Source organism: Pseudomonadota bacterium (genome assembly GCA_008501635.1).
Taxonomy (GTDB): Bacteria; Pseudomonadota; Gammaproteobacteria; order QQUJ01; family QQUJ01; genus QQUJ01.
Genome location: QQUJ01000019.1, coordinates 1 through 57159, shown reverse-complemented (window position 1 = coordinate 57159; position 57159 = coordinate 1). Strand labels below are relative to the sequence as shown.

The following is a 57159-nucleotide window of genomic DNA, read 5'->3' as shown; positions in this document are numbered from 1 at the left end:
TTCCATCATCGCCGGATAAGCTTCAAAATCTATGCCCACGCAGAGCACGTGGGCGACACCCTTCTCCCGAGCCGCTTTCAATGCGAGCCCGATATCTCCGTCAAAATCACGCAGATCCAGGCGGTCCAAATGACAATGGGAATCTACCAGCATGTGAAATCTTGCTATCGGAACGGGTGTACTGCGCAAACAACCGATGGCTGGAGCCAGCGGAGTGGTTACATGGTATGGGTGGAACGGTCAGAGTCCAGCATGCCGGCAAGGTAGGTCTCGATCTTTGCGCGGGTGGTCCCCCCATCTTGATCGCTGAACTGCACACCAATACCTGCGGCCCGATTACCTTCCGCTCCCTTGGGCGTAATCCAAATAATCTTGCCCGCGACGGGTAGCTTATCCTTCTCCTCCATAAGATTGATCAACATGAACACCTCATCCCCCAATTGATAAGGCTTGTTGGTAGGGATGAACAGACCACCGTTCTTCACAAAGGGCATGTAGGCCGCATACAGCGCATACTTGTCCTTAATCGTTAAAGACAATATGCCCTGTCGGGGCGCAGTCTGTGCCTTTTGTTCAGCCGAAGTGCTCATTGCATCATCGCCGGACGCTCCTCACCGCTTACCTAGCCGGTCCCAGCGCAAAAATAGATCTTCCACCAAGAGTTGTGTGTTGACCTGGGTCTCTGACATCCACCGCGCGTTCATAAGAGCATCCTGGTACTCAAACAGCTCCACGGGGTTTTTGGCCGCTGCCAATTTGGTCAGCCCCTTCCGGCTGTCCGAATTGCGAACACCCGGAGGATTGGGGACCATAGCCAAACGTATCATATCCGTCACATAACTCAATAACCAACTGCAAACTAGCTGGACATCGTGCTTGGCATACCGCGCTGCGGTGGTCGTGGGACCAGACCCGCCGCTTGCGATCCGCTCAAGGTCCTCAAGCAGCTGGGCACGCAATGCCAAATTGTCCGAACCAGCGATAGCCAGCGCACTTAATGGAGCACCCGCCACCACGTCGAGGGCGGTTTCTGGCGATTCGATACCTTGTTGGCGCAGCCAAACAAGAGCCTGTTCCCTCTCCGGAACCGCGAATGGCATCGCTTGGCAGCGGCTGCGTATCGTCGCCGGTAACGAACTGGGGCGAGAGCAGACGAGAACGAGCAGCGTTTCCGGTGTCGGTTCCTCGAGAGTTTTCAGCAACGCATTGGCCGCGGCGCGGTTCAAGCGTTCCGCAGGTGAAACAGATGCAACCTTGTACCCGCCATACTGCGATTTGAACGTCAAACCGTCTATCAGTTCGCGAACCGCGTCGATGCGTAACGACTTGCCCTGCTCCTCCGCGGTTACCCGGCGCACGTCGGGGTGGGTTCCTGCCCGGTACAGCTGGCATGCCATGCATTGGCCACAGGCATCGCCCCCTGCTTCCGGCTGCTTGCACAGCAGCGCCTGCATCAGCCGTTCGGCAAACCGCTCCTTGCCAATACCGTTGGGCCCGGTAAGCAGAATCGCATGTGGCAGCCGACCGGCAACGCGGCGGCGCTGAATGAGTTGCCAGGTGGTTTCATGCCAGGGCAGACAATTTTCGTGCGCCATACGCTAACACCATTGCCGGATCAGGTGCTGCAGAATAGTGCGCACCTGGTTGTGCACATGGTCCAGATCCTGTGCGGCGTCAACGATTCGGTAGCGCTCCGGGTTCTGTTTGGCGCGCTCTAGATAAGCCGTCCTCACCTGTTCGAAAAAGGCCTGCGCTTCGCTCTCGAAGCGATCTGCTGCACCGCGCCGCCCTGCTCGCGTGAGTCCCAACGATACGGGCAAATCAAAAAGTAGTGTGATATCGGGTCGCAAAGCGCCTTGCACAAAATTCTCCAGCAACGCAACAGACTCATCGCCCATACCCCGAGCTGCACCTTGGTAGGCGTAGGTTGCATCGGTGAATCGATCACAGATAACCCATCGCCCGGTTTTCAGTGCAGGCAGGATTACCTTCGCGACATGTTCGGCACGCGCGGCAAATACCAAAAGAAGCTCCGCTGTGTTGCTCATCGGTTCATCGCGGTGCTCGAGCAACAACGCGCGTATCTCTTCTCCCAGAGGGGTGCCGCCGGGCTCTCGAGTCGCAATGAACTCGATACCCTCCTCCTGCAGGCAATGTTCAATCAGTCGCAGGTTGGTCGATTTACCTGCCCCCTCACCGCCCTCAACGGTGATAAAACGTCCCATGCGCCCAAAATCGGCTTTCGTCTCCATAGGTCGCTATTCAATGCCTTTTCAGTTGATAGCGCTTAACCGCGGCCTGATGCTCTGCGTTGGTGTCCGAAAAATAGTGGCTACCGTCGCCTTTTGCCACAAAATAGAGCGCGGTTCCTGCCTCTGGGTGCAGCGCGGCCCTGATTGATGCAAGACCCGGCAACGCTATCGGCGTCGGTGGCAATCCACGACGCGTATATGTGTTATACGGTGTATCATCAACAAGATCTTCGCGTCTAATATTGCCCTGATAGCGCTCACCCATACCGTAGATAACAGTGGGGTCGGTCTGCAGACGCATGTTCTTCTGCAGCCGCCGCACGAAGACACCGGCTATTTGACCTCGCTCTGTGGCCAATCCGGTCTCTTTCTCTATGATCGAGGCCATAATCAGGGCCTGGTAGGGGTCATCGTAGGGCAGATTCTCCGCTCGTGCCGCCCACTCTTTTCGCAACCATTCTTCGAGGGTGTTCTGCGCGCGCCGCAGGAATTCGAGATCGGTTGTTCCCCTTGGGAATCGGTAGGTGTCGGGCGCGAACTGCCCTTCGGGATGCAGTGATTCCTTCCCGAGGCGTGTCATTACCAACTCGTCGCTGATGTCCTGAAGCGTTTGCTGAAGCGCATCATGCCGCGTGATAGCCTCCCGTAGCTGGCGGAAGGTCCAGCCTTCAAGCACCGTCAATTCGTGCTGAATAACCTCTCCGCTGACCAATAAATCGAGCAGCATTCTCGGCGTTATGCCGGCGGCCACCTGATACTCCCCGGCGCGAATACGCGACGCGACACCCTCCAGTCGCCCAAGCCACACGAAGTAGCGCGCATTTTGCAGAAGCTCAAGCTCTCTCATTTCATGGGCCAGACCGCGCAGGGTCGTTCCCGGCGCAACCTCCAGAACAACACCTTCCGGACCGAGGTTCAGGGGTCGATTGCTGAAGGCGCGAAAATCCCAAAGGTACCAGCCACCGACCAGACTGGCAGAGAGGATGAGAATACCGAGGAGACGGTGGAGACGCCGGAACATCGTTTCAGGATAACCCAAAGGTCAAAATTTCGGCAGACGGTAGCGGCAACAGGAAATTCTCCCTGCTTCCAGTCCACATACGGCTCAGGGACTACACTCGACGGAAAACGACCGTTCCGTTCGTGCCGCCAAAGCCGAAAGAGTTGGAGAGCGCGACATCGATTTTCATCTCGCGAGCGGTATGCGGTACATAATCCAGGTCGCAACCCTCATCAGGGTTATCGAGGTTAATCGTTGGTGGTGCGATTTGATGATAGATCGCGAGTGCCGTTAAAACGGCTTCTATACCACCTGCGGCACCGAGTAAATGACCAGTCATGGATTTGGTGGAACTCATGGCCAAGCTGTAGGCATGGTCACCAAAGGCCCCCTTGACTGCCAGCGTTTCGGCAATGTCTCCGGCCTCGGTCGAGGTACCGTGAGCATTGATATAATCCACTTCTTCCGGGTTGATACCCCCGTTGCGCATTGCGTTCTCCATGCAACGCCTGGCGCCATCCCCACCTTCCGATGGTGCAGTCATATGGTAGGCATCACCGCTCATACCGTATCCGACCAACTCGGCATATATCCGCGCACCACGCGCCTTTGCATGCTCGTACTCTTCCAACACAACAACACCCGCACCATCGCTCAGCACGAATCCGTCGCGGTCTTTGTCCCAGGGACGGCTCGCCGCCTGTGGATCGTCGTTACGAGTGGAAAGGGCCCGCGCCGCACAGAACCCACCCAAACCTAGCTTGGTGATGGCGTACTCCGCGCCGCCGGCCACCATCACATCCGCATCACCATGCTCAATAAGACGACCCGCTTCACCGATGCTATGAGTGCCGGTGGTGCAGGCGGTAACCATGGCGATATTCGGCCCCTTGATGCCGCGCATTATCGACAGATTTCCTGAAATCATGTTGATGATGCTGGCGGGTACAAAAAAGGGCGAAATTTTTCGCGGGCCACCGTTGGCATAGGCCTCATAGTTGGTTTCGATGGTATGAATACCCCCGATACCGGAACCTATGACGGTTCCAATGCGTTCCGCATTGGCTTCGGTTACCTCGATCCCGGCATCGTCCAGGGCCTGCATTCCCGCTGCGATACCGAAGTGGATAAAAGGGTCCATCTTGCGAGCATCTTTCCTGGACATGTACTGCTCAGGATCAAAGCCTTTGACCTCACCGCCAAACTGCGTCGCGAAAGCAGAAACATCGAAGCGGCTAATCGGACCAATGCCACTCCGCCCAGAGACGATGTTTCCCCAGCATTCCGCCGCTGATAGACCGACGGGAGCAACTGCTCCAAGCCCTGTCACAACTATGCGCCTCTTCGACAACGCCATACCCTTTCAATCTTGCTTACAGATCTCAAAACCGATCCGCAAAAAGAAAAGGCCGCAACCACCGATGTGGCAGGCCGCGACCTTTGTCTCCAGATATTACGCCTGCGGTTTAGCCGAGACGTGTATTCACGTAATCAATCGCCTGCTGAACAGTAGTGATCTTCTCGGCCTCCTCATCGGGAATTTCGCATTCGAACTCCTCTTCCAGGGCCATTACCAGCTCGACGGTATCCAGCGAGTCGGCGCCAAGATCGTCTACGAAAGAGGCTTCATTGGTGACCTCCCCTTCCTTGACCCCCAATTGTTCTACCACGATTTTCTTGACGCGTTCTTCGACGGTACTCATGATCGTCTATTCCTCCCAATAACGAATTCGGGCAGCAAACGCTGCGCCGGGTATTGTATTGAAAACTATCCCACTAGGCCACAATCGACCGTACCAGCCTCATTGCGACCTGCGGACTACGCAACCTGCAATAAATATTCTTAAACTAATTCATATACATACCACCGTTGACATGGAGTGTCTGACCGGTGATATAGCCTGCTTGAGGAGACGCCAGGAAAGCCACAGTAAAGGCAATGTCTGCCACGCTGCCCAACCGCTCCAACGGGATCTGGCTTTGCAGGTGCTGGCGTTGTTCTTCGGACAATGCTCGCGTCATATCGGTGTCGATAAAGCCCGGAGCAACCGTATTGACGGTGATGCCGCGACTGCCGACCTCACGCGCCAGCGACCGCCCAAAACCCATCATGCCTGCTTTGGCTGCTGCGTAATTTGTTTGTCCCGGATTACCGGTAGCCCCAACCACCGAAGCGATATTGATGATGCGCCCATTGCGCGCTTTCATCATGCCGCGCAAACAGGCGCGGCTCATACGAAATACGGAACCCAGGTTAGTGGCGACGATGGATTCCCACTCTTCGTCCTTCATCCGCATCAACAGATTGTCGCGGGTAATACCCGCATTGTTGACCAGTATCGAGGGCGGTCCAAACTCTTGCTGTATGCCCTTCATCAACGTATCCACAGATTCCTGGCTCGTCACATCGAGCACCCAACCACGACCAGTGATACCCCCACTCGAGAAAGCTTCGGTAATAGCTTGCGCACCACTGTCTGATGTCGCTGTTCCCACAACAACCGCTCCCCGACGCCCCAGCTCCTCGGCAATAGCGCGGCCTATCCCACGACTTGCGCCCGTTACCAAAACGATTTGCTCCGCAAGCTCCATTAACTATCCTCCTCGGCTCGGGCAATCGCCTTTTCCAGTGTCGCGGGATCATAGAAGGATAGGGCGTTGACTTCGCGACTGATTCGCTTGCACAGGCCCGCCAATACCTTCCCGGGACCACATTCAATCACGGTATTGACACCCTCATCGATCATGTAACGAACGCTGTCGACCCACAACACGGGACGATAGAGCTGTTGGCAAAGCTTTTCGCGAATCCTGGCGGGATCTTTCGCAACCTCGGCATCCACATTCTGTATGGTGGGGATTTTTGGAGTGCTTATCTCTATCTCATTGAGTTTGGCCGCCAATTTTTCAGCCGCAGATTCCATCAGGCTGCAGTGGGACGGGACACTGACGGGCAGTTGAACCGCTCGCTTCGCACCGGCCTCGGTAGCCAGCTGCAATGCACGCGCCACCGCTGAACTATCCCCGGCAATAACGACCTGACCAGGGGAATTGAAATTAACCGCTGCAACGACACCACCTTGCGCCGCTTGCTCGCAGACCGCACGTACCTGTTCGTCCTCCAGCCCAAGTAGCGCGGCCATGGCTCCCAGCCCTTCGGGTACGGCCTCCTGCATCAGCCTGCCACGCTCGGCAACAATGGCCACGGCGTCTTCGAATTGCAGACTCTGGGCGCAGGTCAGTGCGGTGTATTCGCCAAGACTGTGGCCGGCCAGATAAGTTGGCATAGGGCCGCCCTCCTCGTCCCACACGCGCCACAGTGCAACACCCGCGGTGAGCATCGCCGGTTGGGTAATCTGGGTACGATTGAGGCGCTCTTCCGGCCCCTCTTGGATGACTCTCCACAAATCCAGATCGAGGATTTTCGAGGCACTCGCAAAGGTCTCTCTGACCACGGGATAACTGTCGGCGATCTCGGCCAACATTCCGACTGATTGCGATCCTTGACCAGGAAACACGAAAGCAAAGGCCATTTCCGTCACCTGAATTGAATGTCGATGAGAAGATGTCTGTCAGACACCCGCTTAAAAGTCTCGGCCGCCTAAGCACGCCAAGTGCTCACCTGTGCGCGCTGCAACCCGCCGAGAAGGTTAAATCAACGATCAGTAGACCGCCAGCACTGAACCCCAGGTAAATCCGCCGCCAAACGCCTCTAGCAGCAGTGTTTCCCCACGTTTGATCCTGCCGTCCCGTACTGCCACATCAAGCGCCAATGGAACAGAGGCCGCCGAAGTGTTTCCGTGTTCAGCCACGGTCATTACAACTCGGTCCATGGGCATTTTGAGCTTCCTCGCGGTGGCCTCGATGATGCGGCGGTTAGCCTGGTGCGGAATGAGCCAATCAATATCCCCTTTTGCCATTTGGTTTGCAGCAAGGGTTTCATCGACAATGCGGCCAAGTGTGCGCACAGCCACCTTGAACACCTCATTACCACGCATCTGCGTCCAGCGGTTCGTTTCCGAAAGCGCAGCGTAACCCTGCCCGACTCCCCAGGGAACTCCGAGCAGGTCCTCGTAGCAGCCATCGGCGTGGAGATGTGCGGAGAGAATACCGGCTTCGTCGGAAGCTTCCAGTATCGCTGCGCCCGCCCCATCGCCGAACAACACGCAGGTGCCGCGATCCGTCCAGTCGATGATACGCGAAAAGAGCTCTGCACCAACCACCAGCGCGCGCCGGGTACCGCCAGCACGGATGAATTTTTCCGCGACCCCCAGTGCATAGACAAATCCGGTACACGCGGCAGCCACATCAAACGCCGGACTGTTGCGTATGCCCAACCGGTTCTGCAGCAAACACGCGGTACTCGGAAAAACGCGGTCAGGGGTCGAAGTTGCGAGCACAATCAGATCAATATCGTCCGGACCTACACCGGCTGCCGCCATGGCCTGCCGAGAAGCAATCTCCGCCAAATCGGTACAGGTTTCATCGTCTGCCGCGATATGCCTTTCACGGATGCCGGTTCTTTCCTGGATCCATTGGTCGCTGGTATCAACCATGCGGGCGAGATCCTCATTGGTCAATACCTTTTCCGGCAGATATCCACCGGTTCCCGCGATACGCGCGTACCTCAACCCACTTGCCTCTGGCTAAACAGCTCTTCGAGTTTCCGACTTATATTCTGGGGCACCGCGTGATGCACCTCGAGCTGAGCAATTCGAATGGCGTTGGCAAAGGCCACAACATCCGCGGCACCATGGCTTTTGATCACCGTCCCCTGCAAACCCAGCAGGCTCGCGCCATTGTAGCGTCGCGGATCTATACGCCCACCAATTCTACGCAACACCGGCAGAGCCAAGGCCCCCGCAATGCGCCCGTATATGCCGCGCGTGAATCCCTCTTTGAGAAACTGTGCGATCATGTTGGCCACGCCCTCTGCGCTTTTCAGCATGACGTTGCCGACGAATCCGTCGCATACCACAACGTCCGCACCGCCCTTGAAAATATCATCGCCTTCAACAAATCCAATGTAATTCAAAGGAGTGTTGCTCAAAAGTTGAGCTGCCTCCTTGACAACCTCGTTGCCCTTGATTTCTTCCTGACCAACATTGAGCAGGCCAACTCGCGGGCGTTCCGTCTTATCGACAGCGGTTGAGAGCACCGAACCCATAATCGCCAATTGCACGAGATGTTCGGCGTCCAAATCGACGTTGGCTCCGAGGTCAAGCACGTGGGTGTGCCCCTCTAAAGAAGGTAAAGCAGTAATGATCGCCGGACGATCAATCCCGGGTAGCGTCTTCAGCACAAACCTGGCAATCGCCATGAGTGCACCTGTGTTCCCCGCGCTGACACAGGCATCGGCCACACCCTCCTTTACCAGGTTGATGGCCACCCGCATCGACGAATCTTTCTTGTTGCGCAGCGCATGGGATGGCAATTCATCCATGTCGACCCGCTCTGTGGTGTGGCGTATCGACAGCCTGTTGCGGGTGTCAGCCGGCACATCACGAAACTGCGCCTCGACAGTGGTTTCGTCACCGACCAGGATGATGCGCATCGCTGCATTTGCGCGCAGCATCTTGATCGCAGCCGGCACCACTACAGACGGCCCAATATCTCCGCCCATGGCGTCCAGCGCTATGGTTATCGGTTCACTCATGCGTTACCGGTTCGGCGTTGACGCCTGATTCTTAATTGCCCTGCCTTTGGGCAAGCCCCAAGCACGAGGCCCCACTCTTCGAAACCCTGGAGGGGCTTCGAGTCATGAGAGTCGCAGCTAGAGAGAGCAGGCGCTGGGTTATTCGCCCTTGGACTGAACGACTTTACGACCCCGGTAGTAACCCTCTGCGCTTACATGATGGCGAACATGGGTTTCACCCGTGCTGGGTTCAATCGAGAGGGTTCGCGCTTTCAATGCGTCGTGAGCACGGCGCATACCGCGTTTGGAAGAGGTTTTGCGATTCTGTTGAACAGCCATCTGCCTGTTTCTCCTAATTTAGATCTCATTAAGACTTCAGTTTCGTCTCTTTAACTGCTCCAGAACGGCGAACGGATTGGGCTCCTGCTCCACGCCGCCCTGCAGCGTTGGTTCACCGCTGCGCCATACATGCTGCTTGGCGCAGGATCCGGCGGTATGCTTCGCCTCCTGCGGGAGCGCCAGTAACAACTCATCTTCCACCACTTCAACCAGCGACAATGAACCCTCGTCGTAGATCAATGGCTCTGCATCATCGTGGAGAGCGGACGCACTCCTATCGTCACTTACGGTAAGCAGATTCACCGGCTTCTCAAGTGCCAGCTCAATCGGCTCAAGGCAGCGTTGGCATGTCATAAAGACACGCGCAGACACCCCGCCTGTGATCCGTACCCGGCCCAGGGCCTCGACCGCGAAGAAGAGTTCGATCTCCGCCTCGCCAGCGCCCTCTACAATCACCGCGGCCAGGCGGATCATCCGCTCCAGCCCCAGTTCGCCAGCAAGCCGCACACCCCGCTCAGCAAGGCGCACAGGATCAATGCGTTCCGGGAGCCGCGACGACATAAGCGCGGAATGGTAGTGCTTTTATGCCCCTGTCGTCAAAAGGAAAACACCAGGAATCGGGACCTCGAAAGCCTGCGAAGGATAGCCCATAGCTCCATCGGCATCGCCCGTCGGCGGGCACTTCGGGGGCCTTCGCTTCGTATCTGTACACGCTTTTGGCGATCCCGACCGGGGAGCTGAACGCCTATCCGGGTAGCTGCTCCCCGGCCATATCGAATTGCGCATAGCACAAAAACCGGGTAGATTATCGCCGGTTCGAAGGGGTTTTTACTCGTAACCCGCTGATTTTTTAATAAATAATTTTACACCGTCAGGAAGAAGCGGGCTCGCGGCCGGGCCATTGGATCGCATCTTCTACCAGATAATCATCCTGGGCAATCCACGCGTAAATGGGCGTTGACTGCGCGTGTGTCCGCTGCACTAGATGGGGCAAGATACTCAAGGCCGAGTGGGTGGGCGCCGCCTCGAGGCTTGAGTTTGTCGACTTGACAGGGGGAAATCCGTGGAAACCTCAGCCCTATTGATGGAAGGTCTGCAGCTCATGGTATTGGGCATGGGCGCCGTTTTCCTCTTTCTGAGCCTTTTGGTTGTCGCAATGCACCTCACATCGCGTGTTGTTCGCGTGATTGACGAGCATCAGGAACGATCGATCCCGACGACCCAGGCGTCTGCCGGTATGGCGCAGGCCGATAGCGATGCAGTGATCGCCATCGCTGCTGCGGTTCACCGCTATCGTCATACCCACAAGCACTGATAGTGATCCGGCTATTTCGGGCTGTCCTTGCGACGAATCGAACGCCGGAGGAGATTAGCGAACCATGAAACAATCCCTAGGCATCACCGAGGTCGTGCTGCGCGACGCTCACCAGTCGTTGCTTGCTACTCGCATGCGCCTCGAAGATATGCTGCCCATCGCCGAAAAACTGGACAGTGTCGGTTTCTGGTCGCTGGAAGTATGGGGCGGCGCGGTTTTTGACTCTTGCATCCGCTATTTGGGGGAGGATCCCTGGGAACGACTGCGCCAGCTGAAAAAAGCCCTGCCCAAAACTCCGTTGCAGATGTTGTTTCGCGGTCAAAACATTCTCGGCTATCGTCACTACGCCGATGACGTGGTCGAGGCTTTCGTCGAGCGCTCCGCGCTTAACGGTATCGACGTCTTCCGCATCTTTGATGCGATGAATGACGTGCGCAATCTGGAAACAGCCGTCAAAGCCACTCTGAACGCAGGCAAGCATGCGCAAGGCACCATTTCCTACACGTTGAGTCCGGTTCATACGGTGCCAATGTGGGTGGATATGGGTAAGCAGTTGGAAGACATGGGCTGTCATTCTCTGTGTATCAAAGACATGGCGGGCCTGCTCAAGCCCTATGTTGCAGAGGACCTGGTAAGCCGTCTCAAAGAGGCCTGTGCCATTCCTATCGCACTCCACTGCCATGCCACCACCGGGCTCAGTACGGCAACCATCGTCAAGGCTGCGGGCGCCGGCGTTGACATGGTCGACAGCTCCATCTCCTCAATGTCGATGACCTACGGGCACTCACCCACCGAGTCGGTCGTAGCCATATTCGAAGGAACCGAGCGCGATACGGGGCTCAACCTCCACCTGTTGGAAGAGATCGCCGCCTATTTTCGTGAGGCACGTAAGAAATACGCAAAGTTCGAAGGCAGCCTCAAAGGCGTGGACTCAAGAATTCTGGTGGCGCAGGTACCTGGTGGAATGCTTACCAATATGGAGAATCAGCTGCGCGAACAGGGAGCAGCCGATAAACTCGATCAAGTGTTGGAAGAGATCCCCCGCGTTCGCGAGGATCTGGGTTACATCCCGCTCGTTACCCCTACCTCACAAATCGTGGGCTCGCAGGCGGTCTTCAACGTGCTGATGGGCGAGCGGTATAAAACCATTACCAAAGAAACCGCGGCATTACTCAAGGGCGAGTATGGGGCGACACCCGCTCCCGTCAATCGTGAGCTGCAGTTACGGGTGCTGGAGGGGTCGGAATTGATAACTTGCCGGCCGGCGGATCTCATCGAGCCGGAGATGGAGCACCTTACCGCGGAGTTGACAGAAATCGCCACGCAAAAAAGTCTCGATCTGGCGGAGCGGCTGGAAGAGGACGTGCTGATTTATGCGCTCTTCCCGCAGATTGGGCTGCGCTATATCGAAAACCGCGGCGATCCGGATGCATTCGAATCACCACCTGGCGCAGAAACAACAGCGGAACAAGTTTTAACGGAACCCGGCGCCTCCGCTTCGAGTGCAAACACTTCGATGGAACACTACAGCGTTACTGTCAATGGATCGACCTATCAGGTTACCGTGGGCCCGGCTGGGGCGATCACAGACGTGCAGCCGGTCTCCGCGGCATCAGCTGTTAGCGCGCCCGCCTCCGGTACAACAGGTGAACCCGTCACTGCTCCCCTTACCGGCAACATCTTTCAGATCAAAGTGAAAGCGGGACAAAAGGTAAACGCCGGAGATGTGGTGATCATCATGGAAGCGATGAAGATGGAAACCGAAGTGCGCGCGGTAAAAGCGGGCACTGTACGCGAAATCGCCATCAAGGAGGGCGATCAGGTGCAGTCTGGCGATACCCTCTTTCAGCTGGCCTGAGCCGCGAAGCACACAATGGATCTCGAACTCTTTGACAAGCTCTGGGTGACCACCGGGATAGCCAGCATCACCTGGGGTGAAGTGCTGATGATTAGCGTAGGCGGACTATTGCTCTACCTCGCCATTGCCAAGCGCTTCGAACCGCTGTTGCTCGTTCCCATCGGGTTCGGTGCCATCCTCAGCAATATTCCTCTTGCCGGCATCGCTGGACCCGATGGTTTGCTGGGCTGGTTATCGACCGTTGGCCTGAGCACAGGTGTCTTCCCGCTGCTGATCTTCATGGGTGTGGGTGCGTTGACCGACTTTGGACCGCTGATTGCCAATCCCAAGACCCTGCTGCTGGGGGCAGCGGCGCAATTCGGCATCTTCCTGACTCTGATCGGCGCATTGGCGATGAATGCCATTCCCGGCTTCGATTTTTCACTTTCCGATGCCGCCGCTATCGGCATCATAGGTGGGGCGGACGGACCTACGGCAATTTTCCTGGCTTCTCGTCTGGCGCCAGATCTACTCGGTGCCATCGCTGTCGCGGCTTACTCCTACATGGCGCTGGTGCCGTTGATTCAGCCACCCATCATGCGACTGTTGACGACCGAAAAAGAGCGCCGGGTTGTGATGCAGCAGCTACGCCATGTCTCAAAACTGGAGAAGATCGCCTTCCCGCTTCTGGTGCTCTTGCTTTGCCTCCTGCTTCTACCCACCGCAGCGCCACTGATCGGTATGCTGACGTTCGGCAACCTGTTGCGGGAATCGGGTGTCGTCGAGCGCCTCAGCCGTACCGCGCAGCACGAACTTATCAATATTGTCACCATCATGCTCGGACTGGCGGTGGGATCGAAGCTCTCGGCCTACAAGTTTCTCAAGCTCGAGACATTGGGCATTCTTTGTCTCGGTGCTGTGGCTTTTGCCGTGGGCACGGCAGCGGGTTTGTTGATGGGCAAGCTGATGTACCGCATCTCCGGCGGCAAGATCAATCCACTAATTGGCGCCGCCGGGGTTTCTGCGGTTCCCATGGCAGCACGTGTCGTCAACAAGGTTGGTTTGGAAAGTGACCATCACAATTTCCTGTTGATGCACGCGATGGGGCCAAATGTGGCTGGAGTCATCGGTTCCGCCGTTGCAGCGGGGGTCTTGTTGGCGATCGTAGGCAACTGAACGGGATCCAATGGGCGTATCTCCTGCAGTACTGGTGCTCGCTTCCACCTCGCCTTTTCGCAAGGCCATCCTGGAACGGTTGGGTATTCCCTTTGTTACCGCTGCACCAGCTGTCGATGAACATGCACGACCTGGAGAAGCGCCGGAAGCATTGGTGGCGCGACTATCCGAAGCGAAGGCGCGAGCCGTCGCCGATCGGTTTCCCGAAGCCCTTATTATTGGCTCCGATCAAGTGGCAATCGTGGACGGTAAAATAGTCGGCAAACCCGGCACCCATGAAGCTGCAGTACAGCAGTTGCGAAACGCCTCCGGGCACACCGTTCGATTCGTGACCGGATTGTGCGTACTCAACAGCGTGAGTGGCGAAGCAGAGGTCGAAGTAGTTCCCTTCGAAGTGACCTTCCGGCCGTTAAGCGACGCGCAGATCGAGCGCTACCTCCAACGCGAAAAACCCTACAATTGCGCCGGCAGTTTTCGTTCTGAAGGCCTTGGCATTGCCCTGTTTGAAAAGATGCACGGAGACGATCCCAACGCCCTCGTCGGCCTGCCTTTGATTCGGCTTATCACACTGTTGGGAAATGCCGGCCTCTCGGTCATTTAAACGTCATCACCGGATATTGCCTGCACCCAATGTCAACAGACTGTTGGCCATGGCCATACCTAAGCGATCCGTTACGCGCTGCAGCAAATCCCGGCGCGGCGTGAAATTGCGCATTTGATCGGCGCCTATCACCTCACGCGCAACCTCGCTGGCACTGCGCAGTTCATCGACCAGACCCAGCTTCAGCCCCTGTTCCCCCGTCCACATCAAGCCGGTAAACAGCTGTTCATTCTCCAGGAGCCGGTCTCCTCTACCTTCCTTGACGGTCGCAATGAATTGCTTATGAATGGTATCTAGCATGTTCTTTACGTGGCGTACCTCGGACTCCTTCAACGGCAGGAAGGGGTCCAGTAATCCTTTGCTGTCACCGGATGTCAGCAAGCGTCGCTCCACACCCAGCTTCTCCATCGCCTCGACAAATCCGAAACTGTCCATCCGCACGCCAATGGAGCCGACGATACTCGCTTTATTGGCGTAGATCTTGTCCGCGGCTGCGGCAATGTAGTAACCACCGGACGCACATACATCGGTCACTACCGCATAAAGGGGTATCGCCGGGTGCTTTGCCCGCAACCTTTTGATCTCATCAAATACATACCCTGCCTGCACCGGGCTGCCGCCAGGGCTATTGATGCGCAAAATGACTCCTGCAGTCTTGTCGTCTTCAAACGCCGCACGCAAGGCACCGACAATATTGTCGGCGCTGGCATCCTGATTGGCTGCAATAACTCCCTCGATGTCAATCAGCGCCGTGTAACGCCCGCTCGGGATCGGTGTCGCGCTTTGCCAGTCACCGAGAAAGACGAAAAGCAACGCAAAAAGGTACACGAATGTTAACGATTTAAACAAAATCCCCCAGCGTCGGGAGCGCCGTTGTTCCCGCACCGATTCCAGCAGAATGCTCTCCAGGATCTTCTGCTGCCAAGGGCTTCTATTACCTCCCTCGTCGAAGGGATAATCGGGGGGAATGCCAGCCGATCCCGGCATCCAACGATCAGAATCCTTACCCCTTTTGCGCTTAAAGATCATCGAAACCCCTCTTCAATTCAGCAATCCGGTTCACGATTTACTGCCCAAGGCCGGTTGCCAGTCAGCCAACCCGGTAAATCGCAGATGTCATCCAGACAACCCAGCGGCGAGTGTTTCAACAAGCGATCCGCAGAGTGGACACCATAGGAAACCGCTAAAGCATGAGTGAGCGCGTTGTTTGCCATCTGCATATCGTACTCCGTATCGCCGATCATAAGACCTGCTTTGGGATCCACGCCAAGTGTGTCGAAGATATCAATCAACATTTCCGGGTGGGGCTTGGAAGCGGCCTCATCGGCACACCGGGTAACATGAAAGAATCTGTCGCATTCTGTTTCTTTGAGCGCCTGATCGAGCCCGCGGCGTCCTTTTCCTGTCGCAATCGCCAACCTATACCCCGATTCATGCAATGTTTGCAGCGTGTCGTACGCTCCGGGAAAGAGCTTCGACGGTGTCTGTTCATGACCTAAAAAATGGTGGCGATAGCGAGCCACGAATTCTCTGGCGAAAGTCTCATCACTGCCGGGAAAAAGCATTTCTATGGCCTCGGGTAACCCCAAACCGATCACGTTGCTCATTCGCGCATGTGGCAGGGGCGCCAGGCCAAGATCAGCCACCGCAGCGCGCATACACGCGACAATCCTTGCCTCCGAGTCCATGAGCGTGCCATCCCAATCAAATATCAGCAATTGAATAGGGTTGTTCACGGAAACCTCATCTCATGAACTCATTGACCGGTAAATACCACATGAAGTTCGCATCAGCTCGCCAGCGCCTCCAGAACATCCTGCAAATCTTCCGTGAGCGGTGAGCGGACACAAATCTTCCGCCCCACATCCGGAAAGGAAAACGAGAGTGAATGTGCGTGGAGGAAAAGGCGGCTCAGTCCCGCCTTCCTGAGATCTCGATTACAGGTGTCGTCACCGTACTTCGTATCTCCCGCCAGCGGATAACCCAGGTGCGCGGCGTGAACCCGGATCTGATGGGTGCGTCCGCTCAGCAACTGGGCCTCGACCAATGTAGTGGCAGCGTACTGCTCCAGCGGATGAAACTTGGTTGCCGACGATTTTCCGCCCGCGTCGACGCGTACATGCCGCTCGCCACTTCGCAACACATTCTTGCGCAATGGGGCATCGATCAGCCGATCACCGCCCTCCCAGAGCCCGCAGACAAGTGCCAGGTAGCGCTTCTCCAGGGCGTTGGCTCTGATGAGTTCATGCATTTTCCGCAGGGCGCTGCGTCGCTTGGCCAATATCAGACAGCCTGACGTTTCGCGATCCAGTCGATGTACCAGTTCCAGCTCCTTCAGCTCAGGACGCAACAACCGCATCGCCTCGATCAGGCCATAGTTGACGCCACTCCCACCATGAACCGCCATCCCCGACGGTTTGTCGAGGATCAATAGGCGGTCGTCCTCGTAGAGCACCGCTGCACGGAGTCTGTCCAGGGCGCGCTGTCCTGGACTCACATGGCGCTCCTGCGCCAGGCGCAGGGGCGGAATCCGCACTTTATCCCCCTCTTGCAGACGGTAGGCGGCCTCGATTCGTCCCTTGTTCACCCGCACCTCACCTTTACGCAGGATTCGATATATACGGCTCTTGGGCACCCCTTTCAGACGCCGAATCAGGTAGTTGTCGATGCGTTGGCCAGCTTCATCGTCAGTGATAGTCAGCAACTGGACCGCAGGGATGGGACGACTTTGAGGTTCATTCATAGGCCAATGATATCATTAGCGTTTCCAATTGATGGTGTGAACAAAGGCTGATATATTGCCTAGGCGATTACGCTAGGTGCGAATTTACCTGTGCACCCGGAGTGGGGTTGAGTCAACAGGCCCCACCGCAGGCAAGCCCCACCTGCCCATGGCAAACTGGCAGAATTTGGCTGTGCCGCGACAAATCGGATTTGACGACTTAATGAAACGAGTTTCCCGAGCCACCACCTATAAGGTGGTTGGCTCGAACAGGGTTAAGGTCGCCCGCCCCCTCTTAACCTGGGCGACATTGAACAAAGCGCCCTTGTCCGTGTCGCCTCAAGCGCGGACCTGGAAGTTGGCCGAAAGCGCTGACAGGACATTTGAGAACGCCCGTAGGAAGCTGCATCAACGCTTGCGCTCCCTCCCCGGACAGTACCGGTGTGGCGCCATACTGTAACCTGCAGCACGATGGCTGATGTTCCAGCCTGGTTCATGCACCGCTGGTAAATGACGTGTAGAAAAAACACGCCGTTCCAAGGTGGATGTCTGCCAGTCGGTCCGCCGTGGCCGTCATAGACATGAAGGCGCGGAGAGATACTCCGCATGAAAAGAATGCTGATCAACGCAACTCAACCGGAAGAGTTGCGAGTGGCCATGGTGGACGGCCAAAAACTGTACGACCTCGACATCGAAACCGTCGCGCGGGAACAGAAAAAGGCCAATATCTACAAGGGTCGTATCACCCGCATTGAACCCAGTCTTGAAGCCGCCTTCATTGACTACGGCGGCGAACGCCATGGCTTTCTTCCCCTCAAAGAAATCGCGCGCAGCTACTTCGCGCCTGCGGCACTGGAGAATACAGGCCGCGCCAGTATCAAAGATGCCCTCAAAGAGGGGCAGGAGCTGGTGGTACAGGTAGAGAAAGAGGAGCGTGGCAACAAAGGGGCGGCATTAACCACCTTCGTTAGCCTTGCGGGGCGCTATTTGGTCCTGATGCCTAACAATCCCCGCGCAGGTGGTGTCTCACGCCGCATCGAAGGCTCGGACCGCAGTGAACTGCGGGATGCCCTGAGCGAGTTGGATATCCCGGAAAGCATGGGGCTGATCATCCGCACCGCCGGTGTCGGCCGATCCGTCGATGAACTCCAGTGGGATCTCGAATACCTGCTGCACCTATGGGAGGCCATCGAGCGCGCAGCCGCCAACCGCAGTGCACCGTTTCTTATCTACCAGGAGAGCAATCTCATCATTCGCGCTCTGCGCGATTATCTGCGCGCAGAGATCGGCGAAATTCTGATTGACGATCCGGAGGTGTACCGCCAGGCAAAAGTCTTCATGGAACAGGTGATGCCTCATAACCTGAACAAGGTGAAGCTCTACTCCGATGCCACGCCGCTGTTTAACCGTTTCCAGATTGAGAGTCAGATCGAAAGCGCGTTCAACCGTGAAGTTCGTCTACCTTCGGGCGGCGCTATCGTCATCGACCATACCGAAGCACTGACCACTATTGATGTGAACTCCTCGCGCGCTACCAAAGGCGGTGATATCGAGGAGACAGCGCTCAACACCAATCTGGAGGCCGTGGACGAACTGGTCCGTCAACTAAAACTGCGCGATACCGGTGGTCTGATCGTCATCGACTTCATCGATATGACACCAGCACGCAATCAACGCGAAGTTGAAAACCGCCTCAAGGAAGCGCTGAAGCAAGATCGCGCCCGTGTGCAGATCAACCGTATATCGCGTTTCGGCCTGCTGGAGATGTCCCGCCAGCGGTTGCGGCCTTCTCTGGGTGAGTCCAGCCAGATCGTCTGTCCCCGCTGCAACGGGCAAGGCACTATTCGCGGCGTAGAGTCATTGGCACTGTCGATACTGCGCATCGTTGAAGAGGAAGCCATGAAAGCAAACACTGTGCGTGTCGTGGCGCAGCTACCGGTGGAGGTTGCCACCTTTCTTCTCAACGAGAAGCGCGAAATGATCCAGGCGCTGGAAGAGCGCAATAAGGTACGGCTGATGCTGCTGCCGAATCCGCATCTGACAACTCCGCAGTATCAGGTCGTCCGTCAGAGGGCCAGCGATATCGCCGAAGGATCAGAGGGCACTCCCAGCTACGAAATGATCGACAAAATCGAGGAGATCGTCCCTGATGCGACCGATATGCGCCGGCCCGCGGCGGAGGAACCGGCGGTAAAAAGCCTGGCACCGTCCGCTCCAGCGCCGGCGCGTGCGCCCGAAAAACAGGAAGCAGCCGGGAATGGCTTCTTCAAGCGCTTGTTCGGCGCCCTGTTTGGGAACCGCAAGGACAAGACACCAGAGATCGAAGCGAAGAAACCTGCCAAAAAAACCACTCGCAATGCACCGGCGCGTGGGCGTCCGACGCGCAGCGATCAACCGGGGAGAAGTGAAGAGCGACGTCCCCGCCGCGGCAGCAACACCAACAGCCGTCGTGGCAGTGAGCGCGACCGATCCCGTGACAACGGCGGCCAGGCAGGCTCCAAAGGCGAAAAACAGGCCGTTGCACCGCGTGCGGAAACATCCAAAACCCAACGCAAGGCGGTCGCGCCGGCGGACTCCACTGCCAGCAAAGGGCCAGAGGCAACCGCCGGACCCGAGGATGCCGCTACGCAGGAAGCCGGCACGCGTTCGCGTAATCGCCGCGGTCGGCGTGGTGGTCGCCGTCGTTCCGGACGTGGCGATCGCGAAGGAACCGCTGACACTGGAGAGACGGCGACACAGGAAACCACTGCTGCCAAGGCGCAGGAGCCGGCAAAACCCAGGCAGATCGAAACGCGCAGCCCCGTTGCGCCACAGAGCCCCGTGGCTGCACCCTCCGCGCCGCCGCAAGCTGCATCCGACACAGCACAGCCAGAGGCACCGCCCGCCAAGACGCATCCGGCGACGCCTGCAGCGGTTCGTCCGGCTGCCGTCTCCACACCATCCCCCACTGCGAGCGTGCCAGCGGCTCCACCCGCCGCGGCGCCGAGCCCGGTACCCGCGACGCCGGCTACCCCCTCGCCAGTGTCGGCACCCGCACCTGCGGTACCCGGTGGCGGCGCGCAAAACACGCCGACCGCTCGCCCAGCCGGCGTTGAGTCCAAGCCGACGCCCGCGGCGTCAGAATCGCTGCCCGTTGTGGAACCGGCACAGGCAGCTAGGCCCGCGCGGCCCGCAGAGCCCGCCAGTACACGGCCTGTGGAGCAGACTCAGCCGATCCCAATGGCAGTCAAACCGGCGACAGCGGCACCTCGGACAGAGTCCAAGCCGGCCGCAGCGCCGTTCACCGGCCCAGAAGAATCCTCCCCGCGAACCAACACCGGGAGTGTAAATCCGCTTGCTCCCACACGTGCCGATGCGCCATCCGCGGCGCCGCCTGTTGAGTCGCCAGCCCCACGACCGCCAGCCTCACCGGCTCCCGAGCCGCGCCGGGCACCCCCTCCCGCGGTCGAGGCACAACCGGTAGAAACGCGCCCGGCAACCCCGACGCCACTACCACCAGCAACGAAACCCTCCCCCACGGTCGGCGAGCCTCGTCCCGTGACTCCGCCAGCACCGCGGTCGGACGACAATTGAACGGTTTCAACTAGGGAGAAAACAAGGGGCAGACTCTCACGAGTTGCCCCTATCTTTACCTGCCTGATTCCTTACTATCCACTCAGGTCGTCGCACACCTTGTGCAATAGACCCTGCGCCGCACTTTCAATCATATCCAGGACCTGTTCGAAACCGCGCGCTCCACCATAATAGGGATCGGGGACATCGCTCTGCCCGAGGTGCGGCGCAAACTCCATGAACAGGCGCAGCTTCCCCTCTTGCCCGGGTGGACACAGCGCACTCAAAAAATCGAAATTGTCGCGATCCATGGCCAGCACGTAGTGGAATCGCACGAAATCCTCGGGCACCGCGGCACGAGCCCGTATATCACTGAGATCAACGCCACGCGTCTTGGCAGCCAGCTGTGAACGCCGATCAGGGGGTTCACCGATATGGTAGGCATGGGTGCCCGCCGAATCCACCAGCACCCTGTGCTCCAGATTGTTCTCGCGCAACAGTCGACGGAAAACGCCATGAGCCGTGGGAGACCGGCAGATATTCCCCATACAGCAGAACAGCACACTGATTGGCTCACTCATGAGATCAATTACTCTTGTTCAATGCTTCACGCGGCCTTGTTGCAGGGCACGCGCCACCGATTCGAGATCCTGTTCGGTATCGACTCCACGGCCAGGGAGTTCCAGCGCCTGCGCGACGTAGATGCTCTCTCCCACCCACAGCACCCGAAGCTGTTCCAGCGATTCGGTCCGCTCCAGGTCGCAGGGAGACCAATTGACATAGTTGCGCAAGAAACCGACCCGATAGGCGTACAGACCGATATGCCGCGCATGTGCGGCGTGCGGCTCGAGACGCGGCGGTTTCTTCTGAAATGCTTCACGATCCCAGGGCAGCGCCGCACGGCTGAACAACAACGCATCCCCGCGTTGATTGCGGACCACCTTGACCACATGGGGATCGAACAACTCTTCAGCGTTCACGATGGGCGTGCAAAGCGTTGCCATCCCCGCGTAGTCGTGGCCCGCCAATCCCTCCGCCACTTGCCGTAATAAAGCCGGCGGCATTAGGGGTTCATCGCCCTGTAGATTCACCACGATAGCATCGGTATCCCACGCGCTGCGACGCGTCACCTCTTCGATCCGGTCCGTACCTGAGGGGTGCTCGGTCGAGGTCATGCAGACCGTGGCGCCAAAGGCAGTCGCCGCATCGCGAATGCGTTCGTCATCGGTCGCAATCACCACCTCATCGGCGCCGCTCTCCACCCCGCGCTGCCAGACATGCCAGAGCATGGGTTTGCCGGCTATATCACGCAGCGGCTTCCCGGGCAGACGCGTTGAACCGTAACGGGCGGGTATGACGACTTTGAACTGCAATCAGACCTCCTCGTCGCCTGGAAGTTGACGCGCCTCTTCCTCGAGCATTACGGGAATGTCGTCGCGAATAGGATAGGCGAGCCGGTCCACTTTGCAGATCAATTCCTGCTCCACCTTTTTAAAGACCAGAGGTCCTTTGCAAACGGGGCAAACCAAGATGTCCAGCAGTTTTCTATCCACGTGTTTTCTTCCTGTCCAGTAAGGCCAGCAAGCGCTCGCCGAAGCGCGGATCCAGTTCCGCGACGACAGGCACATACCAGAGATTGGCGTTTTCGAAGTGCCGACATTTTACCGCATCTTTCTCGGTCATCAGGATAGCTTCGTCCGACTTCGCAAAACGGAGGTCTTCGCGGCTGAAACCATGATGATCGGGAAAGGGGTGTTCGACTATGTCGAGGCCCTGTTTGCGCAGAGCCGCAAAAAAACGCGACGGGTGTCCGATGCCGGCAACCGCATGTACCGTCCGCCCGGCGAAAGCCTGCCACGATACAGCCTCATCGTCACCGCCCACGCGTCGCGGCAGGGCGGGCCGCAGTTTCATACCGTACTCGCCATGGCCCCCGCCTCCCGTAGCCACGACAAAATCCACGCGCCGCAAACGCCGTTTGGGTTCACGCAATGGTCCAGCCGGCAGCATATGCCCGTTTCCCAGTCGTCGCACCCCATCGACTACCGCGATTTCAATGTCTCGCCCCAGAGCGTAATGCTGCAAACCGTCATCTGAGACGATTACGTCGCAACGCCGATGTTCGAGCAGTGCTTTTGCCGCCCCGGCGCGATCGGGGCCCACCGCCATCGGACAGCGCGTGCGTGAGGCCAACAATACCGCCTCATCACCCACTGTAACGGGGTCGCTATCGCTGCGAACCTGCTGTGGCCAGTGTGCCGCCTTACCTCCGTACCCCCTGCTGACCAGACCCGGTTGATAGCCGTGTTCCCGCAAAAGGTTCGCAAGCCAAGCCACCAGCGGCGTTTTTCCGCTGCCTCCAACCGTGATATTCCCGACCACGATGACCGGAATCGGCAAACGACGGGTACGCAGAATTCCTGTGCGATAGGCAAGTCGCCGTGCGGCGACCACCAGGCGAAAGAGCCACGAAACAGGGATCAGCAACCAGACCACCGGTCGATCGCTATACCAATAGCGGTCGAGGGATTTCAATGCCCTGCAACGCACCGTTTCCGAGAGACAGGGCGGCGGGTACGCCTCATTCCTCGGGCGGTTGTTTGGTGGCAAAAGTGATATGGACGATGCCCAGTTGACGGGTTGCGTCCATGGCGCGGATAACTGCCTGATGGGGAGTGCGGGCGTCGGCACTGATGATAAGTGGGGGCTCACGCCGATCCGCAACGCTTTTCGCAATCGCCTGTTTCAACGTTTCGAGCTTGGTATTCAGAACCTCCTGACGGTTCACGAAATAGCGGCCTTCAGCATCGATGGTAATCTCAATAGGATCGGAAGGCTGCTCACGCTCCTCGCCCGCCGCCTCCGGGAGCTCAATCTTCAACTCCGCTTCGCGATCAAAGGTGGTCGAGACCATGAAAAAGATCAGCAGCAAAAACACCACATCAATCAACGGGGTGAGATTGAGATCCGGCTCTTCCTTACGGTTCAGTCTCAGGTTCACTTCACCGTCACCTCCTCATCCACATCCTTTTCGCGCTGGCCATGCATCACCTCGACCATCTTCAACGCCTCCTCTTCCATGCGCACCACCAGCTCGTCGACACGACCACGAAAGAATCGATAGAACATCAGCGTTGGAATCGCGACCGAAAGCCCCGCAGCCGTTGTGATCAGCGCCTCGGAGATACCGCCCGCCAGAACGGTGGGATTACCCACCCCATGCCCCAAAATGGCGGAGAAGACCTTGATCATGCCGATCACGGTTCCCAGCAGCCCCAGTAATGGCGAGATCGAAGCAATGGTGCCGAGCGTGTTGAGGTAGCGCTCCATCTCGTGCACCACCTGCCGCCCAGTCTCCTCGATCGCCTCTTTCATGATCTCGCGCTCATGGTGAAGGTTGACCAATCCGGCTGCGAGGATTTTACCCAACATGGAACCCTTGCGCAGCGACTGCACACGGTGTGAGTCGAGTTGATCGTTGCGGTACATGTGCCACACCTGAGCCACCAGATGCTTGGGCAGAACGCGTTTGGTCTGTAATGACCAGAATCGCTCCGCGATGATCGCCAGCGACAGGACGGAACAAGCGATGATAGGCACCATCAGCCAACCGCCAGATTTGATCAACTCGAACACTTACAGATTCCCCTCGTACTTCTCCACAACCAACTTCCCGAGATAGTCCGCCACTATTTCCAACGCCACACGATTGTTCCGCACCTGCGCGTGCGTCACCGATCGCAGATCATGATCATCATTCGGCAGACCGTAAAACCAAAGGCGCTATGTTACTCGATTTACCCTCCCCCCCCAAAGGTCGCGCTCCAGTAACGTTGCGACTTCAGTCGCCACAACCTCGGCACGCCAAACCCAAGGCGTGGATCCACCGCCACTTCCATGGCGCCGTATTGCGCCGTTGTCCATACCGCAGCGCCCGCCGAGCGGTACCGTGCAATGATTTCGGGTTTGGGAAATCCCCATCGGTTGGCATAGCCGGCGCTCACCCAGGCCATTTTGGGCCTGACCAACGCGATAAATTCGCTGGAGGAGGAGGTCGCGCTCCCGTGATGCGGCACGACGAGAAGATCCGCCCGCAGTTCTCCGGATCTGTTCCGTAGCAACTCGGCCTCTGCGAACCGCTCGATATCACCCGTCAACAGCACCCGATAGTCTCCTGCGCGAACACTCAGCACGCAGGAGTGGTCGTTCTCCGCTGCCGGATCAGTGTAGCTTGAGGCAGGATGCAATACGGAGAATTCAATCCCATCCCACTCCCAACGCATCGCCGCCTGGCAGTGCTCTGCAAGCAGTGATTCTCCCGGATTGGGCGCCCGCCGGATATCGCCCACCGCTATCTCGCGCCGTACCGCGTTGACGCCTCCGGTGTGATCGCTATCCCCATGGCTGACCACAAGCCGGTCGAGTCGGTCCACACCCAAACTGCGCAGATACGGCACCACCACGGCAGAACCGGCGTCAAAGTGATCGCCATAGCGCGGACCGGCATCGTAGAGCAACGTGTGGTTGGCGGTTCGTACCACAACGGCCAAGCCCTGACCTACGTCCAGGAGGGTTACACGGAAGCCACCCTCCGATGGTTGAGGGTGCGCCGTCAGGACGACCATCGGGACCATCAGCAACAGACCGAGACCGCGAAGGGGAATACCCCGCGGCAACAGCAGCATCAACGCGCCGAATCCTCCCAGGACCGCACTCCAGAAAGGCGGCTCGGCGATACGCAGCAACGCGAGAGGCAGTTCGGCCAACCACTCCATCGGCCACCAGAGCACTGCCAGCGAATAGTGCGCGATCTGGAGCAACAATGCCGCGAGAGTGGCGTTGACAGGCAACGCGAGCACCCCCAGTAGCGTCAGCGGGACGGTGACAAAACCCACCCAGGGAATGGCAAGAAGATTGGCGATCGGCGCCACCAACGAAACCTGTCCGAATGCGAGTGCCATCAATGGAAATAGGCCTAGGGTGATCACTCCCTGGATTTTCAGCCAGCGATAGCGAAGCGCTGGTGCGCTGCGTTCCCCTACCATTACCCAAAGAATCAGGCCAACCGCCGCGAAGGAGAGCCAAAATCCCACCGCAAGCACGGCATTCGGATCCCAGGCCACCACCAACGCCAGCGCAAGGAACAGGCTCCGCGTGGGCTGAAGCGTACGCATCATCACAACCGCACCCATCACGACTGCCACCATGATCAAGGCACGTTGAGTGGGTATCGAGAAACCCGCCAGCGCAGCGTACCCCAGGGCCCCCAGGATCGCTCCACACCCCGCCGCGCGGGGTGCAGCAAGCCAGCGTGACGCCCCTGGCCATCCCGCCCAAAGAAAGCGAACCAAACCAAACATCATCCCTGCCACCAGCCCGACGTGCAGTCCGGATATGGCCATCAAATGGCTGATTCCCGTGCCGCGCAGTACTTCCCACTGTTCGGCACTGATGGCGGAACGATCACCCAGAGCCAACGCACTGAGAATTCCCCCGAACTCAGCGCCCTCCAGGTGCGCTTGCATGCGCCTGATCCCGTCGGCACGCAGGCGATCGATGCTGAACGGCCGTGGGCCGGCAGCATTTAATCGGCGGTTTCGCACATCCGATCGCACATAGCCCGTTGCCCGTATCCCTTCACGATAGAGCCACCCTTCGTAGTCAAATCCTCCCGGATTGCTGAACCCGCGTGGCCGTTTGAGGCGGGCAGTAACTCGCCAGATCTCGCCGCTGCCGAGTTGCTGATAGTCACGATACCAACTGAGCCGGATCTGCCCCGGCGAGGGATAAGTTAGACCTTGATGAGAAAGCTTCTGGACATCAAACCGGAATCGCAGGCGCCCGGCATCGTACTCGGGTATACCCACCACACGCCCGGTCACTTCGACATCGGCGCCCTCCAACTGCAAGGGCAGCACTCGGTCGACCACCCAATAGGCATGCACCAGTGCCCATACGAAACCGGTCAAGGCAATGGCCAGACACCGACACCGCCGGCACCGCCAGGCCAAAAGCACCACCAACGGTAGCGGAGAGATCCAAAAGAGGGATGGAAGTTCGGGCAGCGACTGTAGCGCCACAATTCCCAGCAACCAAGCGAGCGTCCCTGCGAACATGTTCCTTCCTTGAAAAATGTGGATAATGTCCTGACAACGTCAGGAATGCCCGGCGTTGACAGGGAACCGCGGCAAATCCATGAGACCGCAGCCACAATTCTTATCGACTCGACCCAACCGTTGGCCAGAAAAATCATAAAACGCTTCATGCCTGATCGCCACAAGATCCGCGATCACAAACATCTACGGATCTTTGGGCATTTGTTGCATGATCCCAATCTGTTTCATCTCAACCGCCGGTCAGTCTCGGGTGCTTTCGCGTTAGGCCTTTTTAACGCATTCGTACCGGTCCCCTTCCAGATGGTGCTTTCGGCGGCTGGGGCGATTCTGTTCAGGGTCAATCTACCGATCGCGGTGGGCTTGGTCTGGATTACCAATCCGGTGACGATGCCACCCATCTTCTACTTTTGCTATCTGGTGGGCACTTGGATTTTAGGAACACCCGTCAGCGAAGTGGAATTTGCAATCTCGATGGAGTGGCTGCGCAGCGAACTCGCCTTGATTTGGCAGCCATTTTTGCTGGGCTGCCTGGTTTCCGCTGTCACCGCATCCAGCGCGGGCTATGTCCTTATGCGCGGTTTCTGGCGCCTGCATGTCATCAAGGATTGGAAGTCGCGCCGCCTGCGCCGTCGGGAAGCGAGGGATAACCCCACCGCGACCAACGACTCCTCGAAAGACAGCTAACCGGGCTCGCTAAGCCGGTGCAACGTCGTTTCACGCTAACGACGCAGGTCGGATTCAACGATACGGCCATCACTCAGAGTGCAGATCCGATCCATGCGCGCCGCCAGTTCCAGATCATGCGTCACCAGAACCAGACTGGTTCCCAGCTCGATGTTGAGTTCCAGCATGAGATCGTAGACCTGCTCGGCATTGCGCCGGTCCAGGTTACCGGTGGGTTCATCGGCGAGTACGCATTTGGGCCGTGTGACCAGTGCCCTTGCCACTGCAGCCCGCTGGCGTTCACCGCCGGAAAGTTCTCCGGGACGATGGCGTTCGCGATCTGTCAGTCCCACCCGCGCCAGCAGTTCGCGCGCCTGATGAGCGGCAGTCTGGGGCGTCAAACCCTGAATCAGCAGCGGCATGGCCACGTTTTCCAACGCCGTGAACTCCGGCAGCAGATGATGGAACTGGTAGACAAAGCCGAGCACACGATTGCGCAGGCGACCGCGCGCCGCATCGCTCATGATGTGAGTGAGCTGCCCGTCGATGGTCACCTCGCCCGAGGTCGGCACATCCAGACCGCCGAGCAAATGCAGCAGTGTGCTTTTGCCCGACCCCGATGAACCGAGAATAGCAACCCGTTCCCCCGGGGCCACGCTGAAATCGAGCGAGCGCAGTACCTCAGCATGCAAGTCCCCTTCACGAAATACCCGCGTCAACCCGCTGCAGGCCAGCACCGATTCTGAAGCCCGCACAACCTCTGGCGGACTATTCATAACGCAGCGCCTCAGCAGGCTGAGTACGGGCCGCGCGCCACGCAGGATAGAGAGTCGCCACCAGACTGATCAAAAAAGCCACTCCACCAATGCGCACTACGTCATCCCAGTGCAGTTCCGAGGGCAGGTTGCTGATGTAGTAAACATCGGGCGACAGAAACCGGATTCCAAACAATCGTTCTATGGCAGGCACGATCGTCTCCACATTGAGTGCCAATGCGACGCCACCGGCAACTCCGAGGATCAAGCCGATCACCCCTATCAGCGCTCCTTGCACGATAAAAACGGCCATGACACTCCGCGGGGTCAGGCCGAGGGTACGTAAAATAGCGATGTCGCTCTGCTTGTCCGTTACCACCATCACCAGGGTCGAGACGATGTTAAACGCCGCAACGGCAACAATAAGCAGCAGGATAATGAACATCACCCGCTTTTCGGTCTGGATGGCACGAAAGAAATTGGCGTGCTGGCGTGTCCAATCGCTGACGAAAAGACGTCCGCCAAACTTTCGGGCGATCTCCCGCACCACCACCGGTGCCTGAAAGAGATCATCGAGTTTGAGGCGGACACCCGAGACCCGATTTTCCATGCTGAGCAGCTTGGCGCCATCTTCCAGGTGAATGAAGGCCAGGTTGCGATCGTACTCGTACATTCCCACCTCAAAGAGCCCGATGACGGTGAAGCGTTTAAAGCGCGGCAGGATGCCGGCGGGTGTCACGTTCACCTGGGGCGTGACGACCGTCACCTTGTCGCCAACACGCAGACCCAGCGCGAAGGCCAGCTCTTTGCCGAGAATGATCCCGAACTCGCCGGCCTGCAAATCCGAGAGGTGCCCAACCAACATTTTCTGCACCGCCTCGGAGACCGCCGGCTCCTCTGCGGGCAATACACCGCGCAACATCGCCCCACTCACGGTGTCGCCGTAGCTGAGCATCACCTGCGCATTGACATAGGGTGCTGCCCCCACCACGCGCGGATGCTTGCGTGCCTCGTCAGCGACACCTTGCCACTCTTCCAGTCCCTCGTTGGGGCCACTGATGGTGGCGTGGGAGGCCATACCCAGGATGCGCTCGCGCAACTCCGTCTCGAATCCGTTCATGACCGACAACACGGTGATCAACGCGGTAATGCCCAGCGCGATCCCGAAGATCGAGGTTAGCGAGATAAAGGAGATGAAGTGGTTACGGCGCTTGGCACGCGTATAGCGCAGGCCGATATAGAGTTCCAGGGGTCGAAACATGGGGCGCATTAAACCATAAACCCCTGGAAAAGGCGCGCTCCCATCGAGCGTTTTCAATCCCAGCGAATCGGGAGTGTGCGCTCGACGACAATCGCACGTACCGTCGGTATGGCCTGACAGGCGATGAGCCCGACACCATGCGCCACCGCGGCGCGTAACGTCCTGCCGTATTCGGGGTCTATTGCATCCGCCGGTCCAAAAGCGGTGACATCTCCGCGTTGAACACAGTAGACCATCACTGCCCTGTGTCCTTCGTGCACACAGGCTTGCAGTTCCCGCAAATGACGTGCTCCCCGGTCTGTAACCGCATCTGGAAACCGGGCGCAGCCCGTCGAATCCTTCAAGGTGACATTCTTAACCTCGACAAAACAGTCGGGCAGGTGTTCTCCCTGCAGGAGGAGATCGATACGGCTCCGCTCGCGTCCGTAGGGCACCTCTCTGCGCATCACCTGATAACCCTGAAGCTGCGGAATGACGCCGGTCGCTATTGCTTCTACAACCAACTGATTGGCCAGTCCCGTGTTGATCCCGACCAACGTCCCATTCTCACTTTCCACCAGTTCCCAGCTCAACGGGTATTTTCGTGTGGAACTACCGGTATCGCGCAGCCAAATTCGTGATCCAGGATCTGCACAGCCCATCATCGAACCCGTGTTGGGGGTATGTGCCGTAACCAACCGCCCGTCCGTCAATTCCACATCGGCGAGAAAGCGCTTGTAGCGCCGAATCAGACGCCCCGCAATAAGCGGCTTATCGAACCGCATCAGTCGGTCGGACAAAAAAACGGGGCCCGAAGGCCCCGTTTCTGTTTACCGCCGGTCAACAAGATCAACCAAAAATATCTTTGGTGATGTTGTTGAACCAGCTGTGAGCATACTGCACCTCGCGGCGACGATCCTCCGCCGATGCGTCCATGGGTGTCAAACCACCCGAACCCGGGACACCGGCGATCACCTGAGCGCCCTTGTCGTCGGTGCCCAAGCGGTAGACACCGGCCACCGAGATGCCATAGTCCTTGCCGACGATACTGTAGCAAGTGTTGACATAGGACGGCGTACCCGGTGCGTGGCCGTTAAGCAGCGCCACAATGGCGGCTGCGGTCACCTTGGCGTGTGAATTGGCCGAGTAGCCCGACTTGGGCATCGTGGTCGCGATGCTGGCATCGCCGATGACATGAATGTTCTTGTGAATGGTGGACTCGAAGGTTCCCTTATCCACCGGACACCACTCACCGTCACCCGTCAGCCCGGTGCTGATAGCGATCATGCCGGCCTTCTGGGCTGGAATGACGTTCAACACATCGGCTTTGTGGCTGTCGCCGAACTTGGTCGTAACGGTCATCGCACCGGCATCGACCTTCGCAATACCCTGGTCCGTCTGCTCACCACCTACCCACTCGATCAGACTGTTGGGAGTGCCGTAGCCATACAGGTCCTTCCAGCCCTGCATGAACAGGCCCTGCTTGGAGAACTTGGCTTTGGCGTCCAGGATCAACACTTTCGATTTCGGTTTGTGGTGTTTGAGGTAGCCGGCGATCAAACTGGCGCGCTCGTAAGGCCCAGGCGGGCAACGGAAGGGGTTGGCTGGTGGGCAGATCACCACGGTGCCGCCATCTCGCATCGCCTCGAGCTGCTTGCGCAACGTCGCAGTCTGCGGACCTGCTTTCCAGGCATGCGGGACTTTCTCGGCAACAGCCGCGTCGTAACCCTCCAGGGTTTCCCATTTGAAATCGACACCCGGTGATACCACCAGGCGGTCATAGCCATAACTGCCGCCGCCGGCGGTTTTGACCATGCGGCCGTTGGGGTCGATCCCCGTCACCGTATCGTGAACGACTTTGACACCCCGCGCTTTCAAGCCATCGTATCCAAAGGCGATGGAATCAATACTCCGCTCACCCCCGATGACCTCATTGCTCATAAAGCAGGTGTGGTAAGTCTTGTTGGGCTCGATCAGTGTCACCTCGATGGAGGCATCCGCCATACGGATGTAGCTGGCGGTGGTGCTACCGCCGATACCACCCCCGACAACGACCACTTTCTTTTTGCCCGCCGCGATGGCAAAGCCCGGCGCGGCCACAACCAAACTGGCGGCACCTGTCGCTTTGACAAAATCTCTACGTGTAATTTTCGTCATGTTCTTCTCCCCCTTACTTCTGACTGCCGTAGAACTGAATGAGCGCGGCAATATCCTTGTCACTCAGGTCTTTGACCTTGGCACGCATCTTCTTCGGCATGTCACGATGGCCGGCGGTGAAGTCCATCATGGCGTAGCTCAGATAGGGCATCCACTGTCCGGCGAGTATGCCGGAACCGTCGCCTTTACGACCGCCATCCTCATGGCACTTCTCGCAAGCTTCGTCGTGGATACGCCTGCCACTCGCAGCCATACCACTGTCCGCATTCTGGCTTGCCCGCAGGAAGGTCTTGCGGGTGAAGTAATCGGCCATAGCGCCGATCTCCTCATCGCTGTAGCCCTTGGCGATACGCCCCATGACGGTCGCCGGGCGCCTCAGGCCATCGATGTCATCCGGATCCATTTTGAGTGTTTTGGCGGCTGCCGCAAACTTGTCCTCGTCCTCGCCATACTTGTAGGAAAGCATGGCATTGACGAAATAGACCTTCGACATTCCAGAGATGGTCGGTGTAGCCGGCCCATTACTGACGCCGCTGGGGCCGTGGCAACCGGCACAAGTATCGGCAAGCATCGACGGAGAGGCCATCTCCGCGGACGCTGTTGCCCCCATTGTCAACCCTGCAGCCAGCAAGGCGACGCTTAACGCTTTCTTCCCCATGATGCCTCCTCTCGTTATCACAACATAACTTCCCAACCAAACCGGTCTGTAACCGGATTCTTATTCAAACCGTGGCGCTAGCCGAGACTGCGCCCGTGTGTCGCCTCCGCGAAATGCTTTAGTACCCTAAAGCAATCCGTGCGCCATTTGAATGGCGGCTCGCCCCAATAGGTCAGATACAGCTATTTGGACTGATGCGCTCCCCGCAAACGGGCAGCTTTGACATGACTGACCTGTCATTCTGCTGCCCGGCAGATCCCTATCCTCCGCGCCTAACCGCGCTATTCGGCTTTTTGATCGCTTCCGCTCGCCTCTTGCTTGATCGGTTCTTTTGGGTAATTGTGCACCAGCCCCTTGTGGCAATCGATGCATGTTTTACCCTCTTCCTGGGCCGCTTTGTGCTTACGCCGCCCCTGTTTATCCTGCTCACCGAGATCCATCGAATCCCAAGCATGACACGAACGGCAGGTGACGGAATCGGTCTCTTCCATGATCTTCCACACCCGGTTGGCCATTGTCCAACGATGGGCCTCGAATTTTTCTGGTGTGTCGATGGTACCGAGTATCGTATGCCAGACATCTTTCGATGCCTTGATTTTGGCGATCAGTTTTGGCCCCAGCGCCTTTGGCACATGACAATCCGGACAGCCTGCGCGCACCCCGGCAGGGTTCTTATAGTGACGTGACTCCGTATACTCGTTGTATACCTGATCACGCATTTCGTGACACGAAATACAGAACTCTGTGTTGTTGGTCATTTCTAGGAGAGGGTAGAACACCAGCGCGTAGATAGCTATGAGCACTGCAATGAGACCGCCGGAAATAATACCGATCAGGCGACCGAGAGAGTGATGAGGCTTCGGTGGGTTCTTGAGCGTGTCTACTAGCTTCTTGATTGGCATAGCTTTAGCTTGGAATCGCACGCAATCTCAGCCGCGTGCCAAACATTGCCTCCCCCTACTAGGAATCTCGAATCTGCCACAGCCGACATTCGTCACGCAACAGCACCACTGGGGGGGTACACTTCACGGCGTAAATATGCATGATGTGCGATCAACTCTTCCAGAATACCCAAATAAAAAATACGCCCGTCTATCAGTTAGTTACACCACATTGGGTTGATATGCAAACTTTGGAACCCAAGTCCGTCTTATACGTCAAAAGACAATTTCTATGGAAAAACAGGCTCCCCGCGGTACTTTATGCGAAAGGGTTAACGTCTGGCCAGCACCAATATATGTTAAAACCCTGCCTGGCTGGCTTACCGGATCCACCAAACTAGATTAGCTGATTTGTTGATCCTGACTCATCGATACGAAATCCGTGCTGATGCCCTTTCATAGAGACCCGATGGTATAGTTGCCACTATACCCCAAAATCACTTTCTCGATCTCCAAGGAGAGCTGCATGCCCCGGAAAGCATTCTGGTCAATCGCACTGCTGGCACTCGTTGCCACCCTGCTTACTCCGACCACCGAAAGTTCGGCACAAGGTACGGCTGCAACTCCGCGACCTGCGCCTGAGGCATCAGACTCCTCCCAAGGATCTTTTACAGCACGCAACCAATTTGCCGCAGTGCCAGCTCGCGGTTTGATCATGGAACAGGTCGAGGAACGCTTCGGTGTCCCCGAGGCCAAACTACCCGCCGTGGGCGATCCTGCCATCACTCGCTGGATCTACAAGGATTTCACTGTCTATTTCGAAGATCGTTACGTCATACACGGCGTCGTTCACCAGTAATCTGATTGCAGGCTTTGATTTCGCCCACCAACTCCCGCAGATCGGCCTGCGGAGTGCAATAGCGAACGTCCAACCGTGGCTCGAAGACTGTTGCCTGAATGGACGCACCAGGATGGCGTGCTGCTAACCTGGCCGCATCCTGGCACTGACTGGGCAGGGATGCTTGACGAGGTGGAGCGCGTCTATATCGATCTTGCGGGAGCGATTACGCAACGTGAAAGGTTGTTGGTGGCCTGTCACAACCAATCGCACCGGGAGCATGTGCGAGGTCTTTTGGCAACGGCGGATATTTGCGATGATCGCCACCACCTTGTAATTGCCCCCTCCAATGATAGTTGGAGCCGAGATCACGGCCCGATCACAGTTCACGATGGAGATAAACTGCATCTACTCGATTTTCGCTTCACCGGTTGGGGAGGGAAATACGCACACGATCTCGACGATCGGATCCCCCGCGCACTGGTGAAGGCGGGATGCTTCGGCGCAACACCCTGCACCTCCATCGATCTCGTTCTGGAGGGCGGCGGCATCGAGTCGGACGGCGCAGGGACTTTGCTGACCACAGCCTCCTGTCTGCAGGCCCCCTCGCGAAATCCTCATCTGTCCTTGCAACAACTCGAAGCGCGCCTTGGTGAACTGCTTGGCGTGGAACGTTTCCTGTGGCTGCACCACGGACACCTGGAAGGAGACGATACCGATGGGCACATCGACACCTTGGCCCGTTTCTGCGATCCAACCACCATCGCCTACGTCCGGTGCAGCGATCGGAAAGATACTCACTACGATGCATTGTCAGGCATGGAAGCGGAACTGCGGACATTCAGGGATTCCGCTGGTAAACCCTATCGACTGGTACCGCTACCCTGGCCATCGCCCAAGTACGATGAACAGGGGCAGCGACTGCCGGCCACCTACGCCAATTTCCTGATTATCAACGCAGCTGTACTGGTACCCACCTACGCCGATGCCGCCGATGCAGTTGCCCTTGCGACGCTGGCCGAATGCTTTCCGGACCGAGAGATCATCGGCATCGACTGCTCGCCACTGATTCGTCAGCACGGCAGCCTGCACTGCGTCACCATGCAATTACCCAGCGGGCTGCTGGCAGATCGGCCTGCGGCGAACGCGATATAATCGCCACTTCATCCAGAATTCGTCGAGGCCTTGCCATGCTGTCGGATCGTTCACTCACCGTTGCTCTGGTACAGCAGTCATGCGGCGCAGACCTCAGCGTAAACCTCGAACAAACACTGCAGGGTATTCACCAAGCCGCCGACAGTGGTGCGCAGCTCGTCGTCTTGCAGGAGTTGCATCGCAGTCGTTACTTCTGCCAACAGGAGACCGTCTCAGCCTTCGATCTTGCCGAAACGATCCCGGGGCCCAGCACCGAACGTCTCGCTGCAACGGCCCGAGAACGACAGGTAGTGATCGTCGCTTCGCTTTTCGAGCGCCGTGCCGCGGGGCTCTATCACAATACTGCTGTTGTTCTCGATCGTGACGGTACGGTAGCGGGCCGTTATCGCAAGATGCATATCCCGGACGATCCGGGCTACTACGAAAAATACTATTTCACCCCCGGCGACCTGGGTTTTGAGCCGATCGACACCTCCGTCGGGCGTCTGGGGGTGCTGGTGTGTTGGGATCAGTGGTACCCGGAGGCGGCTCGCCTGATGGCCTTGGGTGGCGCGGAAATGCTTATCTACCCCACCGCCATCGGCTGGGATCCAGACGACGAAAACGCCGAACAGCAGCGTCAACGCGAGGCATGGATAACCGTGCAGCGCGGCCATGCGGTGGCGAACGGGCTTCCGGTTCTGGTCTGCAACCGCACCGGATTCGAGCCTGATCCCACCCAGACCGACCACGGCATACAGTTTTGGGGCAGCAGTTTCGTAGCGGGACCACAGGGCGAACTGCTGTCGAGCGCGCCGATCGACCAGGAGCGTGTCATAACCGTGGTGCTCGATCTGAACCGCAGCGAGGCAGTCAGACGTGCCTGGCCTTTCCTGCGTGATCGCAGGGTGGACGCCTACAGCGATCTGACGAAGCGATTTCGCGACTGAGCGGGGGGGTCCAGCTAGGCTGACGGGTAATCGGCGTTGGTTACCCGCATCTTTTTCAAATAGCGATACAGGGTGCGTTCGCTGACACCCAGCCGGGAGGCGGCGCTGCCCCGATGCCCGCCGCACTCACGCAAGGCGTTGAGCACATCCCGTTGGTTGAGGCGTCGATTGCGTGTGATCAGGCGCATATCGGTAGCGACCGGACCATCATCAGCCGGTCCAGGTGCCGGCCCCCCGTTCATGACGAGATGCTCGGGCCGCAGCGTACTAGTGCTCGCCAGGATGGCCGCTCGTTCAATGACATTTCTCAACTCGCGCACGTTACCCGGATACTCGTGATCAAGCAGCTTTTCGATCACCTCGGGCGAGAGCGGCAGGTGGCGATCACCTCCCTCGATGCGCGTGAGGAAATATTCGGCGATGGCTGGAATATCATCCTTGTGCTCGCGCAGCGCCGGTATCTCCACCGGGAACGCCGAAAGTCGGTAGTAGAGATCCCTGCGAAAATCACCCCGAGCCACCATTGACTCGATGTCCCGGTTGGTGGCGGCGATCACCCGCACATCCACTTGAATGTATTCAGTCCCGCCGATACGCCGGATGCAGCCTGTCTCCAGCACCCGCAACAGTTTGGTTTGCAAGGCCAGCGGCAGTTCACACACCTCGTCGATAAACAACGTTCCGCCGTCGGCGACCTCGAACAGCCCCTTCTTCCGCAATGTGGCGCCGGTAAACGCCCCCCGCTCGTGACCGAAGAGTTCACTCTCCATCAGATTTTCGCCGAGCGTGCCACAATCGACGATCACGAATGGCCCGGCAGAGCGATTGGAAAACTGGTGCAGATACTCTGCCGCACACTCCTTGCCGACACCGCTTTCGCCAAGCAGCAAAACAGTTGTCTGAGTTGGCGCCACCCGCTGCATAAGACTGGTCAGGCGCAGCAGCGCGCGGCTGCGGCCGATCAGCAGCTTCGTGCCATCCTCTTGAACAACGGGAATCGGATCGAGGTATTCGCCCATGAACAGCACCTCACCCTGCTCATCCATCAAAGGTGTGGCCTGAATACGCACCTGTTCCGGGTGACGATCGCGGTCGTAGTGAATATGGATCATCTGCACCGACTCGCGCTTGCCGAAAACATGCTCAACCGGACAATGCTCGCCGTGCAGGCTGCACGGGACGGTGGAATCATGGGAAACTTCGTAACAATGGCGATTGATAACCTCGTCCGCGGTTACCGCGTAGCGCTGTCGATAACTGGCGTTGGCCGCTACGATGCGATAATCGCGGTCGATGACAACAAACGGCCCCGGAAGAATATCGATGATTTGCTGATAGGAGGGTAAACCTCCGGTCCTGTCGTCGTTCGCCATGGCCCCCAACTCCTTTTGTAGCGGGGTGTACTGCCAAAGATGACAGCATCCTGCCACGAGATATCCCTGTCATCCAAGGGGTATATCGAGATATCGCCGTATCCCCTAGGTGGTAGGCTGACCGATAGCGCAGCCACAAGGCGGGCTCGTTCGGGGAAATGGCGAATACCTAAGTTACTGGAACCTATTTCAAAATCCCCCGCGTGCTGTGTTGTACCCCGGAGACACACTGGGTAGGCCCGAATGCGCAGCCAACAGCAACAACTATTGGCTAGCCGGGAACACCGCAGGCATGCCTCTGGGGCCAACCCGCAGGACGCCCCATTTGAGTTCCCTCGGTGCGAAGGCGATGATCAGATTTCCCCCGCTCTTTCGCGAAACCGTGCCCAACCAAGCGCAGCGTTTGCAACCTGGTTGAGGATCGCAGCAAGAACCGGCACTTCGGAATGGGGCGTTCGAGGAAACCGCCGCGCCCCACTCGTCTCCCAACTGGACCGTGAGAACGCGCTTCATCATCCTCCTTGGCCTCTGTTACTATGGCGCCTCTGCGTCGCATCCTGTACATCAAATACCAACGATAAACGTAATAAAACGGTGAATTCTCGCCTGATCGATCAAACCCCGGAAGAAGCCACAGAATGATGCGATCGCTGAGCCTGTTCCTCATCCTGTTTGCGGTATGGGTGCTGCTTTCGGGGCACTACACGCCGTTGCTGCTGATTCTGGGTGTTGTATCGTGCTGGATAAGCGTTTACATCGCCCGGCGCATGGATGTGGTGGATCGGGAAGGCCACCCCGTGCACCTGAGCCTGCGTTTATTCACATACATTCCCTGGTTGGCATGGGAGACGCTCAAATCCAACATCGCGGTGGCCAAGCTGATCCTGAATCCGCGCATGCCCATCAGCCCCACCGTTGTCAAGGTTCGCGCCAGCCAGCCGGGGGATCTGGGCAAGGTGATCTATGCCAATTCCATCACCTTGACGCCTGGCACGGTCTCGATGAGCATCGACGGCGATGAGATTCTCGTACACTCCATCACGCATGAAGCCGAGGCTGAGCTTTTGTCCGGCGAGATGGACCGGCGCGTGACTCGTATGGCGGAGAGCGACTAGGGTGTTCATCGCTGCCGCTACCGCCGTCATCGTTGCCATGCTGCTCGCCCTGGTGCGAGCGTTGATGGGCCCGACGATCTACGATCGCATCCTGGCGGTCAACAGCTTTGGCACCAAGACGGTGCTGGTCATCGCCCTGCTCGGATTTCTCGCCGGACGGCCGGATTTTCTCGATATCGCACTCGTTTACGCACTGATCAATTTTATCGGCACCATCGCCATTCTCAAGTTCTTCGAATACGGCGATATAGGTGGGGCAGGCGAGTCCACCGCCGACGAGGAGCCCGGCTGATGGCGTTGTTGCTCGATGCCTTAAGTTGGCTGTTCCTGGGAGCGGGGAGTCTGTTCGTGGTCATCGGCAATGTCGGTCTGGTTCGCCTACCGGATTTTTATACTCGTCTTCACGCCGCTGGTATCACGGATACCATGGGTGCCGGTCTCATGCTGCTGGGAATGACCTTTCAGGCGGGGTGGACTCTGATCACGGTTAAACTTGTTCTGATCACCCTCTTCGTCCTGCTTACCAGCCCGACCGCCGCCCACGCGCTGGCCAAATCTGCGCTCCACGGCAAACTGAAACCGCTGTTGCACGACCCGGGAGGTGGGCCATCGACCAAGTGATCGATTATGTGCTGCTCTCCTTTCTGGCGGTGATCGCGATTGGCATCATCCGCTCGCGCAGCCTGATGGCAGCGGTCATACTTTCGGGGATTTACAGCTTGCAGAGCGCCGTGATCTTGCTGGCGCTGGATGCGGTCGATGTGGCGTTTACAGAAGCCGCGGTAGGGGCGGGAATTTCAACCGTGCTCCTACTGGCCACTCTCGGTTTGACGGGAAGCAAGGCACAGGAAAAAACCGGGCATACGATTCTGCCCGTTCTGGTCGTCTGCATCACGGGCGCCGCCTTGATCTATGGCACTCTGGATATGCCGCGCTACGGCGATCCGGGTGCACCCGCCCATCAGCACGTCGCACCGCGCTATATCGAGGAGTCTCCCAAAGAGATCGGCATACCCAACATGGTGACCTCGGTGCTGGCCAGTTACCGCGGCTACGACACTCTGGGCGAGGTTACCGTGATCTTTACCGCCGGGGTAGGCGTAATGATGTTACTGGCTGGCCGGCGCCGTAAATCGGACCGGAAGGAGGATCAGTCGTGATCCACCACATGGTCCTGCGCGCAGTTGCCAAGCTGCTGATCCCATTTATTCTGCTCTTTGCGCTCTACGTCCAGTTTCATGGCGAATACAGTCCCGGCGGCGGTTTTCAGGCCGGCGTCATCTTCGCCTCCGCTTTCATCCTCTACGGCCTGATCTTCGGTCTCGATGCAGCGCGCAAAGTCGCCCCTCTGGAGATTATTCGCGTGCTGATCGCGTTAGGCGTCTTGATTTTCGCTGGCGTCGGGGTCGCAACGCTATTGCTGGGTGGAAATTTTCTCGACTACAACGTGTTGGCGCACGACCCGGTGGCTGGCCAACATCTCGGTATACTGCTCATCGAATTGGGTGTCGGTACTACCGTAGCAGCGGCAATGATCACGATCTTCTTGTATTTTGCAGGACGCAGCAAATCGTGACCGACCTGCTGGGGCTGTACAACTACTGGATTGTGATCGCGCTGATGATGGCGGGTTTCTACGTCGTCATTGCTTCCGGCAATCTGATCAAGAAGATTATCGGCCTCAACGTCTTTCAGACCTCGGTCTTCATCCTCTACATCAGCATAGGCAAGGTTACCGGTGGAACGGCGCCGATCGTAGTGGAGGGTGCCGAGTCGGTGATCTATTCCAATCCCTTGCCCCACGTGCTGATTCTGACCGCTATCGTCGTGGGCGTCGCTATCACGGCCCTGGGCCTGGCCTTGGTAGTGCGTATCAAAGAGGCCTACGGCTCCATCGAGGAAGAGGATATACAGAGCCAGGATTCCGCTTCGTGAGTTTTGCGACACACTACCCCGTACTGCAGGTTGTGGTGCCGCTGCTCGCGGCGCCGCTCTGCGTCATTGTCCGGCACGGACCGCTCAGTTGGTTCATAGCCCTGCTGGCGAGCCTGGCGTCTCTCTTCATTGCCGCTTCACTGCTCGCGCAGACCCTGGATGAGGGCATCATCAGTTACGCTATCGGCGGGTGGGCTCCCCCCTGGGGCATTGAATATCGCGTAGATACCCTCGACGCCTTTGTGTTGGTGATCGTCGCTGCCATCGGTACGGTGGTACTACTGTATGCACGACGTAGTGTGGCAACGGAAATCGATGCGCAGAAGCACCATCTCTTCTACGCAGCCTATCTCTTGTGCCTGATCGGCCTGTTAGGCATCGCCATCACCGGTGACGCCTTCAATCTCTTCGTGTTTCTGGAGATCTCCTCCCTTGCCACCTACGCGCTGGTCAGCATGGGCAAGGATCGCCGTGCGCTGACCGCCGCCTATCAGTACCTGATCATGGGCACCCTCGGCGCCACGTTCTATCTCATCGGCATCGGCTTGCTCTATATGGTGACGGGTACGTTGAACATGGCGGACCTCGCCGAACGCCTACCCCCACTGTTTGACTCACGCACGGTGCGCGCTGCGCTCGCCTTCCTGACCGTCGGCATCAGCCTCAAATTAGCGCTCTTCCCGCTCCATCTGTGGTTACCCAACGCCTACACCTACGCGCCATCAGTGGTCACCGCGTTCTTGGCCGGCACGGCCACCAAGGTGGCGGTGTACGCGCTGATCCGGGTGATCTTTACCATCTTCGGCGTTGAGTTCGCACTGGTGGCCATGCCGCTGGATAAGATCCTTCTGCCGCTCTCGATGATTGCCATTTTGAGCGCTTCGATGGTGGCCATCTTTCAGGATGACGCCAAGCGCCTGCTGGCCTACTCCAGTGTGGCACAGATCGGCTACATCATTGCCGGTATCAGCCTCGCCTCGGTGACTGGCCTTACCTCCGCGCTGGTCCATTTGTTCAACCACGCGCTGATGAAAGGCGGGCTGTTTTTGGCATTGGGGTGCGTGGTCTATCGTCTGGGTTCCGCGCAGATCAAAGACTTAGCCGGTCTGGGGCGGTGCATGCCGTGGACGATGGCCGCCTTTGTCGGTGGCGGACTCAGCCTGATCGGTGTGCCACTCACCGCCGGCTTCATCAGTAAGTGGTACCTGGTGGTCGGGGCTTTGGAGAAGGGGCTGTGGCCGGTGGCGGCTATCGTGCTGATCGGGTCGCTATTGGCCGTAATCTACGTCTGGCGTGTGATCGAGACCGCTTACTTCAAGCCGTATGAGGGCAAAGCGACAGTGCGCGAGGCGCCGCTGTCGCTGCTGGCGCCCACCTGGCTGCTGATTCTGGCCAATTTTTACTTCGGCATCGATACCGACCTGACCGCCGGCGTGGCGCGTCAGGCCGCGCTGCAGTTGATGGGGATCGCGCCGTGAGCATCAATGCGCTCGTTCTGACCGCCCTCCTGCTGCCCTTCATTGGCGCTGGCGCCGTGGGTGCGCTCGGCCGCTGGCCCAATTTGCGCGAGGCGGCGACACTCATCACCGCTATAGCCACCTTCCTGGTAGTTGCGCTGATTTACCCTGCGGTCGCGGAAAATGCGCGCCCCGGTCTGGTGCTGGCCGAACCCTTCCCTGGGCTGCCCATCGCATTTCAGGTCGAACCGCTGGGCATGGTGTTCGGATTGCTGGCAAGCTTTTTATGGATCGTCACGTCGATCTACTCCATCGGCTATATGCGTGGCCACCATGAAGAGAATCAGACACGCTTCTATATCTTCTTCGCGATCTCCATCGGCAGTGCGTTGGGCGTTGCCTTTGCTGCCAACATGTTCACGCTGTTCGCCTTCTACGAGGTTTTGACCCTCTGCACCTTCCCGCTGGTGACTCATTCCGGCACCGAGAAGGCCAAGAAAGCGGGTCGTGTCTATTTAGGCATACTGATCGGCACCTCCATAGGCTTTCAACTACTGGGTATCGTATGGACGTGGACCATTACCGGCACACTCGACTTTCGCGAAGGCGGAATCTTCGATTCTTCGATCTCGGCAGGGGTTCTGGTCGTGCTGTTTGCGCTCTACGTCTTCGGCATCGGTAAGGCGGCGTTGATGCCCTTTCACCGTTGGCTACCGGCTGCGATGGTGGCACCTACGCCCGTCAGCGCTTTGTTACATGCGGTCGCGGTAGTGAAGGCGGGTGTTTTCACCGTGCTCAAGGTCAGCGTCTACATTTTCGGTATAGAGACGCTGCGCGACGGTCAGATCTCGCTATGGTTGCAGTACGTTGCAGCCTTCACGCTGATCTCCGCATCGCTGGTAGCGCTCACCAGGGATAATCTGAAGGCGCGCCTCGCCTACTCTACGGTCAGCCAACTCGCCTACATCGTCCTCGCGGCCATGTTAGCGAACGCCTGGAGCATTACGGGCGGCGGTATGCACATCGTGATGCATGCATTCGGCAAGATCACGCTGTTTTTCTGTGCCGGCGCGATCTACGTCGCTGCGCACAAAACCGAAATTTCCGAACTCGACGGCATCGGCAGGCGGATGCCGGTAACCTTGTTCGCGTTTTTCATCGGCTCGCTGGCAGTGATCGGGTTGCCTCCAACCGGCGGTGCGTGGTCGAAATGGTACCTGATGATGGGAGCCTTAGAAGCAGACCGCCTGGTATTGGTCGGCGTGTTAGCACTCTCCACATTGCTGAACGTCGCTTACCTGATGCCAATCGTCGCGCGCGGATTCCTTCTGCCGGCAAAGGACGGGTGGACAGGTGGCGTCCAGGAGGCACCCCTGTTGTGCGTCGCGCCGCTGTTCCTTACCGCGATCGGGTCGATCGTGCTGTTCTTCTACGTGCAACCGATCACCCAGCTCTTGGGGCAGATACGATGAAATCCAATCGCAAATGGTGGCTCGACGAGCCGCGCAATCGCGATAAATTGTACTACGCGCTGTGGGCGGTATGCGTGCTGATCATCATTCCCGACCTTTTCTACGATAAGCACACCTATCACGAGTTTGAGGCGTGGTTTGGCTTTTACGCGATATTCGGTTTTGTTGCGTGCGTGGCGCTGATCCTGCTGGCTAAACAGTTGCGCAAGCTGCTGAAGCGACCGGAGGACTACTATGATCGCTAGCTTCAGCACCCTGTTACCGCCCGGGCTGCTGTTAATCGCGGGCGCCATACTGCTACCACTGGTGCCGGCGCGCTTGAGCGGCGCCTATATGCTGATGCTTCCGGTGCTCGGTTTCCTGCAGTTGCTCGCGCTTCCGGCAGAAGCCTCGGTCACTATCGAATTGTTCGGCTTGACGCTCGAATTACTGCGGGTCGATCGCCTGAGTCTGCTGTTTGGCTACATCTTCCACATTGCCGCGTTCCTCAGCATCATCTACGCGCTCGGGATACGGGATACGATGCAGCGTGTTGCGGCGCTGATCTACGCGGGCGCGGCTATCGCGGCCCTGTTCGCTGGCGACTTGGTTACGCTGTTCGTCTATTGGGAGTTGACCGCAATTTCGTCGGTTTTCCTGATATGGGCGAGCCGCAATGAACGGGCGTATCGCGCCGGGATGCGCTATCTGGTGATTCAGGTGGGGTCTGGGGTGATTCTGTTTGTCGGCTTGTTGCTCCACTACAACGAGACAGGCTCAATCGAGTTTGACCACCTCGGGCTCAGCAGCATGGGTACGGCGCTAATTTTTGCCGCCTTTGGCATCAAGTGTGCTTTTCCGCTTATGCACAACTGGCTGCAGGATGCCTATCCTGAGGCGACCGTCACAGGTACCGTGTTTCTATCGGCGTTCACCACCAAACTGGCCGTATATACTTTAGCCCGCGGTTTCGCCGGCACCGAGATGCTGATCTGGATCGGTGCCCTCATGGCCGCGTTCCCGATCTTCTATGCCGTCATCGAGAACGACCTGCGCCGCGTGCTGGCATACAGCCTCAATAACCAGCTCGGCTTTATGGTGGTCGGTATCGGTGTCGGCACCGAACTCGCGTTGAATGGCACAGCCGCGCATGCTTTTGCTCACATCCTCTACAAGGCGCTATTGTTCATGTCGGTCGGTGCGGTGCTGCTGCGCACTGGCACCGCGAAGGGATCGGAACTCGGCGGTTTGTACAAGTCGATGCCGTTGACAGCCGCCTTCTGCATTGTAGGCGCGGCTTCAATCTCTGCGTTTCCGTTGTTCAGCGGTTTCGTCAGCAAGTCGTTGATCATGAGTGCAACCGTCGACAACGGCTACCTGTGGGTGTGGCTGGTACTGCTGTTTGCATCGGCCGGCGTCGTCGAGCATGCCGGAATCAAGGTGCCTTACTTCGCTTTCTTCGGCCCTGACAACGGCACACGCGTCGCTGAGGCCCCAAGGAGCATGTTGATCGCGATGGGTCTAACCGCGTTCCTTTGCATCGCGATCGGCGTATATCCGGCACCGCTCTACCTGATCCTGCCGTACGCAACGGATTACGACCCCTATACGGTCACTCACGTGGTGACACAGTTGCAACTGCTGTTGCTCGCTATATTGGGTGTCGCGGTACTGATGCGCACCGGCCTCTACCCGCATGAGCAGCGAGCAATCAACCTCGATTTCGATTGGATCTACCGTAAGGCGGCGCCAATAGCGATCAGCACTATGGTTGCGGTTGCCGCGCCTGTCGACGCTGGCTTCAGACGGGGTGTCATCAGTCGTTTCAACCGTCTGGTTGACGGCCTCTTCCGTCATCACGGACCGCGAGGCATATTGGCGCGGACCTGGCCTACCGGGAGCATGGTGCTCTGGGTGGCGATTCTGTTGGCGAGCTACCTGATCATTTATTATCTTTGAGTGACCGCTCCTCCCGGTTTTACACGGACTGAATCCGCTGTCGCTAGCGCGACGCCTCGCGCCACACACACTGACCTCCGGAAGCCTCTTCTATGGCATCGAGCCGCGTCTCGTGCGCCGCCAGTTCTTCCATCGAGGCGGCGACCACCAGCAGCGGCGGCCGATCGGCGGGCAGTCGCCGGATACCTGTCGTGGTCTGCCCCCCTTCGACTCGACCGGCGGAGCGATCCAGCGACAACGTTGCCTGTCCGCCGGTCATGGTCAGATAGACATCGGCGAGTATCTCGGCATCCAGCAATGCACCGTGCAATTCGCGTTGTGAATTATCGATCTCGTAACGCTTGCACAATGCATCGAGGCTGTTGCGCTGGCCGGGATGCCTATCGCGCGCAAGCGCCAGGGTGTCGATTACCCGGCAGCGTGTGGCGATGTCGCTGAGCACGTGTTCGATACGCTGCAACTCGTGGTTGATGAAACCCAGGTCGAAGGGGGCGTTGTGAATGACTAACTCGGCGTCCCCAAGAAAGCCGAGAAACTCATCCGCTACCTCGTCAAAGCGTGGCTTGTCCGCCAGGAACTGATTGGTGATGCCATGGACCTCGATAGCACCCTGGTCGATCTCACGATCCGGCTGCAGGTATTGGTGATAGGTATTTCCCGTGGGTCTCCGATTGATCAGCTCTACGCACCCGATCTCTATGATGCGGTGCCCCTGAGCCGGCTCCAAGCCAGTGGTTTCGGTATCGAGCACGATCTGTCGCATATCTGGTTCCCTCGCTACACGGCAATGAGTTCGTCGATGCCGCGATTGGCCAGTGCATCGGCACGCTCATTTTCAGGGTGCCCTGTGTGCCCGCGCACCCACTCCCAGGTGACCTGATGCGGGGCAAGTGCAGCATCAAGCCGCTGCCACAGATCGACATTCTTGACCGGCTGTTTAGCAGCGGTTTTCCATCCGCGCCGCTTCCAGTTTGCCAACCACTCGGTAATGCCCTTCATGACGTATTGTGAGTCGGTGGTGATATGCACCTGGCAGGGGCGCTTCAACGCCTCCAGACCAGCGATTGCCGCCATCAGCTCCATGCGGTTGTTGGTGGTTTCGGATTCTCCACCGTATAGTTCCTTTTCGTGCTGATTCAAGCGCAGGACAGCACCCCAGCCTCCCGGTCCCGGATTGCCGCGGCATGCGCCGTCGGTGTATAGCTCAATTCGATCCACTCTTACGGTAACTCCTGGTTGTGGGCTCGACCAGCCCCGGCATCAGTGTTCTGCGTCCCTTCCAACGCATGCGAATCGGCGTCAGTGTTGCCACCCGTTTGCGCGCGAGTATGACATAGCCACCGCCAAAGAAGGGCCAGAAGCGCCGCCCGACGCGCTCCATGAACTGCAAGCGTTTCTGCAGTCTTTCATAGCGCAACGGTGGCCGGAAAAAAATGGGCGCCTCATAGGTGATATCAAATCCGAGCAGCGCCAACCAGTCCTTGACACGGGTCGGACTTACGAAGCGCAGACACCACGGGACGCGCGCACCACGTTTGAGAAATAACCGCCAAAGCCCCCATAGGCTCCACGGATTGAAGCCAATGATCAGGGCGTGCCCTTCGGGTATCAGGATGCGATCCACTTCGCGCAAGACCTGATGCGGATCGGATTCCAATTCGAGGGTATGGGTGAGGACCACGGCATCGATACTGTCGCTGGCGATTGGCAGGCTATCGGCACGGGCAAACATCCCCGCATCCCCCACTCTGTTCTCGTGGTCGGCGTCGATCACCAGCCGGTGCTTGATCCGGCAACTTTTGAGCAGATCGCGTTCTCGGCCCAGGGATCCGATCTGCAGGATGTAGTAGCCGAAGACGTAGGGAAGCAGACCGTCCACTTCATTGCGGGCTGCCGCCAGCAGCAGCGATCCAGGTGCCCGCCGATACCACGCGCGCATACGGTTGCGTACCGCGCTGCTGATGGAGGTTGCACCGACGCTGCCGTTACCCTTCATTCGATTTCAAGTACCTCAACCGCCGTGCACCCAGACCGCCGTTGTCTATCGCTACAGCGCCTATTGTACACAGGGCGCCCTGGCGCGGTGGGGACGATAAACCACTTATGCCCGCGTGAACCAGTGGGTTGACCTTAAGTAGCAATCTCTCTATCGTTCCGATAGTTACCACGCTTAGTTCAAGGGCGACAAGAATAATGCAGATGGGACATGGACACTGGGGATTGCTGGTGCTGGCGCTGTCGCTGAGCGGTTGTGTGGCGCTGCAGCCCACGCAAACGGAGGCGCTCCAAACCAGGGTACCAGAACCCGAAATGCAAACCCCCCTCCCCGAGGCCTTGGCCATCGCCGATCTTGAACTCATGGCAGCGCCTGGCGAGGTTTGCTCGCCCGATGTTCACCTTCATCTCAGCGAAGGTATCGAATGGAACTTATGGGATCGGGTACGCGGCGGATTTTCATTGCCCTTCGAGGCCAATTCGCGCATCGATGTTGAACGGCAATGGTACACCAAGAATCAGGCCTATCTGGACCGGGTGGCCGAGCGCGCTGAACCCTACCTGCACTTCATCGTCAGCGAACTCGAACTACGCAATATGCCCGCCGAGCTGGCGCTGCTGCCTATCGTCGAAAGCGCGTTTCAACCCTTTGCCTATTCCGCGGGGCGCGCGGCCGGAATCTGGCAGTTCATTCCGTCGACCGGGAGGATTTTCGATCTCGACCAGAACTGGTGGTATGACGGACGTCGCGACATCGTCGCTTCAACCAACGCCGCACTCGACTATCTGGAGAAGCTGACCGGTTACTTCGATGGCGACTGGATGCTCGCTCTAGCCGCCTACAATTCCGGTTCCGGAACCGTACGAAAAGCGATTCGCAAGAACAGGGCCCGCAACAAAGCGACAGATTTCTGGTCTTTGGACCTGCCCAAAGAGACACGAACTTACGTACCGCGCCTGCTGGCCCTGCGCGATCTCGTCGCAGATCCAGAAGCGTACGGCATGGTGTTACAGCCGATCACCGATCAACGCTATTTCCGCATGGTGGATCTGGATTCGCAGATCGATCTCGCCATGGCGGCAGAGCTTGCGGAACTGCCCATCGAGGAGATCTATCGCCTCAACCCGGGTTTCAATCGTTGGGCGACCGCACCTGAAGGTCCGCACCGTTTAGTGCTACCCCTTGAAGCCGCAGACCGGTTCGAAGATGAGCTTGCCAATGTTCCCCAGGAAGAGCGGGTCACGTGGAAACGACACCGGGTAAAAAGCGGCGAAACGCTTGGCCAGATCGCCCGCAACAACCGTACCACGGTGGCGGTATTACAGCGGGTCAACAGCCTTCGCGGCCACATCATCCGCGCCGGTCATCACCTGCTGATTCCTGTGGCCAGCCGGGCGTCAGCGAGCTATACACTGAGCGCCGATCAGCGGCTTAAAAGCATTCAATCGACACCACGCGGCAGCAACAAAGTGGTCCATACGGTCGCTGCAGGCGACACACTGTGGGATATCAGCCGCAGCTACCAGGTCTCGGTGAGCGCGCTGGCGCGCTGGAACGGTATGGCACCGAGGGATCCACTGAAACCAGGCCAGAAACTGGTCATTTGGCAGCAGTCTGGACTGCAGAAAACCGCACAAAGCACCCCCAATCACGAGGGCCGTATTCAACGTGTCAACTACACCGTACGTCGCGGTGATTCCCTGGCGCGCATCGCGCAGCGTTTCCGGGTGAGTGTCAGCAAACTGCAGCAATGGAACGGCATCAAGAAGGGCGCCTATCTGCAACCCGGTCAACGCTTGACCTTATTCGTGGATGTCACCCGTCAATCGGGCAGCGCATAACACCCCATCATCCCCCGTTACCGCTCCGGCATTGATCCCACCAGCAACTGGGGATCGATGCGCACATCCCGCAGATTCATCCGCCAGTCGAGATGCGGGCCGCTCACCCGGCCGGTAGCGCCGATCTCGGCGATTTTCTGACCTTGCTCTACCCTGTCGCCTTCCCGCACCAGCAAGCGGCTGAGATGCAGGAACGACGAGGAGAGACCGCGACCGTGATCGACAATCAGAGTGCCACCGGAGAAGAACATATCGGGGTGAGCCAAAGTCACGATTCCCGCGGCCGGTGCAACCACGGTGGTACCCACCGGCCCTGCCACGTCGACCCCATAATGAGGCCGCCGCGCCTCGCCGTTCAAAATTCGCTGACTTCCGTAGACACCCGTGATCCTTCCTCGCGCCGGCCAGACAAATCCCCTCCGATAGTCACTACGCTCATCGCGTTTTGCCCTTGCCCTCGCCACCAGGGCGTTTTCAGCACGGATGCGCTCAAGGTCAGTCGCGCTCGGCGTAACCTGCCGCGGCGGCAGACCATCTATGCGCTGGATATCATACTGGCGCTGCGTGACGGGTATGACACGGCGCTCCCGCGAACCGTCGGGATAGACGATATCGATCCGGGCGGCAGGGGCGGCATCCCGTGCAAAACCAAGCAAAAACTCCCCGGACGCCGAGACCCTCAATCGTTCGCCTTCGAAGTGGATCTCGGTCTCCGGGGGGGCCTTCCCGACCAGCAAGCCACCCTGCGTCTGAGGCCCGACGAGGGATACGGATTGCGCCCAAACGGGCGAAATCAGAGTGACCGCCAGGAGCACTCCAACCGTCACGGCATTGCGGGCGACTCGATTCATCAACGGGTAGCGCTGAAAACACTCTCGGCGGCAGCCACCGAACCGCTGCCGCGATTCAGGACCGCTTCCAACGCCGCCAGAGTGTAGAGCACGTTGCGCGGGGTTGCTCCGTAGCCCATCACGCCAATGCGCCATACCTTACCTGCCAGCGCTCCCAGACCTGCGCCTATCTCCAGACCGTATTCGTTGAGCAGACGCATGCGCACCTGCGCCTCATCGACGCCATCAGGCACAATCACAACGTTGAGCTGCGGCAGTCGCTCACCCTTCGGCACCAACAGTTCCAGGCCCAGGGCCTCGAGGCCGGCACGCAGACCGCGGTGGGCTCGCGCATGTCGAGTCCAGGCGTTCTCCAGCCCTTCCTCCCTGAGAAGTCGCAACGCCTCATGCAGCGCATACAGAGCGTGCACCGGGGCGGTGTGGTGGTAGCTGCGCTTGCCTTCACCGCTCCAGTAGCCGGCGATGAGACCAATGTCCATAAACCAGCTCTGCACCGGTGTCTTGCGGCTGAGTATGGATTCCAACGCACGTTCGCTAAAACTGACCGGGGCGAGGCCTGGTGTGCAGGAGAGACACTTCTGACTGCCTGAATAGATCGCATCGATACCCCAGGCATCGACCCGCACCGGCAGGCCACCCAGCGATGTCACTGTGTCAACAACGGTCAGACATCCGTGCTGGCGCGCAATGCCGCAAAGGAGCTCGGCGTTGGAACCGGCGCCTGTGGATGTTTCGGCGTGGACAAAGGCAACCACCTTGGTGTCGGGATTGGCCTTGAGCGCGGCCTCAAGCTTCGCAGGATCGACGGCTCGGCCCCATTCGTCATCGACCACCACCAACTCGCCCCCGCAGCGGGTAACAATCTCCGCCATACGCCCTCCGAAGACGCCGTTGCGGCAAACCACCACCTTGTCGCCCGGTTCAATCAGGTTGATGAGACAGCACTCCATCCCAACGCTTCCCGGCGCAGACAAGGGAAACGTAAGGGGATTCTCCGTTTGGAAGGCATACCGCAGCAGCTCCTTAACCTCCTCCATCATCGCCTGGAAACTGGGATCGAGATGCCCGACCGTGGGTCGTGACAGAGCGGCAAGGACCCGTGGATCGATATCCGACGGGCCGGGTCCCATCAGCATGCGGGCGGGTGGTGCAAACGAGCTACGGTTGTCTGAAACGGTCATGCAGAACTCCCAGTCAGTACGATTCAACAATGCCAGGGCGGCGGGCAAAGGGCGTATTATCTCGGAGCATGCCGCATTCGCCAACCGCCCGACAGCTGTTATTATTCCGAGTTGTTCACTCAAGCAAGAGAAAGGCCCCGCATCGTGACCCAACAGGCTTTGGATTACAACGCCACCCTGATTGAACGTTTCGATATCACGCCCCGCCTGGCGATCTTTCGCGTCAAACCCGATGAGGCCGACTACCCGTTCGCTGCCGGGCAGTACTCGGTATTGGGCCTGAAGCGCTGCGAGAAAAGACTCGGCGAAGCCGATCCTGAAGAGGACGACGGACGCGATCCGCAGCAGATGATCCGCCGTCCCTACTCAATCTGCTCGGGTACGCAACAGCACGAGCTCGAGTTCTACGTATCGATGCTGTCGGGGGGTGAGCTGACGCCTCGTCTGTTTCAACTGAGACCAGGGGCGCGCCTCTTTCTTGGCCCGCAGGCCCGTGGTTTTCTGACCCTGGAGAATATTCCCACCGATACCAATCTGCTGATGGTGGCAACCGGCACGGGTCTCGGTCCCTACATCAGTATGCTCCGAACCCACGCCTACCAGTTCCCCGCCGACAGGATCGGCATTATTCATGGCGCCCGCTACTCGTGGGATCTGGGTTATCGACCCGAACTCGAGTCGTATGCCGCACGCTTTAAGAACATTCGTTATCTGCCAACCATCTCGCGCCCCGATGTCGATCCCGCCTGGGGCGGCGATCACGGCCGCGTCCAACGGTGGCTCGAGGCACACGATTTCGAACAGCGTTTCGGCTTTCCGCTGAGACCGGAGTCCTGCCATGTGTTTCTGTGTGGCAATCCCGGGATGATAGAAGAGGCCACCACCTTCCTGACGGGATTGGGTTACGTTGAAGCAACGCGCAAGCAGCCCGGCAATCTCCACGTTGAAAAGTACTGGTAGCAACCGCTCGCAGAGGTCGCATTTTCGTCTGTCGCCGCACGGTCAAAGCTTCACATTGACCGCACCGTAACGCATCATGAGCCCCTTGTTCACCCATCGTCTTGTGCTGTGCTGCAGACCTACCCTACCAGTGACCAACTAACCCAGACCGTCGCCGTTCAGGGAGAGGGCCCGGCCATACTCTTTCTCCACGGCTGGACCTCAAACCACCGCGAATGGCTGGGATACGCCGCACCATTGAGCGACACCTTCGGTACCTACTGCTGGGATGCGCGCGGTCACGGATCCCACAATCCGCCCCCCCCTGGGCCGGTCACCGTGCAACGCATGGCGCAGGACGTCGACGATCTGATTCAGCACTTTGACCTCGATCACCCACTGCTGGTAGGCCACTCCATGGGAGCGCTGACTGCCTGGGAGTACATACGCCAGTTCGGCAGCCATCACCTTGGTGGGTTGATTGTAGTCGATCAGTCCCCGAAGCTGATTACCGAGGAGGATTGGCCGCACGGGATCTACGGCGATTTTCCGTCCGCGCGCAATACCAACTTCATAGCCCGTTGTGAAACTGATTTTGCCGAATCGGTGCTGCTCCTGGTGGCGGAGGGCAACAACACCATGGCCCAGGAGGAATATGCGGCGGATACCGATCGCATGCAACGCACCCGATCCTACCTGCAAAACCTGCAATCGGGACCATTGATCGAGGTCTGGAAAAGCCTCACTCACCAGGACTACCGCGACGTGCTTCCAGAAATTGTTGTGCCGACACTGCTGATTCACGGTGACGAAAGTCACTTCTACAGTGTGGAGGTGGCTGAGTATGTCCGCCAACACATCCCCCAAGCCATCCTGCATGTCTACGAGGGAACCGACCATTCACCCCATCTGTGGCAGCGTGATCGGTTTCTCGAAGATCTGCGAACTTTTGCCCACCACACCGCCGGGAGGCATCACCCATGAGCGAGCATTACTTCACTCCGGAGCTACTTGCCCGGTTTTCCGCCGAAAAGATGAAGAAGATCAATCTGCATAGCTCCGCCCATCTGTTTTGTGATCTCTATTGCTTGCAACCCGGTCAGGCCCAGAAGGACCATGCCCACGATGACAGTGACAAGGTCTATTGCGTGTTGAACGGAAGGCCAACAATCCGTATTGGTGATGAGTATCGGGAGCTAGGGGCTGACGATGTCGCGATCGCGCCCGCTGGAGTCATACACGGTGTGCGCAACGAGACCGAGGAGAACGCCGTATTGCTGGTCATCATGGCACCGCCGCCCTCCGGCCACTGATCGGCTTCCCCTTATCACCGGGGCCCCTTACCCGGGGTCCGCTCGATTTCCTTGATTGGCCAACGATCCCTCTTGCGAGACGGGCCAACCTGGCCTAGCCTGATAGCGGAGCGATATCCTTCGAGGTATCTTTACAGACGTTGTGTAGCTTGAAACCAAGGCGATGAAGGAGGAGGCACGCCTATGAAGCACAACAAGACCTATCTTGATATTCCGCTATTCTCACACCCCAGCACCAGTGACGCGCACACGTTCGCAGAAACTGATCAGTCCGGCGTCTGGCCACTGGAGACCTGGCTGCTCACACAGCTGCTCAATACGATCGGTTCCCCGTCCATTGCGATAACGCTATGGGATGGCGAAGAGCACTACGCTCCCGCCGCCGGGGCACCCGTAGCGCGTATGCTGGTGAAAAACCGCCCGACGTTGTGGCGACTGTTCACCAATCCGAATCTCAACTTCGGTGACGACTACAGCCGCGGAACAATCGAGATCGATGGCGATCTGGTCGATTTTCTCGAGGCGCTGTTTCGTGCCCGCGCAAAAGCCCATCGGCCGAGTCCCATACAGCGGTTTTTCACACGTGGCCGTGCCCGTTCGCGCCGCAATACGCTGGATGTATCCCCGGAAAATGTCCACCATCACTACGATCTCGGGAACGATTTCTATCGTCTCTGGCTCGACCGGGAGATGGCCTACACCTGTGCTTACTTCCCCACTCCCGACGCGACCCTGGAGGAAGCACAACTCGCCAAGATGGACCATGTCTGCCGTAAACTGGACCTCAAGCCCGGCGAAACAGTGGTCGAGGCGGGCTGCGGATGGGGTAGCATGGCGCGACACATGGCGCTTCGCTACGGCGTTACCGTACGCGCCTACAACATTTCAGCGGAGCAAATCAGGTTTGCTCGCCAGCGGGCCAAAGCGGAAGGATTCGACGATCGCGTGGAGTACGTGCAGGATGACTATCGCACCATTAGCGGGGAATATGACGTCTTCGTCTCCATCGGGATGCTGGAGCATGTGGGGATCGAGAATTACGCCGCTCTCGGCGCACTAATCGATCGAGTGCTGCATAGCAATGGCCGGGGTTTGATTCACACCATCGGTCAAAACCGGCCCGAACCGACGAGCGCATGGACGGAGCGCAGGCTCTTCCCCGGCGGTTACGCGCCGACGTTGCGGCAAATGATGGATATCTTTGAAGGGCCGGGCCTCTCGGTAATCGATGTGGAAAACCTGCGCTTGCACTATGCCTTGACGCTCAATCATTGGCTCTCGCGCTATGAGCGGAACATAGGGCAGGTCAGCGAATCGTTCGACGGGTTTTTTGCCCGTGCTTGGCGTCTCTATCTGGCGGCATCCATTGCCAATTTCAACGTCGGCTCGCTGCAACTCTATCAAGTACTGTTTGCCAGAGCGATGAAAAACGACGGAGCCTGGACCAGAGCGCACCTGTATCACTAGAACACCATCCGTTCGAACTGAACACCGAACATCATGATCGAGCCGACATGCACACAACCGAGGTTCTGATCGTAGGCGGCGGACCCGCAGGATCCAGTTGTGCATGGCGTTTAAAGCAGCACGGTATCGACTGTCTACTGCTCGACCGCGAGGCTTTTCCTCGGCTCAAACTATGTGCCGGGTGGATCACGCCTCAAGTTGTCAGCGACCTGGAGCTAAATATTGCCGATTATCCCCACAGCTTTCTCACCTTCGAGACAACGGTCGTTCACCTGTATGGAATGAGCTTCAGGCTCACGGCACCGCAGCACTCGATACGCCGCATCGAATTCGACGACTGGTTACTGAAGCGTTCCGGAGCCCCGATGATCAATCACGATGTACGCACCATCAAGGAAGTTGACGGCGGCTACCTTATCGACAATCAATACCACGGCAAGTACCTCATCGGCGCAGGAGGTACGCGCTGTCCTGTATACCGTACGTTCTTTCGACAACACAATCCCCGCGCCAAGACGTTACAGGTGGTCGCTCTGGAGCTGGAATTCCCTTTTCACTGGCGTAACGGTGACTGTCATCTCTGGTTCTTCGAACACAGGTTGCCAGGCTACGCCTGGTACGTGCCCAAAGCGGAGGGGTACCTCAATATCGGGATTGGTGGAATGGCCACGCGGTTGAGTGACCGGGGTAGTGACATTAAGGATCATTGGTCACGTTTTACCGAAAAACTGCGAAAATCCCGATTGATCCCTACAACAGAACTCGAACCAAGCGGCTACAGCTATTACCTGCGTTCCGAGATTGATACCCCCCGGCTAGGGAATGCATTCGTTATTGGCGACTCTTCCGGATTGGCGACGCGTGATATGTGCGAAGGTATCGGTCCGGCTATCCGCAGCGGCTTGCAGGCAGCCGATACGATTGCAACAGGAACGACTTTCGATCTCGAACCGGTATCACGAACCAGCTTGAACCACCGTCTTGCTGCGAGGTTTCTCGAGTATCGATTTTGCAGAGCCTGACAACGCCGATTTGCGTTCGGTTCAAGCCACCCGACTGACACCGATGGCAGACCTACATCACAGGGTGCCTGCAAGTGTACCGCTACACATCAGCGGCTGTCTCCAGACCGATAAACAGATCCGAGTCTCCAGCCCGGATTAGCTAGAACCTGTCTCAAAATCCCGCGCGAGCTGTGCCGGGTAGCGGTCATGGTTGGTTCGACTGCTTACCCGTTGCTTCGCCGCACACGCAATCCCCTCAATCGAGCTCACAGTCCAATTGTGAAACAAGGCTTATGATCGGCCCGCATTAGTCTTTATACTGCCACCCTTTGCCTGAACCAGGTTTTTCGGTACCTTTAGCGCACCGCGCCGGTATACCCGCAACAGGTAGCATGCGCACTTCAAGAAGGGAACAACAAGATGGGTTTTCTGGAAGGGAAAAAGGCCCTCGTCGTCGGCGTGGCCAGCAACCGATCCATCGCTTGGGGTATCTCCCAGGCCATGCGTCGCGAGGGTGCGGAACTGGCGTTTACCTATCTCGGCGACAAGTTGAAAGGTCGCCTGGAGCAGATGGCTCACGAATGCGGATCAGAGATTGTTTTGCCCTGTGACGTCGCCAGCGATGAACAGATCCAAAAAGTCTTCGACAGCTTGAAACAGATCTGGGGGCATGTGGACATCATTGTGCACTCGGTCGCCTTCGCCAACCGTGAAGAACTGGACGGCGATTTCCATATCTCGACAACGCGCGAGGGTTTTCGTCTGGCCCATGAAATCAGCTCCTACAGCTTTACGGCGCTGGCAAAAGCCGGGTTTCCACTGATGGAAGGTCGAAGCGCTGCGATGCTGACCATGAGCTACCTCGGCGCGGTACGCTCCATCCCGCATTACAATGTGATGGGTTTGGCAAAGGCGAGTTTGGAGGCCAATGTACGTTATCTGGCTTACTCCATGGGTCCAAGCGGGATTCGTGTCAATGGCATCTCCGCCGGACCGATCAAAACGCTGGCAGCAGCGGGCATCAGCGATTTCCGTAAACTACTGGAGCACAACCAGCAGTTTTCACCGTTGAGACGGAATGCAACCATTGAGGAAGTAGGGAACGTTGGCGCCTTCCTTTGTTCAGACTTGGCCTCCGCCGTAACCGGCGAAATAACCTATGTCGATTGCGGTTACAACATCACTGCGATGGACATCGCCGAAGAAGGATAGCAGTTCCTGAAACAAGAAGGCCGCCCCCATCGCCGGGGCGGCCTTCCGCCAATCAGTTTATATTCGGGCAAGCCTCGGTGACCGCCATCAGACACCCCCGCCCTGCTGACTAGAACCTATCTCATACATGGTCGCCCCTATTTGCCAAGCCCCCAAGGTAGTGATGGTGAGGAGGTAGAGATTGCAGCCATACATCCGGACTTTGTCTGAGGTAGATACCCCTGTCCCTGATGGAATCCGCTGA

At 58.1% G+C, this 57159-nt stretch carries 62 protein-coding genes (1 of these 62 only partly in view); 27 read left to right on the top strand and 35 right to left on the bottom strand.

Translation table 11 applies throughout. The features are described 5' to 3' along the window. From DWQ09_12975 to DWQ09_12915, 13 genes are all read right to left on the bottom strand, one after another. Window positions 1-153 carry the beginning of a TatD family deoxyribonuclease gene (locus DWQ09_12975; protein KAA3627236.1) on the bottom strand. 630 nt of this gene lie to the left of the window's left edge, so 153 of the gene's 783 nt are visible here — the first part of the coding sequence; its start codon is at window positions 151-153; the stop codon falls past the left edge of the window. Window positions 154-218: 65 nt separating this feature from the next. Further along, entirely contained in the window at window positions 219-590 is a 372-nt protein-coding gene (locus DWQ09_12970) for a pilus assembly protein PilZ (protein ID KAA3627235.1), read from the bottom strand. Between the two features lie 21 nt (window positions 591-611). After that, window positions 612-1595 (bottom strand): DNA polymerase III subunit delta', encoded by a 984-nt coding sequence (locus DWQ09_12965; GenBank protein KAA3627234.1) that lies wholly within the window; start codon window positions 1593-1595, stop codon window positions 612-614. Between the two features lie 3 nt (window positions 1596-1598). Beyond that, complete coding sequence (locus tag DWQ09_12960; protein ID KAA3627382.1) at window positions 1599-2225, bottom strand: dTMP kinase; 627 nt, start codon at window positions 2223-2225, stop codon at window positions 1599-1601. Between the two features lie 37 nt (window positions 2226-2262). After that, window positions 2263-3273, bottom strand: coding sequence for an endolytic transglycosylase MltG (mltG, locus tag DWQ09_12955; protein KAA3627233.1), 1011 nt, complete (start codon window positions 3271-3273; stop codon window positions 2263-2265). A gap of 91 nt (window positions 3274-3364) precedes the next feature. Continuing rightward, a complete protein-coding gene (gene fabF, locus DWQ09_12950) occupies window positions 3365-4603 on the bottom strand; it encodes a beta-ketoacyl-[acyl-carrier-protein] synthase II (protein ID KAA3627381.1) in 1239 nt (412 codons plus the stop codon). A gap of 115 nt (window positions 4604-4718) precedes the next feature. Continuing rightward, complete coding sequence (locus DWQ09_12945; protein KAA3627232.1) at window positions 4719-4955, bottom strand: acyl carrier protein; 237 nt, start codon at window positions 4953-4955, stop codon at window positions 4719-4721. A 145-nt stretch (window positions 4956-5100) separates the two neighbouring features. Then, window positions 5101-5844: a 3-oxoacyl-ACP reductase FabG gene (locus tag DWQ09_12940; GenBank protein KAA3627231.1), complete on the bottom strand. Its 744-nt coding sequence runs from the start codon at window positions 5842-5844 to the stop codon at window positions 5101-5103. Beyond that, complete coding sequence (gene fabD, locus DWQ09_12935) at window positions 5844-6785, bottom strand: [acyl-carrier-protein] S-malonyltransferase (protein ID KAA3627230.1); 942 nt, start codon at window positions 6783-6785, stop codon at window positions 5844-5846. Before fabD ends, DWQ09_12940 begins: the two co-directional genes overlap by 1 nt. Window positions 6786-6914: 129 nt before the next feature. Then, window positions 6915-7883: a ketoacyl-ACP synthase III gene (locus DWQ09_12930; protein ID KAA3627229.1), complete on the bottom strand. Its 969-nt coding sequence runs from the start codon at window positions 7881-7883 to the stop codon at window positions 6915-6917. Further along, complete coding sequence (locus tag DWQ09_12925; protein KAA3627228.1) at window positions 7880-8908, bottom strand: phosphate acyltransferase PlsX; 1029 nt, start codon at window positions 8906-8908, stop codon at window positions 7880-7882. The genes DWQ09_12930 and DWQ09_12925 overlap by 4 nt, the downstream gene beginning before the upstream one ends. 138 nt (window positions 8909-9046) lie before the next feature. Continuing rightward, window positions 9047-9226 (bottom strand): 50S ribosomal protein L32, encoded by a 180-nt coding sequence (locus tag DWQ09_12920; protein ID KAA3627227.1) that lies wholly within the window; start codon window positions 9224-9226, stop codon window positions 9047-9049. A gap of 36 nt (window positions 9227-9262) precedes the next feature. Beyond that, on the bottom strand, window positions 9263-9787 hold the full coding sequence (locus tag DWQ09_12915) for a hypothetical protein (protein ID KAA3627226.1): 525 nt from the start codon (window positions 9785-9787) through the stop codon (window positions 9263-9265). 523 nt (window positions 9788-10310) lie between these two features. On the opposite strand from DWQ09_12915, the gene DWQ09_12910 reads away from it, so the two are divergent. The 4 genes from DWQ09_12910 to DWQ09_12895 all read left to right on the top strand — a co-directional run bounded on the left by DWQ09_12910 (window position 10311) and on the right by DWQ09_12895 (window position 14155). Further along, window positions 10311-10541 (top strand): hypothetical protein, encoded by a 231-nt coding sequence (locus DWQ09_12910; protein ID KAA3627225.1) that lies wholly within the window; start codon window positions 10311-10313, stop codon window positions 10539-10541. A gap of 64 nt (window positions 10542-10605) precedes the next feature. After that, window positions 10606-12399, top strand: coding sequence for an oxaloacetate decarboxylase subunit alpha (gene oadA / locus DWQ09_12905; protein ID KAA3627224.1), 1794 nt, complete (start codon window positions 10606-10608; stop codon window positions 12397-12399). A gap of 15 nt (window positions 12400-12414) precedes the next feature. After that, window positions 12415-13554: a sodium ion-translocating decarboxylase subunit beta gene (locus tag DWQ09_12900; protein KAA3627223.1), complete on the top strand. Its 1140-nt coding sequence runs from the start codon at window positions 12415-12417 to the stop codon at window positions 13552-13554. A gap of 10 nt (window positions 13555-13564) precedes the next feature. Continuing rightward, complete coding sequence (locus DWQ09_12895) at window positions 13565-14155, top strand: septum formation inhibitor Maf (protein KAA3627222.1); 591 nt, start codon at window positions 13565-13567, stop codon at window positions 14153-14155. A 6-nt stretch (window positions 14156-14161) separates the two neighbouring features. Here DWQ09_12895 and DWQ09_12890 read toward each other — a convergent pair whose 3' ends face one another. The 3 genes from DWQ09_12890 to DWQ09_12880 all read right to left on the bottom strand — a co-directional run bounded on the left by DWQ09_12890 (window position 14162) and on the right by DWQ09_12880 (window position 16898). After that, entirely contained in the window at window positions 14162-15142 is a 981-nt protein-coding gene (locus DWQ09_12890; GenBank protein ID KAA3627380.1) for a S49 family peptidase, read from the bottom strand. 59 nt (window positions 15143-15201) lie between these two features. Continuing rightward, window positions 15202-15843, bottom strand: coding sequence for an HAD family hydrolase (locus DWQ09_12885; protein KAA3627379.1), 642 nt, complete (start codon window positions 15841-15843; stop codon window positions 15202-15204). 101 nt (window positions 15844-15944) lie between these two features. Continuing rightward, window positions 15945-16898, bottom strand: coding sequence for a 23S rRNA pseudouridine(955/2504/2580) synthase RluC (locus DWQ09_12880; protein ID KAA3627221.1), 954 nt, complete (start codon window positions 16896-16898; stop codon window positions 15945-15947). 148 nt (window positions 16899-17046) lie between these two features. Between DWQ09_12880 and DWQ09_12875 the strand changes: the two genes are divergently transcribed. Further along, window positions 17047-17337: a hypothetical protein gene (locus DWQ09_12875; protein KAA3627220.1), complete on the top strand. Its 291-nt coding sequence runs from the start codon at window positions 17047-17049 to the stop codon at window positions 17335-17337. Between the two features lie 146 nt (window positions 17338-17483). Then, window positions 17484-20450 (top strand): ribonuclease E, encoded by a 2967-nt coding sequence (locus DWQ09_12870; protein KAA3627219.1) that lies wholly within the window; start codon window positions 17484-17486, stop codon window positions 20448-20450. A gap of 74 nt (window positions 20451-20524) precedes the next feature. Here DWQ09_12870 and DWQ09_12865 read toward each other — a convergent pair whose 3' ends face one another. From DWQ09_12865 to DWQ09_12835, 7 genes are all read right to left on the bottom strand, one after another. Beyond that, window positions 20525-21010: a low molecular weight phosphotyrosine protein phosphatase gene (locus tag DWQ09_12865; GenBank protein ID KAA3627218.1), complete on the bottom strand. Its 486-nt coding sequence runs from the start codon at window positions 21008-21010 to the stop codon at window positions 20525-20527. Between the two features lie 18 nt (window positions 21011-21028). Continuing rightward, window positions 21029-21802, bottom strand: coding sequence for a 3-deoxy-manno-octulosonate cytidylyltransferase (locus DWQ09_12860; GenBank protein KAA3627217.1), 774 nt, complete (start codon window positions 21800-21802; stop codon window positions 21029-21031). Next, window positions 21803-21982: a Trm112 family protein gene (locus DWQ09_12855; GenBank protein ID KAA3627216.1), complete on the bottom strand. Its 180-nt coding sequence runs from the start codon at window positions 21980-21982 to the stop codon at window positions 21803-21805. It abuts the gene before it with no gap. Continuing rightward, window positions 21975-22964, bottom strand: coding sequence for a tetraacyldisaccharide 4'-kinase (locus tag DWQ09_12850; protein KAA3627215.1), 990 nt, complete (start codon window positions 22962-22964; stop codon window positions 21975-21977). The genes DWQ09_12855 and DWQ09_12850 overlap by 8 nt, the downstream gene beginning before the upstream one ends. A 46-nt stretch (window positions 22965-23010) precedes the next feature. Further along, entirely contained in the window at window positions 23011-23430 is a 420-nt protein-coding gene (locus DWQ09_12845; protein KAA3627214.1) for a biopolymer transporter ExbD, read from the bottom strand. Then, window positions 23427-24032 carry a MotA/TolQ/ExbB proton channel family protein gene (locus tag DWQ09_12840; protein ID KAA3627378.1) on the bottom strand — a complete coding sequence of 202 codons (606 nt, stop codon included), beginning with the start codon at window positions 24030-24032 and terminating at the stop codon, window positions 23427-23429. Before DWQ09_12840 ends, DWQ09_12845 begins: the two co-directional genes overlap by 4 nt. Before the next feature lie 194 nt (window positions 24033-24226). Further along, complete coding sequence (locus DWQ09_12835; GenBank protein ID KAA3627213.1) at window positions 24227-26545, bottom strand: DNA internalization-related competence protein ComEC/Rec2; 2319 nt, start codon at window positions 26543-26545, stop codon at window positions 24227-24229. 120 nt (window positions 26546-26665) lie between these two features. Here DWQ09_12835 and DWQ09_12830 point away from each other — a divergent pair, with 120 nt between their 5' ends. Further along, window positions 26666-27229: a DUF2062 domain-containing protein gene (locus DWQ09_12830; GenBank protein KAA3627377.1), complete on the top strand. Its 564-nt coding sequence runs from the start codon at window positions 26666-26668 to the stop codon at window positions 27227-27229. 35 nt (window positions 27230-27264) lie between these two features. Here DWQ09_12830 and lolD read toward each other — a convergent pair whose 3' ends face one another. The 6 genes from lolD to DWQ09_12800 form a co-directional block, all read right to left on the bottom strand. Beyond that, window positions 27265-27984 carry a lipoprotein-releasing ABC transporter ATP-binding protein LolD gene (gene lolD, locus DWQ09_12825; GenBank protein ID KAA3627212.1) on the bottom strand — a complete coding sequence of 240 codons (720 nt, stop codon included), beginning with the start codon at window positions 27982-27984 and terminating at the stop codon, window positions 27265-27267. Then, window positions 27977-29224 (bottom strand): lipoprotein-releasing ABC transporter permease subunit, encoded by a 1248-nt coding sequence (locus DWQ09_12820; GenBank protein KAA3627376.1) that lies wholly within the window; start codon window positions 29222-29224, stop codon window positions 27977-27979. The genes lolD and DWQ09_12820 overlap by 8 nt, the downstream gene beginning before the upstream one ends. 53 nt (window positions 29225-29277) lie before the next feature. After that, the gene (locus DWQ09_12815; protein ID KAA3627375.1) at window positions 29278-29988 is read right to left on the bottom strand and encodes a DNA/RNA nuclease SfsA; all 711 of its coding nucleotides are present in this window, start codon (window positions 29986-29988) and stop codon (window positions 29278-29280) included. A 64-nt stretch (window positions 29989-30052) separates the two neighbouring features. Further along, window positions 30053-31360: a cytochrome C gene (locus DWQ09_12810; GenBank protein KAA3627211.1), complete on the bottom strand. Its 1308-nt coding sequence runs from the start codon at window positions 31358-31360 to the stop codon at window positions 30053-30055. Window positions 31361-31373: 13 nt separating this feature from the next. Beyond that, window positions 31374-32018, bottom strand: a complete 645-nt coding sequence (locus DWQ09_12805) for a cytochrome c4 (protein KAA3627210.1) — start codon at window positions 32016-32018, stop codon at window positions 31374-31376. Window positions 32019-32299: 281 nt separating this feature from the next. Further along, window positions 32300-32920: a hypothetical protein gene (locus DWQ09_12800; GenBank protein KAA3627209.1), complete on the bottom strand. Its 621-nt coding sequence runs from the start codon at window positions 32918-32920 to the stop codon at window positions 32300-32302. A gap of 505 nt (window positions 32921-33425) precedes the next feature. On the opposite strand from DWQ09_12800, the gene DWQ09_12795 reads away from it, so the two are divergent. The 3 genes from DWQ09_12795 (at window position 33426) to DWQ09_12785 (ending at window position 35821) form a co-directional block, all read left to right on the top strand. Next, window positions 33426-33758, top strand: coding sequence for a hypothetical protein (locus DWQ09_12795; GenBank protein KAA3627208.1), 333 nt, complete (start codon window positions 33426-33428; stop codon window positions 33756-33758). Between the two features lie 75 nt (window positions 33759-33833). Beyond that, on the top strand, window positions 33834-34892 hold the full coding sequence (locus tag DWQ09_12790; GenBank protein KAA3627207.1) for an agmatine deiminase family protein: 1059 nt from the start codon (window positions 33834-33836) through the stop codon (window positions 34890-34892). A 35-nt stretch (window positions 34893-34927) separates the two neighbouring features. Next, window positions 34928-35821, top strand: coding sequence for an acyltransferase (locus tag DWQ09_12785; GenBank protein ID KAA3627206.1), 894 nt, complete (start codon window positions 34928-34930; stop codon window positions 35819-35821). 14 nt (window positions 35822-35835) lie between these two features. Here the strand turns inward: DWQ09_12785 and DWQ09_12780 are convergent, their stop codons facing one another. Continuing rightward, window positions 35836-37194 (bottom strand): PAS domain-containing protein, encoded by a 1359-nt coding sequence (locus DWQ09_12780; protein KAA3627205.1) that lies wholly within the window; start codon window positions 37192-37194, stop codon window positions 35836-35838. A 641-nt stretch (window positions 37195-37835) separates the two neighbouring features. On the opposite strand from DWQ09_12780, the gene DWQ09_12775 reads away from it, so the two are divergent. From DWQ09_12775 to DWQ09_12730, 10 genes are all read left to right on the top strand, one after another. Beyond that, a complete protein-coding gene (locus tag DWQ09_12775) occupies window positions 37836-38309 on the top strand; it encodes a DNA topoisomerase IV (GenBank protein ID KAA3627374.1) in 474 nt (157 codons plus the stop codon). A gap of 1 nt (window position 38310) precedes the next feature. Beyond that, a complete protein-coding gene (locus tag DWQ09_12770) occupies window positions 38311-38601 on the top strand; it encodes a pH regulation protein F (GenBank protein ID KAA3627204.1) in 291 nt (96 codons plus the stop codon). Beyond that, a complete protein-coding gene (locus tag DWQ09_12765) occupies window positions 38601-38930 on the top strand; it encodes a sodium:proton antiporter (protein KAA3627203.1) in 330 nt (109 codons plus the stop codon). Before DWQ09_12770 ends, DWQ09_12765 begins: the two co-directional genes overlap by 1 nt. 65 nt (window positions 38931-38995) lie before the next feature. Beyond that, the gene (locus DWQ09_12760; GenBank protein ID KAA3627373.1) at window positions 38996-39469 is read left to right on the top strand and encodes a DUF4040 domain-containing protein; all 474 of its coding nucleotides are present in this window, start codon (window positions 38996-38998) and stop codon (window positions 39467-39469) included. Beyond that, window positions 39466-39885, top strand: coding sequence for a Na(+)/H(+) antiporter subunit B (locus tag DWQ09_12755; protein KAA3627202.1), 420 nt, complete (start codon window positions 39466-39468; stop codon window positions 39883-39885). Before DWQ09_12760 ends, DWQ09_12755 begins: the two co-directional genes overlap by 4 nt. Then, window positions 39882-40244 carry a Na+/H+ antiporter subunit C gene (locus DWQ09_12750; protein KAA3627201.1) on the top strand — a complete coding sequence of 121 codons (363 nt, stop codon included), beginning with the start codon at window positions 39882-39884 and terminating at the stop codon, window positions 40242-40244. The genes DWQ09_12755 and DWQ09_12750 overlap by 4 nt, the downstream gene beginning before the upstream one ends. Further along, complete coding sequence (locus tag DWQ09_12745; GenBank protein ID KAA3627200.1) at window positions 40241-41722, top strand: monovalent cation/H+ antiporter subunit D family protein; 1482 nt, start codon at window positions 40241-40243, stop codon at window positions 41720-41722. The genes DWQ09_12750 and DWQ09_12745 overlap by 4 nt, the downstream gene beginning before the upstream one ends. After that, entirely contained in the window at window positions 41719-43173 is a 1455-nt protein-coding gene (locus DWQ09_12740) for a monovalent cation/H+ antiporter subunit D family protein (protein KAA3627199.1), read from the top strand. Before DWQ09_12745 ends, DWQ09_12740 begins: the two co-directional genes overlap by 4 nt. Then, complete coding sequence (locus tag DWQ09_12735) at window positions 43170-43418, top strand: hypothetical protein (GenBank protein ID KAA3627198.1); 249 nt, start codon at window positions 43170-43172, stop codon at window positions 43416-43418. Before DWQ09_12740 ends, DWQ09_12735 begins: the two co-directional genes overlap by 4 nt. Then, entirely contained in the window at window positions 43408-45111 is a 1704-nt protein-coding gene (locus DWQ09_12730; GenBank protein ID KAA3627197.1) for a Na(+)/H(+) antiporter subunit D, read from the top strand. The genes DWQ09_12735 and DWQ09_12730 overlap by 11 nt, the downstream gene beginning before the upstream one ends. A 43-nt stretch (window positions 45112-45154) precedes the next feature. Here DWQ09_12730 and DWQ09_12725 read toward each other — a convergent pair whose 3' ends face one another. Genes DWQ09_12725 through DWQ09_12715 form a run of 3 tightly spaced genes read right to left on the bottom strand, consistent with a single transcriptional unit; the run spans window position 45155 to window position 47107 of the window. Then, entirely contained in the window at window positions 45155-45874 is a 720-nt protein-coding gene (locus DWQ09_12725) for a DNA polymerase III subunit epsilon (GenBank protein ID KAA3627196.1), read from the bottom strand. A gap of 14 nt (window positions 45875-45888) precedes the next feature. Next, window positions 45889-46329: a ribonuclease HI gene (locus tag DWQ09_12720; protein ID KAA3627195.1), complete on the bottom strand. Its 441-nt coding sequence runs from the start codon at window positions 46327-46329 to the stop codon at window positions 45889-45891. Then, window positions 46316-47107 (bottom strand): SAM-dependent methyltransferase, encoded by a 792-nt coding sequence (locus DWQ09_12715; GenBank protein ID KAA3627194.1) that lies wholly within the window; start codon window positions 47105-47107, stop codon window positions 46316-46318. Before DWQ09_12715 ends, DWQ09_12720 begins: the two co-directional genes overlap by 14 nt. Before the next feature lie 197 nt (window positions 47108-47304). Here DWQ09_12715 and DWQ09_12710 point away from each other — a divergent pair, with 197 nt between their 5' ends. Then, entirely contained in the window at window positions 47305-48948 is a 1644-nt protein-coding gene (locus DWQ09_12710; protein ID KAA3627193.1) for a LysM peptidoglycan-binding domain-containing protein, read from the top strand. Between the two features lie 17 nt (window positions 48949-48965). On the opposite strand, the gene DWQ09_12705 is transcribed toward DWQ09_12710, so the two are convergent. After that, complete coding sequence (locus tag DWQ09_12705) at window positions 48966-49799, bottom strand: M23 family peptidase (protein KAA3627192.1); 834 nt, start codon at window positions 49797-49799, stop codon at window positions 48966-48968. Beyond that, the gene (locus tag DWQ09_12700; GenBank protein ID KAA3627191.1) at window positions 49799-50980 is read right to left on the bottom strand and encodes an alanine--glyoxylate aminotransferase family protein; all 1182 of its coding nucleotides are present in this window, start codon (window positions 50978-50980) and stop codon (window positions 49799-49801) included. The genes DWQ09_12705 and DWQ09_12700 overlap by 1 nt, the downstream gene beginning before the upstream one ends. 144 nt (window positions 50981-51124) lie before the next feature. On the opposite strand from DWQ09_12700, the gene DWQ09_12695 reads away from it, so the two are divergent. The 6 genes from DWQ09_12695 to DWQ09_12670 all read left to right on the top strand — a co-directional run bounded on the left by DWQ09_12695 (window position 51125) and on the right by DWQ09_12670 (window position 56915). After that, window positions 51125-51940, top strand: a complete 816-nt coding sequence (locus DWQ09_12695; GenBank protein KAA3627190.1) for a ferredoxin--NADP reductase — start codon at window positions 51125-51127, stop codon at window positions 51938-51940. Between the two features lie 111 nt (window positions 51941-52051). Further along, window positions 52052-52903: an alpha/beta hydrolase gene (locus DWQ09_12690; protein ID KAA3627372.1), complete on the top strand. Its 852-nt coding sequence runs from the start codon at window positions 52052-52054 to the stop codon at window positions 52901-52903. After that, on the top strand, window positions 52900-53232 hold the full coding sequence (locus tag DWQ09_12685) for a cupin domain-containing protein (GenBank protein KAA3627189.1): 333 nt from the start codon (window positions 52900-52902) through the stop codon (window positions 53230-53232). The genes DWQ09_12690 and DWQ09_12685 overlap by 4 nt, the downstream gene beginning before the upstream one ends. Window positions 53233-53415: 183 nt before the next feature. Further along, the gene (locus tag DWQ09_12680) at window positions 53416-54699 is read left to right on the top strand and encodes a class I SAM-dependent methyltransferase (GenBank protein ID KAA3627188.1); all 1284 of its coding nucleotides are present in this window, start codon (window positions 53416-53418) and stop codon (window positions 54697-54699) included. Window positions 54700-54746: 47 nt separating this feature from the next. Next, window positions 54747-55721 (top strand): NAD(P)/FAD-dependent oxidoreductase, encoded by a 975-nt coding sequence (locus tag DWQ09_12675; GenBank protein KAA3627187.1) that lies wholly within the window; start codon window positions 54747-54749, stop codon window positions 55719-55721. Between the two features lie 402 nt (window positions 55722-56123). Further along, the gene (locus DWQ09_12670) at window positions 56124-56915 is read left to right on the top strand and encodes an SDR family NAD(P)-dependent oxidoreductase (GenBank protein ID KAA3627186.1); all 792 of its coding nucleotides are present in this window, start codon (window positions 56124-56126) and stop codon (window positions 56913-56915) included. Window positions 56916-57159: the final 244 nt, after the last annotated feature.

Bases quoted from the DNA above. Each gene is read 5' to 3' on its own strand.
- DWQ09_12970 (KAA3627235.1), bottom strand. From the start codon at position 590: ATGAGCACTTCGGCTGAACAAAAGGCACAGACTGCGCCCCGACAGGGC.
- DWQ09_12965 (KAA3627234.1), bottom strand. From the start codon at position 1,595: ATGGCGCACGAAAATTGTCTGCCCTGGCATGAAACCACCTGGCAACTC.
- DWQ09_12960 (KAA3627382.1), bottom strand. From the start codon at position 2,225: ATGGGACGTTTTATCACCGTTGAGGGCGGTGAGGGGGCAGGTAAATCG.
- mltG (KAA3627233.1), bottom strand. From the start codon at position 3,273: ATGTTCCGGCGTCTCCACCGTCTCCTCGGTATTCTCATCCTCTCTGCC.
- DWQ09_12945 (KAA3627232.1), bottom strand. From the start codon at position 4,955: ATGAGTACCGTCGAAGAACGCGTCAAGAAAATCGTGGTAGAACAATTG.
- DWQ09_12940 (KAA3627231.1), bottom strand. From the start codon at position 5,844: ATGGAGCTTGCGGAGCAAATCGTTTTGGTAACGGGCGCAAGTCGTGGG.
- fabD (KAA3627230.1), bottom strand. From the start codon at position 6,785: ATGGCCTTTGCTTTCGTGTTTCCTGGTCAAGGATCGCAATCAGTCGGA.
- DWQ09_12925 (KAA3627228.1), bottom strand. From the start codon at position 8,908: ATGAGTGAACCGATAACCATAGCGCTGGACGCCATGGGCGGAGATATT.
- DWQ09_12920 (KAA3627227.1), bottom strand. From the start codon at position 9,226: ATGGCTGTTCAACAGAATCGCAAAACCTCTTCCAAACGCGGTATGCGC.
- DWQ09_12915 (KAA3627226.1), bottom strand. From the start codon at position 9,787: ATGTCGTCGCGGCTCCCGGAACGCATTGATCCTGTGCGCCTTGCTGAG.
- DWQ09_12910 (KAA3627225.1), top strand. From the start codon at position 10,311: ATGGAAGGTCTGCAGCTCATGGTATTGGGCATGGGCGCCGTTTTCCTC.
- oadA (KAA3627224.1), top strand. From the start codon at position 10,606: ATGAAACAATCCCTAGGCATCACCGAGGTCGTGCTGCGCGACGCTCAC.
- DWQ09_12900 (KAA3627223.1), top strand. From the start codon at position 12,415: ATGGATCTCGAACTCTTTGACAAGCTCTGGGTGACCACCGGGATAGCC.
- DWQ09_12895 (KAA3627222.1), top strand. From the start codon at position 13,565: ATGGGCGTATCTCCTGCAGTACTGGTGCTCGCTTCCACCTCGCCTTTT.
- DWQ09_12890 (KAA3627380.1), bottom strand. From the start codon at position 15,142: ATGCCGGGATCGGCTGGCATTCCCCCCGATTATCCCTTCGACGAGGGA.
- DWQ09_12885 (KAA3627379.1), bottom strand. From the start codon at position 15,843: ATGGACTCGGAGGCAAGGATTGTCGCGTGTATGCGCGCTGCGGTGGCT.
- DWQ09_12880 (KAA3627221.1), bottom strand. From the start codon at position 16,898: ATGAATGAACCTCAAAGTCGTCCCATCCCTGCGGTCCAGTTGCTGACT.
- DWQ09_12875 (KAA3627220.1), top strand. From the start codon at position 17,047: ATGGCAAACTGGCAGAATTTGGCTGTGCCGCGACAAATCGGATTTGAC.
- DWQ09_12870 (KAA3627219.1), top strand. From the start codon at position 17,484: ATGAAAAGAATGCTGATCAACGCAACTCAACCGGAAGAGTTGCGAGTG.
- DWQ09_12865 (KAA3627218.1), bottom strand. From the start codon at position 21,010: ATGAGTGAGCCAATCAGTGTGCTGTTCTGCTGTATGGGGAATATCTGC.
- DWQ09_12840 (KAA3627378.1), bottom strand. From the start codon at position 24,032: ATGGTGCCTATCATCGCTTGTTCCGTCCTGTCGCTGGCGATCATCGCG.
- DWQ09_12835 (KAA3627213.1), bottom strand. From the start codon at position 26,545: ATGTTCGCAGGGACGCTCGCTTGGTTGCTGGGAATTGTGGCGCTACAG.
- lolD (KAA3627212.1), bottom strand. From the start codon at position 27,984: ATGAATAGTCCGCCAGAGGTTGTGCGGGCTTCAGAATCGGTGCTGGCC.
- DWQ09_12820 (KAA3627376.1), bottom strand. From the start codon at position 29,224: ATGTTTCGACCCCTGGAACTCTATATCGGCCTGCGCTATACGCGTGCC.
- DWQ09_12815 (KAA3627375.1), bottom strand. From the start codon at position 29,988: ATGCGGTTCGATAAGCCGCTTATTGCGGGGCGTCTGATTCGGCGCTAC.
- DWQ09_12810 (KAA3627211.1), bottom strand. From the start codon at position 31,360: ATGACGAAAATTACACGTAGAGATTTTGTCAAAGCGACAGGTGCCGCC.
- DWQ09_12805 (KAA3627210.1), bottom strand. From the start codon at position 32,018: ATGGGGAAGAAAGCGTTAAGCGTCGCCTTGCTGGCTGCAGGGTTGACA.
- DWQ09_12800 (KAA3627209.1), bottom strand. From the start codon at position 32,920: ATGCCAATCAAGAAGCTAGTAGACACGCTCAAGAACCCACCGAAGCCT.
- DWQ09_12795 (KAA3627208.1), top strand. From the start codon at position 33,426: ATGCCCCGGAAAGCATTCTGGTCAATCGCACTGCTGGCACTCGTTGCC.
- DWQ09_12785 (KAA3627206.1), top strand. From the start codon at position 34,928: ATGCTGTCGGATCGTTCACTCACCGTTGCTCTGGTACAGCAGTCATGC.
- DWQ09_12780 (KAA3627205.1), bottom strand. From the start codon at position 37,194: ATGGCGAACGACGACAGGACCGGAGGTTTACCCTCCTATCAGCAAATC.
- DWQ09_12775 (KAA3627374.1), top strand. From the start codon at position 37,836: ATGCGATCGCTGAGCCTGTTCCTCATCCTGTTTGCGGTATGGGTGCTG.
- DWQ09_12765 (KAA3627203.1), top strand. From the start codon at position 38,601: ATGGCGTTGTTGCTCGATGCCTTAAGTTGGCTGTTCCTGGGAGCGGGG.
- DWQ09_12760 (KAA3627373.1), top strand. From the start codon at position 38,996: ATGGCAGCGGTCATACTTTCGGGGATTTACAGCTTGCAGAGCGCCGTG.
- DWQ09_12735 (KAA3627198.1), top strand. From the start codon at position 43,170: ATGAAATCCAATCGCAAATGGTGGCTCGACGAGCCGCGCAATCGCGAT.
- DWQ09_12730 (KAA3627197.1), top strand. From the start codon at position 43,408: ATGATCGCTAGCTTCAGCACCCTGTTACCGCCCGGGCTGCTGTTAATC.
- DWQ09_12725 (KAA3627196.1), bottom strand. From the start codon at position 45,874: ATGCGACAGATCGTGCTCGATACCGAAACCACTGGCTTGGAGCCGGCT.
- DWQ09_12715 (KAA3627194.1), bottom strand. From the start codon at position 47,107: ATGAAGGGTAACGGCAGCGTCGGTGCAACCTCCATCAGCAGCGCGGTA.
- DWQ09_12710 (KAA3627193.1), top strand. From the start codon at position 47,305: ATGCAGATGGGACATGGACACTGGGGATTGCTGGTGCTGGCGCTGTCG.
- DWQ09_12705 (KAA3627192.1), bottom strand. From the start codon at position 49,799: ATGAATCGAGTCGCCCGCAATGCCGTGACGGTTGGAGTGCTCCTGGCG.
- DWQ09_12700 (KAA3627191.1), bottom strand. From the start codon at position 50,980: ATGACCGTTTCAGACAACCGTAGCTCGTTTGCACCACCCGCCCGCATG.
- DWQ09_12685 (KAA3627189.1), top strand. From the start codon at position 52,900: ATGAGCGAGCATTACTTCACTCCGGAGCTACTTGCCCGGTTTTCCGCC.
- DWQ09_12680 (KAA3627188.1), top strand. From the start codon at position 53,416: ATGAAGCACAACAAGACCTATCTTGATATTCCGCTATTCTCACACCCC.
- DWQ09_12675 (KAA3627187.1), top strand. From the start codon at position 54,747: ATGCACACAACCGAGGTTCTGATCGTAGGCGGCGGACCCGCAGGATCC.
- DWQ09_12670 (KAA3627186.1), top strand. From the start codon at position 56,124: ATGGGTTTTCTGGAAGGGAAAAAGGCCCTCGTCGTCGGCGTGGCCAGC.